Genomic DNA, 57,671 nt, shown 5'->3' with positions numbered 1-57,671 from the left:
CACGCCAGCGTCGGCACCTGCGCCAATCCAGCGAATGTCGGAAAAACCAGGCGCTCCAGACGTCGACTGAAGCCCAGTGCGGCGCCAAGCACCGCGCCGGTCGAAACGCCTGCCAACAAGCCCCAGAACAACCGTTGCAGGCTGATCCACAAATGACTCCACAACTCGCCTTGGGCCAGTTCCACAGCGCTGCTCCACACCAGCGATGGCGCCGGCAGGATCTGCTCGCTCATCCACTGATTGCGCGCGGCCAGCCACCACAGGACGAACAGGCTGACGGGTAGCAGCCAGGGCAAAAGGCGTTGATTCAGGCTCGGCCAGGTGCGACGGCTTTTCAGCGGCGGCGCGGCCAGCGGCAGGCTGAGCAGAGATTGACGGGCCATGGGTGACCTCCGTTGTCGGGTTGCATGGCGAACCGCTTTTCATGTGGGAGCGAGCCTGCTCGCGAATGGCTGTTTCAGGCAGCACTGATGTCGGCTGGTATGGCCTATTCGCGAGCAGGCTCGCTCCCACACTGGGTTTCGTCATATATGAAACTGATCTAACAAAGTTGCGTTCGATGCTATCGGGAGATAAGCGAATCCATTTAAGGCTTGCCTGCTTACGCGCATCCAATGCATTCGAAGAATATTTTCGATGCTGTTAATGCATATCGCCCTGCACGGCGCACAACCACTTGCTTAGCTCACAAAGATATAAAAATGTGAATTTTTAGTATTTAAGCGAATGTAGCCAGTCAGCCTACTTTCGGCTCCTCAGCGATCAAGGAGCCGCACCCATGAACCTTCCCTTCAAACGAATCCTCAGCCTGTTTGCCGTCCCCGCGCTTGCAGGCTTTCTCGCGCTTGGCGCCCAAGCCGAGGAGCTCAAGGAAATCCGCATCGCCGTGCCCGACCTCAGCGCCGGTACGCAGCACAGCGGCGGCGGCATCGTCGATGTGCTGCGCGATCAGCAGATCTTCGAAAAGGCCTTCGCCGAGCAGGGCATCAAGATCCAGTGGAGTTTCTTCAAGGGCGCCGGGCCGGTGATCAATGAGGCGTTTGCCAATGGGCAGGTCGATCTGGCCTATCTCGGTGATCTGGCCGCGATCATCGGCAAGTCCAACGGTCTGGACACGCGCCTGCTCAGCGCCACGGCGCGTGGGGTCAAGCAATACCTCGGCGTGGTGCCGGGCTCGGGAATCAAGACCCTGCAGGATCTCAAGGGCAAACGCGTGGCGATCTTTCGCGGGACGGCGACGCAACTGTCATTCGATGCGGCGCTGGCCAGTCAGGGCCTGAGCGAGAAGGATCTGAAGGTGATCAATCTGGATTTCAACGCGGCGGTCTCGGCGCTCGCGGCCAAGCAGATCGATGCCTCGTGGGGCAGCTCCGCGCTGAGTGCCTTGCAAGCCAAAGGCCTGGCGGAATTGCCGCTCAACACCAAGGACCTTGGCGGCGCTGGCAGCGTGCAGGCGGTGTTGCTGGGTAATGGCAAGTTTGTCGACGCCCATCCTGAGGTCATTGCGAAACTGCTCAAGGCGCAGCAGCAAGCGGTCGAGTGGCTGACGCAGGACAGCAACAAGGACGCCTATGTGCAGCTGGTATCAGGGCTGGCCAGTTATCCGCCGGTGATTCTGGCTCAGGATCTGAAGGACCAGAATCTCAGTGAGATTTTCCCGTCGACACTGGATCCGGTGTTCTTGAGCGGCCTGCAGGACAAGGTCGACCTGGCGGCGCAGCAGAAGCTGATCCGCAAGCCGTTCAAGGTCAGTGATTGGGTGGCGCCTGAACTCTCAGCCGCCAAGCTTTAGATCTCCAGCGTCTTCGCTGCCCTCTTCGCGAGCAGGCTCGCTCCCACATTGGATGTGTACACAGGTCCTGTGTGGGAGCGAGCCTGCTCGCGAAAGGGTTTCAGACAGCGACGCTGACGTCCTGCCGATCCAACGCGATCAACGTCTCGATCATTGCCCTCGCTGCTGGTGATAGTCGAAACCCGGTGCGGCTGACGATGCCGCAGCGCGCGTTCATCGTTTCGAGGTTCTGCGGCAGGTTGCGCCAGTGCAGCAGCACCAGCGAGCCCTTGGCGACATCCTCGGCAAACGCCTCCTCGGTACCGACACCTATCGCATTGGATTGCAGCACCACTTTGACCAGTGCCGGAAAGTGCTCGGTCTCGATGGTCGGCGAGAAATCGATGCGCCCGCTCAGGTTCGCCAGCAGCTTGCGAATGCCCGGCGGGATCAGTGTGGCGGCCAGCGGGTAGTCGAACATGTCGTTGGTCGACAGGCTTTCCTTGGCCAGCAACGGATGCCCCGGCCGGCAGAAAAACACGCCGCGCTTGGGCGTCAGCGGTTGCGTCTGGAAATTCGGGTCGGATTCGAAATGGCGGATGTCGGCGATGAAGAATTCGATCTCTTCGCGGCTCAGCGCACGGCTGAGTTTTTCCCAGTTATCCACTTGAAAACAGGTGCGCACTTTCGGGTGCGCATTGATGAACTGCGCCACCGCATCCGGCACCAGTTTCACTGCCGGCGCCGGGCCGCAGCCGAAGTGCACTTCGCCAGCGTCGAGCTTGGTCATCTGCGTCACTTCGGCGCTGAGCAAAGCTGCGCCCTGCACCAGGCTCAGGGCGTGTTGCAGCACCACCTGGCCTTCGGGCGTCGGGCGCAGATCCTTGTTGCCGCGATCGACCAGCACGCAACCGAATTCCTGCTCCAGCCCCTGAATGCTGCGGCTGAACGCCGGTTGAGTGATGCCCATGGCGTCTGCCGCACGGACAAAACTGCGGTGTTCGTTAAGGGCGATGAAGTAGCGCAACTGGCGAAGATCCATATGCTTTTCCGGCATCCTAAAAATAGCTCGAAGGCATTTGCGACGAGGGTTGCTTGAGGTTTTAAATGCAAGCTCTTATTCCGTCAACGAAGCATGTGATTATCTATTAGATGTAAATGGAATATAGATAGAGCGTTGTTTCGCTGCCGTCAAAACCGCAAGCCGTCGATGAGGGTCTTCCCATGAGCAATGCCGCACTCGCTGTAAAACCCGTTTCTCACGCGCTGGAAATTCACCCGGTGGCCGGTCGTATCGGTGCCGAAATCCGCGGCGTTCACCTGTCCGGTGAGCTGGACGCCGCCACTGTCGAAGCCATCCAGCAAGCCTTGGTCGAATACAAAGTGCTGTTCTTCCGCGAGCAGACGCAACTCGACGATCAGCGTCAGGAAGCCTTTGCCCATCTGCTTGGCGAACCGGTGGCGCACCCGACCGTGCCGGTGCGTGAAGGCACTCGCTACCTTCTGGAGCTGGACGGCGCCGAGGGCCAGCGCGCCAATTCCTGGCACACCGACGTGACCTTCGTTGATGCCTATCCGAAAGCATCGATCCTGCGCTCGGTGGTTGCGCCGGCATTCGGCGGCGATACGCTGTGGGCCAACACCGCGACCGCTTACAGCGGTTTGCCGAGCGAGCTGCGTGAGCTGGCCGACAAACTGACCGCTGTGCACAGCAACGAGTACGACTACGCCGGGGCGAAGCCGGACGTCTCGGCAGAGAAGCTGGAGCGCTATCGCAAAGTCTTCACCTCGACCGTCTACGAAACCGAGCACCCGGTGGTGCGCGTGCACCCGATCAGCGGCGAGAAGAGCTTGCTGCTGGGGCATTTCGTCAAACGCATCAAAGGTTATTCACAGGCCGATTCGGCACACCTGTTCGGCTTGCTGCAGAGCCATGTGATCCGCCAGGAAAACACCGTGCGCTGGCGCTGGCAGGCTGGAGATGTGGCGATCTGGGACAACCGCTCGACGCAGCATTACGCGATTGATGATTACGGCACCCAGGATCGCGTGGTGCGCCGGGTGACGCTCAAGGGCGAGGTGCCGGTGGGGGTGAATGGGCAGCGCAGCCAGACCATCAAAGGTCGTGATTGAAGATCAAGAGCCCCTCACCCCAGCCCTCTCCCAGAGGGAGAGGGAGCCGACCGAGTTATCTCGCGTTATGCATCGACCTGAAAGACCTTATCGATTATGGATTCGGTGAAGCTGGATCAGGTCGGTGCACCTCTGAAATATCCCCCATTCAGTCCCCTCTCCCTCTGGGAGAGGGTTAGGGTGAGGGGCTCTTCCCGCTACCAAACACCAATCTGAACAACCTTCTCGGTTTCCGGTTCGCCATAACGAAACCGCTGCCCGCGCAAATCGATCTCCGGATGGCTGATCGTCGTCCGCCGCTTCAACCCCCTCATCCACTCAAACAGATATCCGGCATGCTCCTCGCGCACCGCCGCGTATGCCGGGTCCTCACCCAGATCATTCAGCTCCTGCGGATCATTCAACAGATCAAACAGCTGCGGTCTAAACCCGTCGTACGCCAGGTATTTCCAGCGCTCGCTGCGCACCATGGTCATGCGGCAACGGTCGATCGGCTGGCCGAGACGTTCCCGCGCCGGGGCCTGGAAGGCGTAGTCGTATTCGCTGATTGCATAGCGGCGCCAATCGGGATTTTCCCCGTGCAGCAACGGGATCAATGAACGCCCTTCAAGCCGATGCTCTGCTGCCGGCAATCCCAGTGCTTGAAGAAATGTCGGCAGCGCATCGATGGTTTCTGCCAAGCGCTCATCGACAGTGCCGCGAGTGACATCCGCCGCCCCCCGAGGATCGCGCACGATCAACGGCACACCCACCGCCTGCTCCAGCAAAAACTCCTTCTCGCCGAGCCAATGATCGCCGAGGAAATCGCCGTGATCGCTGGTGAACACGATCAACGTGTCATCCCAGCGCCCGTTGCTCTGTAGAAAATCGAACAGTCTCCCCAACTGATCATCCACTTGCTTGATCAGGCCCATGTAGGTGGGGATTACATTCAATCGTACTGAATCGCGGGAGAAGTTGCGGCTTTCCTCATGTTGGCGAAAGGCAGTGTATACGGGGTGTTTGCTGGCTTCGGAGAGCGTCGCGCGGATCGCTTGCAGAATCGATTTCGTACTGTACAAGGCGTGGTATGGCGACGGTACGATATATGGCCAATGTGGTTTGATGTACGAGAGGTGTAAACACCAGGATTTCTCGCCTTGCTCAGCGATGAAGTCGATGGCCCGAGTTGTAGTGTAGACAGTCTCTGAGTGTTGCTCGGGAATTCGTGCTGGCAAATTCGCATGACGCATTTTCCAGCCGCTGAGGATTTCACCGTTCTCGCCTTCGGCGGCATTCGCCCAGTCGTGCCAGGGATTCTTGCCATCGAAGCCCTGCGCGCGCAGGTATTGGGTATAGGGCGCGGATTCGCGCTTGTCGTCGAATGACGGATCGTCGGGGTAGATGCCGTCGTGGCGCAGGTACGGTTCGAAGCCGACCTCATTGAGCAACTCGGCTTGCGCGCTTTGCGGGTTGATCGCCAGCCGCTGCAAGGCGTCGACATTGGCCGTCGCATGGGTCTTGCCGACCAGCGCGGTGCGGATGCCGTGAGGTCGCAGGTAATCGCCGATCGTCAATTCATCCAGCGGCAACGGCACCGAGTTCCAGGCCACTTGATGACTGCTGACATAGCGCCCGGTGTAGGCCGACATCCGCGACGGGCCGCAGATCGTACCTTGGGTGTAGGCACGGCTGAAACGAACGCCTTCGGCAGCGAGGCGATCGATGTTCGGTGTGTGCAGATACGGGTGTCCGTAGCAGGACAGGTAATCGCGGCGCAGTTGATCGCACATGATGTACAGCACGTTGCGCACGGGGTTGGATGGGGTGGGCATGGAGTTCACCGGTCAGTGGGACAGGTGAGGGTTTTCGCTGTCGGTGAGGGTGTTCGGCAAGTGCATTTGGGGAATGGTTTTTATGCAGCGATTGCATCAGCCTCTTCGCGAGCAGGCTCGCTCCCACATTTGAAATGCGTATTCCTGTGGGAGCGAGCCTGCTCGCGAAGGGGCCAGCTCAGACCGCGAAATTCTCCAGCGAACACACCTCCTCATCCTCCGCATCAATCGCCTTGATCTGTTCGATCATCGCCTCGGCCAGTGGCGACAACCGATACCCCGCGCGGCTGACAATCCCATAGCGGGTGTACAGCTCCTCCAGATCATCCGCCAGGCCTTCGATCTTCAGACAGACCAGCTCACCCTTGGCCAGATGCAGCGCATCGGAATACGCGCCGACAATCCCGATTGCTTCTGATCGCAACACCACACTCAACAGACTCGAGCCGTTTTCGCACTCCACATTCGGGGCGAAGTCCGGGCGACCGCTGAGGTCGACGATGACCTTGCGCAGGTTCGGCGGGCGGATGCTGACCGCCAGTGGATAACTCAGCAACTGTTCGGCGGTGATTCGTTCAAACGCCGTCAATGGATGCCCGGCGCGGCAGCAGAAATGCCATTTGCGCGCCCGCAAGCGATGGGTCTGGTAGTCCGGATCCGCCTCGAATTGCCGGGTGTCGGCGACGAAGAATTCGAACTCTTCGCTGAGCAGGCGTTTGCTCAGGCTCTGCCAGTCATCGACTTGAAATTGCACTCGCGCTTTCGGGTAGCGGCCGATGAACGCGCCGATCGCGCGGGGGATCAATCCAGCGGCTGGCGCCGGCCCGCAACCAAAGCGCAATTCCCCGGCCTCGAGGCCATTGAACTGGCTGATCTCATTGGCCATCTGCTGCGCACCGCTGACCAGTCGCCGCGCATGTTCGAGCAGCACATGGCCCTGTTTGGTCGGCGGCAATTCCTTGCGCCCACGGTCGACCAACTGGCAGCCGACGCTGTGTTCCAGTGCTTGGATGCTGCGGCTGAATGCCGACTGCGACAGGTTCACCGCCTGCGCGCCAGCGACAAAGCTGCGTTGCTCAACCAGAGCGATGAAGTGACGCAATTGGCGCAAGTCGATATGCATTTTTCACATAAAAAATATCCGGGAAATGCATTGGATATGCATTAGGTCGACTCCTTATAAAGGCAATCTCTTATGCAGTAAATATTTGTAAATCCATAAATAAATAACTTAAAAGAATATGCAGCACTGAAGATGTCTGTGTGTTTTTTGACCAGGAGCCGCGCCATGAGTCCGTTGAATCTCGCGTTACCCCCATCTCCCCGACGGCTCAAACGCCTGCCTTTGGCGCTGTTGCTGGCAGGCAGCGCCAGCTGGACTCACGGCTATGCCGCCGAAGCCGAAACCCCTCCGCCCGTCCCCGCAGACACAGCGGCGGCCAACGGTTCGCAGCTGGAAACCGTGACCGTCACCACGCGCCGCCGCGAAGAAAGTTCGCAAGACGTGCCGACGCCAATGAGCGTGGTCAGCGGGCAGAATCTGGAGACGCAGCGGGTTTACCGGATTCAGGATTTGCAGCAACTGGTGCCCAGCGTCAACGTCGCTTACATGCATGCGCGGCAGTCCAGCGTGTCGATCCGTGGCCTCGGTAACAACCCGGCCAGTGATGGCCTGGAAGGCAGCGTTGGCCTGTACATCGACAACGTTTATCTGGGCCGTCCGGGTATGGCAGTGTTCGACTTGATGGATATCGAGCAGCTTGAGGTCTTGCGCGGGCCGCAGGGCACGCTGTTCGGCAAGAACACCACCGCCGGGGTCATCAATATCAGCACCCGCGCGCCCAGTTTCACGCCTGAGCGCAGCATCGAAACATCGGTCGGCGAGGACGGTTATTTCCAGACCAAGGGCACGATTTCCGGGCCGCTCAATGATGAGTTGGCCGGACGTTTTTCCGCCTATCGCACGCGCAGTGACGGCGACATCAAGAACGAATATGACGGCCACGACCTCAACGGCGGCTCCCGCGAGGGCTTCCGCGCGCAGCTGTTGTTCAAGCCCAATGAAAATTTCAATCTGCGCTGGATCGGCGATTACAACGAAGAAGATTCCAGTGCCGGCACCCGCGTGCTGTACAACACCGGGCCGACCATCAACGGCGTCAATCTGTATGAATCGCGGGCCAGCGCGGCCGGGGCGACGCTGGTCAACGGCCGGCATCGCAAGGTCAATCTCGACAATGACCAGCACGTCACCGTGCATCAGGGCGGCACTTCAGTGGAAGCCAACTGGACGTTGCCGAGCGACTTCACCCTGACGTCGGTCAGCTCTTATCGTTTCTGGAATTTCACCCCGCGCAACGACGATGGCCTCAACGTGCCGGCCAGTTACAACGCCGGCGTGTCGGTGGAAGACAAACAGTATTCGCAGGAATTTCGCCTGGCCTCGCCCAAGGGTGAGTTCTTCGATTATGTGGTCGGCGCCTACTATTTCGGCTCGGATCTGGACAACAAATCCTTCTCCTATTACGGCCCGCAGGCCGACATCTGGAATGGCACACCGGCGGGCAGCCTGGCCAACGTCACCAGCATCGGCAACGGCCATATCAAGACCGACAGTTTCGCCCTGTTTGCCCAAGGCACCTGGCACCTGAGCGAGCGGCTGGATTTCACCGCCGGGGTGCGTGGCACCTACGAGGAGAAAAACGCCTCGGTCGGCCGCAACGCGCCGGTCGGCGGTGTAGCTGTGGCCGGCGCGGCAGCCAATGCGCGTCGCGGCCGTGCCGGCGTCTACGATTCCGGAGACTTGAATCAGTACAGCTCCAGCCCCTCGGGACTGCTCAACCTGAGCTATCGCATCACCGACGATGTGCTCGGTTACGCCACGCTGTCCCACGGCGAGAAATCCGGCGGGGTCAACCTTGCGGTCGGCTCCGCACCTACCGCTGGCGCCGACTCGTTATTGATCGGCACCGAGCGCGCCAACAACGCCGAACTCGGCTTCAAAAGCACCCTGTGGGATCGCCGCCTGCAACTCAACGCCAACGTGTTCTGGACCCAGGTCAACGCTTACCAGACCAACGCCTACGACGCCGCCAACCGCGTGCAATACCTGACCAACGCAGGCTCGGTGCGCTCGCGCGGCATCGAGTTCGAAAGCACCGTGGTGCCGCTGCGTGGCCTGACCCTGAATTTCAACGGTTCGTACAACGACGTCAGCTACCTCTCGTACAAGGATGCACCGTGCCCGCCGGAAGTCAGCCAGGCCCCAGGCGCACCGGCCTCCTGCGACCTCAGCGGTCATCAAGTGGTCGGCGCATCGAAATGGATCGGCAACGCCAACGGCGAATACAAATGGAATCTGGATAACGGCTTCGAACCCTACGTCACCGGCAGCTACGCGTTCCGCTCCAAAGCGGTGGGCACGGTCGAGGATTCCGACTACGGGCAGATCCCCAGTTACGCGGTGGTCAACTTCTCTACCGGCCTGCGCGGCGATTTCAATCAGGGCCAGTGGGACGTCTCGCTGTGGCTGAAAAACGCCTTCGACAAAACCTACTACACGACTCTGTGGACCGGCGGCAACGGCGGCTATGAAGGCCTGCTCGGCACCCCGCGAACCCTCGGCGTTACCGGTCGCTACGACTTTTAATTGAGCTTTCAAGGCGCTGACCTGGACATGGCCGTTCAACCAATCCTCAGCGGCGCCGGCAAGCAGACGCAGCTGATCGACAGCGACGGCGGCAATCGCGCCTAACATCGACATTCAGCGAACCAAAACCAGCCTTTTAAGGCGTTAACGGATGCCGTAGCCGAATACTTTTCATGCCGTAAAAGCATGGCGTTTATGGCAGATCGGTGCAGCCCTTGTAGTGCGCGGCTTCGGTAAAAACGGGCGATTTGTATATTCCTTGAAGGCCTATGGATAACGTTAAAGATTACTTTCGGTGATAAGCGTCCACAGCCAATGATTGCCCCATCGACTACGCCGTGGGGGCTTCAAGAATGGCGGGTCGATCGCTTTGGCTCGTAGAACGGAAAGAGACCGCAGGGAGTTGAACAATGGGCAATGTCCAGACCGCCGCCAGCGCAGGGGAATTGCTGTGGCGGCACACGCCGAGTGGCGAGCTGGTCGATCTTGGCCGGCCGCATAGGGTGCCGTTGGGGCAGTTGCGTTTGCAACGTGCTCCCAAGGGCATTTTGAGTCGACGCGAAACCCTTTTGCTCGGTGTGCTCGCGTTGGTCGTGCATGGCGCGGTGATTTACTGGGTCAGCCAGAAGCCGACGCCAGTGCTGCCGGTGGTACCGCCGGAAATTCCGCCGATGACCATCGAGTTTTCGCGTCCGGCTCCGCCCGCGCCGCCGGTTGTGGTGCCGCCACCACCGGCGCCCGTGGTCGAGCCGCCACCGCCAGTGGAGGACGAGTTGGCGGTAAAACCGCCGCCGCCCAAGCCGATCGCCAAACCCAAACCGGTGGTGAAACCGCCGCCCAAACCGGCGCCGAAGGCAGTAGAGCAACCGCCAGCGCCAGCGAAACCCGCAGCCCCGGTCGCCGCTCCAGCGCCTCCTGCGCCACCGGCACCGGCGCCTGTTACTCCGGCTTCAGCCAACGCTGCGTATCTGAAAAATCCGGCGCCGGAATACCCGTCGCTGGCCCAGCGGCGCGGTTGGGAAGGCACGGTGTTGTTACGGGTGCATGTGTTGGCCAGCGGCAAACCGGGCGAGATCCAGATTGCCAAAAGCAGTGGTCGGCAACAGCTCGACGATGCGGCGCTGAATGCCGTCAAGCGCTGGAGTTTCGTCCCGGCCAAGCAGGGTGATGTCGCCCAGGACGGCTGGGTCAGCGTGCCCATCGATTTCAAGATTCATTAAACCGCAACCAAATTCGCGCGAAATGTTTACACGAGGGAACACATCATGACGTTACTGGCATCTCCACTGGAATCCATCGAAAGCGCGGTGATCTGGCTGCTGGTGGTTTTTTCCGTTGCCACTTGGGGCCTGGCGTTGCTCAAGGCTGTGCAGTTCGGTCGTCTGAAAGCGCAGGATCGGCGCTTTCACAAACGTTTCTGGGCGGCGTCGAGTCTGGATGCCGCGGCAGAGTTGAGCGAAACCCAGCCCGGCGCCGCAGCGCGAGTGGCGCAGGCTGGCTATGCAGCGATCCAGGTGGGCGAGGCGCCGCAGGCGAATGATCTGAGCCAGGCGATCAACCATCAGGATCGCCTCGAGCGTGCCTTGCGCCAGCAGATCGTCCGCGAACGGCGTTCGCTGGAAACCGGTCTGGCGGTTGTCGCGAGTATCGGCAGCACCTCGCCGTTCATTGGTCTGTTTGGCACGGTGTGGGGAATCATGGAGGCCTTGAAAGGCATCAGCGCCGCCGGTTCGGCGAGCCTGGAAACGGTGGCCGGCCCGATCGGTGCGGCACTCGTCGCGACCGGCGTGGGGATCGCCGTTGCGGTGCCGGCGGTGCTGGTTTACAACTATTTTTTGCGAAGGCTGAAACTGACCGCCGCGGATCTGGATGACTTCGCCCACGACTTCTACAGCCTGGCGCAGAAGAGCGCGTTCCGCGTGCTGATCCACCCGACCGCACACAAAGTGGCAACGTCGGGCAACGCGGCAAAAGTGAAGGAGGCCTCCTGATATGGCCTTCTCCACGCAAGACACGGATGAGGTGCTCAGTGAAATCAACGTGACGCCGCTGGTAGACGTGATGCTGGTGCTGCTGGTGGTGTTTATCGTCACCGCGCCGCTGCTGACCAACGCGATCCCGATCAACCTGCCGAAGACCGAAGCGGTGGCGCCGGTCGAGCAGAAGGATCCGCTGGTGGTGAGCATCGACGGCGTCGGCAAACTGTTTATCAACAAGGACGAGATTCAGCCCGACTTGCTCGAATTCAACCTCAAGTCGGCCAAAGCCAAGGACCCGGAGGTGCGCGTGCAATTGCAGGCCGATGACGGGGTGAATTACGGCGAAGTGGCGCGAGCCATGGCTTCGATCGAACGGGCGGGGATTACCAAGTTGTCGGTGATTACTGCGCGGTGACAGATTTCGTTTTTCCGGGGCCGTCTCCTTGGCAGGGTGCGGCCCTTTTTTTGCGTTCAGTTTTTGAAAAGCCCCTCACCCTAGCCCTCTCCCGGAGGGAGAGGGGACTGACCGGGTTGTCTGGCGGCTATACACCGATATGAGAAATCCAGTCGAACTCAAGATTTGAAGAGCCTGAAGATCAGCTCCCTTTCCCCCTCGCTCCTTGGGGGAGAGGGCTGGGGTGAGGGGGAAGAAGCTTATGCCCTACACAGATCACATATTCGATACAGGTATTAATAAATAGCTTCTTATTCCTTAACGAATATAACTCCTCTCCCTATACTCGACCCGGAACAGACACGACGCAGGAGAGCTTCCCCATGCGCAACGAATCAATCCGCTACCTGATTGTGCCGGGCTGGCAAGGATCGCCAGAAGATCATTGGCAAAGCCATTGGCAGAACAGCCTGCCGAACAGCGCACGGGTGGAACAGGCCGATTGGCTGACGCCGCGTCGTGAGGACTGGGTCGCCGCGCTGGCCGAAGCGATTGCCGCCGACAGCACGCCGGTCATTCTCATCGCTCACAGCCTCGGTTGCATCACCGTTGCCCACTGGGCGGCGACAGCGCCGTTGCAATACCTGCGTCAGGTGCGCGGGGCGTTGCTGGTTGCGCCGGCCGATGTCGAGCGTCCTGCATGTGCGCCGGCACTGCGCAACTTCGCACCGATTCCGACCGATCTGTTGCCATTCCCCAGTCAGGTCGTCAGCTCCGACAACGACGCCGCCGTCAGTGCCCCGCGCGCGCTCGAACTGGCACGTAACTGGGGGGCGGAGGCGGGGATTCTTGCCGGTGCCGGGCACATCAACGTCAAGTCCGGGCATCAGCGTTGGGAGCAGGGTTTCGCCTATCTCTATCGCCTGCAAAACCGCCTGGAAGACCACGCCCGCCGTCGCGCCTGATCTAATTTTTCAACGCCCCCGTCGGCTGGCGGTTTTGGGCGGGAGCCTACCATGAGTTTTGAAACCTTCGGTCAGCCCTTGCTGACCTTTCCCGATGCGGAAAAGAGCCCCCTGAGCATTCGCGCCAAGGCGCTGGTGTTCGTCGACCCACGCTCGCGGCAATTGCGCGAGGAGTTGGAGCAGTTGGCTCCCCGTTCGATTTCAGTGTTGATTCGCGGTGAGACTGGCACCGGTAAAGAGCTGCTCGCCCGGCATATCCATCGCGCCAGTGACCGCAGCGGTCTGTTCGTTTCGGTGAACTGCGGCGCGATCAGCCCGACCTACGCCGACGCCGAACTGTTCGGCTACGCCGCCGGCAGCTACAGCGGTTCGGCCAGCAGCCGCGCCGGCTGGTTCGGTTCGGCCAACGGCGGCACCTTGTACCTGGATGAGATCGGCGATTTGCCGCTGCCGATTCAGGTCAAGCTGCTCGCGGCGCTGGAAAATCACGAAGTCACCCGCGTCGGTGCGCATCAGCCGAGCCCCGTGGATGTGCGTCTGGTGGCGGCGACCAGCATCGATCTGGCCCAGGCCGTGGACGCCGGGAAATTTCACGAGCGGCTCTATCACTATCTCAGCGAGGGTCATCTGGAGCTGCCGGCGTTGCGCGCGCGGACCGGCGACATCCTCTCGCTGGCCGAGTATTTCCTTGGCATCTACAGCCAGCGTCTGGACCTGCCCGTGCCGCTGATCAGCGAAGCCGCGCAACATGTGCTCGAACAACACGGCTGGCCGGGCAACACCCGCGAACTGGAAAACGTCATCCACTTCGCTCTGCTGGTCAGCACCGGCGACGAGATCCTGCCGGAACATCTGAACCTGCCTGACGCGTCTGCGCCGCAGGTTCAGATCGAACGTCTGGTGAGGCAGACCCACATCGGCGGTAGCAGTGCAGAGCGTAAGGCCTTGAAAGATTGGCTGATTCGCTTGAGCGAGGCGGTATAAGCATTTTCTTCAGCATGAACAAAATGGAATATGAAGCTGAATAAACGTTATTGTCCGGGAATAAAAAATCCGGGTATTGTCCGCCTCACGCCAGCGATATCACTTCACTGGCACACGTATTAAATGCCGTCGTCGATGACGACCGTGATTTTCGATAAGGACACTGCATGAAAAAGGTTCTGTTGTTTACCGCATTGGCGGCTGCTCTGACGGCTTCTTTCGCCAACGCCGGCGAGAAACTGGTGGTTGCCGCAACACCGGTGCCCCACGCTGAAATCCTTGAGCTGATCAAACCGACCCTGGCCAAAGAAGGCGTCGATCTGGAAATCAAGGTCTTCACCGACTACGTGCAACCGAACGTACAGGTTGGCGAGAAGCGTCTGGACGCCAACTATTTCCAGACCCTGCCGTACCTGAACAGCTTCAACCAAGGCAAATACAAGGACGACAAGTCCAAGTACCTGGTGACCGTGCAGGGCGTACACGTTGAACCGTTCGGTGGCTACTCGAGCAAGTACAAAACCTTGGCTGAACTGCCGGATGGCGCCACCATCGCCATCCCGAACGAAGGCAGCAACAGCGGCCGTGCGCTGATCCTGCTGCAGAAGGCCGGTCTGATCGAACTGAAAGATCCGAAAAACGCTCTGGCAACGCCGAAAGACATCGCCAAGAACCCGCACAAATTCAAGTTCAAGGAACTGGAATCGGCCCTGCTGCCGCGCGTGCTGAAAGAAGTTGATCTGGACATGATCAATACCAACTACGCGCTGGAAGCCAAGCTCAACCCGCAGAAAGATGCGCTGGTGATCGAAGGCGCTGACTCGCCGTACGTGAACTTCCTGGTGGCCCGTGAGGACAACAAGAACAGTGACGCGATCCAGAAACTGGCCAAGGCCCTGACCAGCCCGGAAGTCAAAGCGTTCATCGAGAAGAAGTACAGCGGCGCGGTATTGCCGGCGTTCTGATCTGACGCTTGAGTGAATCCGCTTCAGACGTGAAAACGCCGATGGCCAGTGATGGTCATCGGCGTTTTTGTGTGTCTTGAAAAGCCCCTCACCCTAGCCCTCTCCCAGAGGGAGAGGGGACCGATTGGGGGATGCTGTAGAGGCCCGCCGACCTGTTCGTGCGTCGCTGAATCCATAATCGACTCGGTTCGTCAGGTCGATGTACGACGAAAGACACCACGGTCGGCCCCCTCTCCCTTCGGGAGAGGGTTGGGGTGAGGGGCTTTCGACTTACGCTGTAGTCTTCAACGCCCGGCGCAACGCCCTGAGCAATTTCACAATGTCCTGCGGATCCAGCCGCTGCGGCACTTTTACGTCCATGTTGTTCTTCCTTGTGGTGGATGGGCCGGAGAGTCTGGCCAAAAGCTGTGGGTCCTTGGAGGTCTTTCCTGAAAAAAAGATCCGTCCTACAGCGCAAGGAAAAATAGCCGTCTTATTCCTTCCCGGCAAACCCGCAGAATAATGTTTAAGCGAGATGAATGTGGGCAGCCCAGATGGGCTAAGCAAAATTCGGTCACCCAATATGTGCGCAAAGAGCTGAGTGATGACACCCGGCCTGAGAGTGTGATTGGTGAAGGGGGCAAGTGGTTGGGGTGATTGCCCGTTGGATCAGCGGTGAGGCTCGCCCCTCACCCCAGCCCTCTCCCAAGGGAGAGGGAGCCGATGTCTGGGCTTTTCAAAATCAGGTTCGACTTCAGGCTTTCAGGTCGGCGTAACTCTCGCAAACAACTCGGTGAAGTCCCCTCTCCCTCTGGGAGAGGGTTAGGGTGAGGGGCTTTTCGCTGGCACCCTCAATCCGGCCAATGCCACGCCGGCTCATCCAGCACCCGCTGCCCGACGATCCCGGTTTGCCCCAGCGTCTTTTCCAGCACGATGCAATTGCATTCCGGGTCTTCCTGCAACGCCGAGATCAATCGTCGCGCATGTGACACCACCCACACCTGACACTGCTCCGAAGCGCGAATGATCAGCCGCGCCAGCGCCGGCAGCAGGTCCGGGTGCAGGCTGGTTTCCGGTTCGTTGAGCACCATCAGCGATGGCGGTCGTGGGGTCAGCAGGGCGGCGATCAGCAGCAGATAACGCAAAGTGCCGTCCGACAGTTCTGCCGCTGACAGCGGTCGCAACAAGCCTTCCTGATAAAACTCGATAGCGAAACGGCCACCGGCCAACAGTGCGATATTCAGCCGCGCGCCGGGAAACGCATCGCTGATCGCCGCGCTCAGTGCTTGCGGATCGCCAATCTCGATAATTGTCTGCAAGGCCGCCGCCAGATCACGGCCATCGTGGTGCAGGACGGGCGTGCGCGTGCCCAGTTGCGGCTGACGCACCGGCGCGTCGGCATCGCTGCGAAAGTGATCATAAAAGCGCCAGCGCCGGATGAATTCGCGCATCTGAAACACTTCCGGCGAGCTGCGCAGATTGCCGACCTGATCGAACAAGCTATCGAAGTTCGGTGTGTGTTGCGCCAGCACATCCCAGGCGCGACCTTCGCGGGCGCGGATCATCGGGCCGTTGCGGTCGACCAGCAGGCTCGCCGGGCGAAACACCGGGCCGGCCCAGATGCACTCACGCTTGATTTCCGGGTCGAGGGAAAAGCATGAAGTGCTCGGCTCCGGCAGGCCCAGGCCGATGGCGTAACTGAAGTCCTCGCCGGCGAATCCCAAGCGCAACCTTTTCACGCCTTGGCGCACCGTCGGCTCGATCGCCACTTCACCGTTGCGCATGCGTCGGCTGATGGTTTCCGGCCCGGCCCAGAACGTCGATTCCAGCCCGCCCTCACGCGCCAGTGCATTGACCACACCGCCCTGGGCGGTTTCCGCCAGCAGGCGCAAGGCGCGGTAGAGGTTGGACTTGCCGCTGCCGTTTGGCCCGGTAATCAGGTTCAGGCGCCCGAGCGGAATCACCAGTTTGTTGATCGAGCGGTAATTGGCCACGGCCAGGGTGTTGAGCATGAAATCCTTCTCCGGGTCACTGCGATACGCGGGGAGCATACCTTTAATGAGATAAATCTGGTGTTGGCGTCCGCAACCGTGGAACCCTGTTCTAAGCTCTGAAGTCGTATCGTCTCGACAGCAGCATTTAAGGCCAAGGAGTGTGCATGGCGGGTCCCGGATTGAAAGTGCTGATGGCCGTGAGCGCCATGGCGTTGCTCACCGCTTGCGGCGACAAGAAGCCTGCTGAGGAATACTTGCCACGGGTCTTTGTGCAAGAGGTCGAACCGGCCAACTACGCCGCAGCGGTGACCCTCACCGGTGATGTGCAGGCGCGGGTGCAGACCCAGCTGTCATTTCGCGTCGGCGGCAAGATCATCCAGCGCATGGTCGATGTCGGCGACCGCGTCACGGCCAAACAGGTGCTGGCCAAACTCGATCCGAAGGATCTGCAGACCAACGTCGATTCCGCTCAGGCCCAGGTCGTCGCCGAACAGGCCCGCGTGAAGCAAGCGGCAGCCGCTTTCGTGCGTCAGCAAAAACTCCTGCCCAAGGGCTACACCAGCCAGAGCGAATACGATTCGGCACAAGCCGCGCTGCGCAGCAGTCAGAGCGCATTGAGCGCGGCGCAGGCGCAGCTGGCCAACGCCAAGGACCAGCTCGGCTACACCGCGCTGATCGCCGATGCACCCGGGGTGATCACCGAGCGCCAGGCCGAAGTCGGCCAGGTGGTGCAGGCCACCGCGCCGATTTTCAGTCTAGCCCGCGATGGCGACCGCGACGCGGTATTCAATGTCTACGAATCGCTGCTGGCCGAGCGTCCGTCCGATCGTTCGATCGTGGTCAGCCTGCTCGACAATCCCGAGATCAAGACCACCGGCACCGTGCGTGAGATCACGCCATCGGTGTCTGCGCAATCGGGCACCGTGCAGGTCAAGGTCAGCCTCGACAAGCTGCCGCCGGGCATGCAACTCGGTTCTGTGGTCAGCGCCACCGCCAAAGGCACCGGCAAATCAGCTGTGGAACTGCCTTGGTCGGCGCTGACAAAAAACATCAGCGACCCGGCGGTGTGGCTGGTCGATGACAAAGGCGAAGCGCAGTTGCACACGGTCACGGTCGGTCGCTACCTGACCGGCAAAGTGATCATCAGCGAAGGTCTCAAGGGCGGCGAGAAAGTCATTGTCGCCGGCGGCCAGTTGCTGCACCCCGGCATGAAAGTCGAGATTGCCGAAAACACCTACAAGGATCTGCAACCGGGAGCGCATCCATGAAGCGCCTCGGACTGTTGTGCATGGCGCTGCTGGTGGGCGCCTGCTCGGAAAAGGAAACCCCGCCGGAACCGGTACGTCCGGTGCTGTCGGTCACGGTCAAAGCGCTCAACGAAGAAAGCCTCGGACGCTTTGCCGGCAGCATTCAGGCGCGTTACGAGAGCAACACCGGTTTCCGCGTCGGTGGACGCATCGCCAGCCGCAACGTCGATGTCGGCGCCGAGGTGCAGAAGGGCACCTTGCTCGCCACCCTTGATCCGTCCGATCAGCAGAACCAGTTGCGCTCGGCCCAGGGCGATCTGGCGCGGATCCAGGCGCAGCTGATCAACGCGCAGGCCAATGCACGTCGTCAGCAAGCGCTGTTCGATCGCGGCGTCGGTGCGCAGGCGCAACTGGACGTCGCCAACACCGATCTGAAAACCACTCAGGCCTCGCTCGATCAGGCACGCGCGGCGGTCAGCCAGAGCAAGGATCAACTGAGCTACACCGAGCTGCGCTCCGATCACAAAGCCGTGGTCACCGCGTGGAACGCCGAAGCCGGGCAAGTGGTAACTGCCGGCCAACAGGTGGTGACGCTGGCGCAGCCGGACATCAAGGAAGCGGTGATCGATCTGCCCGATACGCTGGTCGATCAGTTGCCCAGCGACGTGGTGTTCTCGGTGGCCGCGCAACTCGACCCGAGCATCAACACCACGGCGATCATCCGCGAGATCGAACCCCAGGCGCAAAGCGCCACGCGCACCCGCCGCGCGCGCCTGACCCTGTCGGATACGCCGGACGGTTTCCGCCTCGGCACCGCGATCAGCGTGACCCTCAGCTCGGCGATCAAGCCGCGCATCGAACTGCCGGTGACGGCGTTGCAGGAAGCCGACGGTAAAACCCGGATCTGGGTCATCGACACGCAGAACAAAACCGTCAACCCGCGCGACGTCAGCGTGGTCAGCCGTGGCGACAACAGCGTGGTGCTGGCCGGTGGCGTGCAAAACGGCGAGCGCGTGGTCAGCGCCGGCGTCAACAGTCTCAAACCCGGACAATCGGTAAAACTTGACGAGGACAGTCAATGAAAGGCTCTTTCAACCTCTCCGAATGGGCCTTGAAGCACCAGTCATTCGTCTGGTACCTGATGTTCGTCGGGCTGCTGATGGGGGTGTTCTCCTACTTCAATCTCGGCCGCGAAGAAGACCCGTCATTCACCATCAAGACCATGGTGATCCAGACCAAATGGCCGGGCGCGACCCAGGAAGAAACCCTCAAGCAGGTCACCGACCGCATCGAAAAAAAACTCGAAGAGCTCGATTCCCTCGATTACGTGAAAAGCTACACCCGCCCCGGCGAGTCGACGGTGTACGTGTACCTGCGCGACACCACCAGCGCTGAGGACATTCCGCAAATCTGGTACCAGGTGCGCAAGAAGATCGACGATATTCGCGGCCAGTTTCCCCAGGGCATTCAGGGGCCGGGGTTCAACGATGAGTTCGGTGACGTGTACGGCTCGGTCTACGCCTTCACCGCCGACGGCCTGACCATGCGCCAGTTGCGCGATTACGTGGAACAGGCGCGGGCCGAGATCCGCAACGTGCCGGGGCTGGGCAAGATCGAAATGGTCGGCCAGCAGGACGAAACGATTTACCTGAATTTCTCCACGCGCAAACTTGCCGCGTTAGGTATCGACCAGCGCCAGGTGGTGCAGAGCCTGCAATCGCAGAACGCGGTGACTCCGGCCGGGGTGATCGAGGCGGGGCCGGAGCGGATTTCCGTGCGCACCTCGGGCCAGTTCGAGTCGGAGAAAGATCTGGCCGAGGTCAATCTCAAGCTCAACGATCGCTTCTATCGTCTGGCCGACATCGCCGAGATCAGCCGTGGCTACGTCGACCCGGCGACACCGGAATTCCGCTTCGACGGCAAACCGGCGATCGGCCTGGCGATTGCCATGCAGAAGGGCGGCAACGTTCAGGAATTCGGTAAGGCGCTGCACGAGCGAATCGACCAGCTCACCGCTGACTTGCCTGTCGGCGTCGGCGTGCACACCGTTTCCGATCAGGCGGTGGTGGTGGAAGAGGCCGTCGGCGGTTTCACCAGCGCGCTGTTCGAAGCGGTCATCATCGTGCTGGTGGTGAGTTTCATCAGCCTCGGCGTGCGCGCCGGTCTGGTGGTGGCCTGCTCGATTCCGCTGGTGCTGGCCATGGTATTCGTGTTCATGGAATACAGCGGCATCACCATGCAGCGGATTTCCCTCGGCGCGCTGATCATCGCCCTCGGTCTGCTGGTGGACGACGCGATGATCACCGTGGAGATGATGGTTACGCGCCTGGAAATGGGCGAGAGCAAGGAGCAGGCGGCGACGTTCGCCTACACCTCGACGGCATTCCCGATGCTCACCGGTACGCTGGTGACCGTCGCCGGTTTCGTGCCCATTGGTCTCAACGCCAGTTCGGCGGGTGAATATACGTTCACGCTGTTTGCGGTGATTGCCGTGGCGATGATCGTCTCGTGGGTGGTGGCGGTGTTCTTCGCACCAGTGATTGGCGTGCACATCCTCAGCGACAAGGTGAAGGCCCACGATGCCGAGCCGGGTCGCGTCGGTCGCGCCTTCAACGGTGGTCTTTTGTGGGCCATGCGCAATCGTTGGTGGGCGATCGGCGTCACCGTGCTGTTGTTCGTGCTGGCGGTGTTCTGCATGCGTTTCGTGCAGAACCAGTTCTTCCCCGCTTCCGACCGCCCGGAAATTCTGGTCGACCTGAACCTGCCGCAAAACGCCTCGATCGACGAAACCCGCAAGGCGGTGGACAAGCTCGAAGCGACGCTCAAGGGCGACCCGGACATCGTGCGCTGGAGCACTTACATCGGTCAGGGGGCGATCCGTTTCTACCTGCCGCTGGACCAACAGTTGCAGAACCCGTACTACGCGCAGCTGGTGATCGTCAGCAAGGATTTCGAAGCCCGCGAGGCGTTGAGTCAGCGCTTGCGCGAGCGGCTGCACAAGGACTTCGTCGGCATCGGCAGCTACGTGCAGGCCTTGGAAATGGGCCCGCCGGTGGGGCGTCCGATTCAGTATCGAGTCAGCGGCAAAGACGTCGATCAGGTGCGCAAACACGCCATCGATCTGGCCACCGAACTGGACAAGAACCCGCACATCGGCGAGATCATTTACGACTGGAACGAGCCCGGCAAAGTCCTGCGCATCGACATCGCCCAAGACAAGGCGCGGCAACTGGGACTGTCGTCAGAAGATGTGGCCAACCTGATGAACAGCATTGTCAGCGGCTCACCGTTGACCCAGGTCGATGACGATATCTACCTGATCAACGTGGTCGGTCGCGCCGTGGATTCCGAGCGCGGTACCCCGGAAACCCTGCAGAACCTGCAGATCGTCACGCCGAGCGGCACCTCGATTCCGCTGCTGGCGTTCGCCACCGTGCGCTATGAACTGGAACAACCGCTGGTCTGGCGTCGCGACCGCTTGCCGACCATTACCATCAAGGCCTCGGTGCGCGACGAGATTCAGCCGACCGATCTGGTGAAACTGCTCAAGCCGTCGATCGATGCTTTTGCCTCGAAACTGCCGGTCGGCTACAAGGTCGCCACCGGCGGCACGGTCGAGGAAAGCGGCAAGGCCCAAGGGCCGATTGCCAAGGTGTTGCCGCTGATGCTGTTCCTCATGGCGACGTTCCTGATGATTCAGTTGCACAGCGTGCAGAAGATGTTCCTGGTCGCCAGTGTGGCGCCGCTGGGGTTGATAGGCGTGGTCCTGGCGCTGGTGCCGACCGGCACGCCGATGGGCTTCGTGGCGATCCTGGGGATTCTCGCGCTGATCGGCATCATCATCCGCAACTCGGTGATTCTGGTGACGCAGATCGATGAGTTCGAGCAGAAAGGCTATGCGCCGTGGGACGCGGTGGTCGAAGCCACCGAACACCGGCGCCGACCGATCCTGCTGACCGCAGCGGCAGCGAGCATGGGCATGATCCCGATCGCCCGCGAAGTTTTCTGGGGACCGATGGCCTACGCAATGATCGGCGGGATTGTCGTGGCGACGCTGCTGACGCTGCTGTTCCTGCCGGCGCTGTATGTGGCCTGGTACAAGATTCGCGAGCCTGAAAAAGAATCTTCCTGAAGCAAAAGCAAAAGATCGCAGCCTTCGGCAGCGCCTACAGGGAAATGCATTCCAACGTAGGAGCTGCCGAAGGCTGCGATCTTTTGATCTTCAATCAACTCGACGCCACACGCTCGCCAGCCACGGCTGCTGTTCGCGCGGCAAGCCCGCAGGCCGGTAATAATGCTCCAGCTCGACAAACCCCGCCGCCGTCAGCAACCCGCGCCAGGCCTCGAGATCGTGATACGAGCCGTAGCGCGGCCCGTTCCAGCCCTCTTGGTTGTCGCCACGCGGATTGGAACTGAACAGCACTCCACCCGGTTTCAAGGTGCCGTGCAGTTGCCGTAGCACTTGCGGCAACACCTGCAGCGGCACATGAAACAGCACGGCGTTGGCGAAAATGCCGTCGAAGCGCTCGGCCGGCAGATCAAGCTTGAGAAAGTCCTGCTGCCAGACTTCGCAACCGCTGTCTTCGCGGGCCATGCGCGCGAACTCCTGCGAGCCATCGAGGCCGATCGCGACGTGGCCCATGCGCGTGAAGGTTTGCAAATCCCGCCCCGGCCCGCAGCCGAAATCGAGAATCGTGAAAGGTGCTTCACCGTGAATGTGACGCAGCAAGGCCTCGATATTCTGGCTGACATCGTGGTCGCGAGTGCCTTCACGGAAATCCTCGGCCACCGAGTTGTAGTGACCAAGGGTGGTGGCGGTGATCTGTTCGAGGTCGCTGGGCGTTTGCTTCATGATCGATGCTGTATTGGCGGCGTGAGGGCGGACTATAAGCCTTTTCACCGGCAAAAAAACGCCGCCTGCGCTGGGGCCAGTGCAGGCGGCAATGGGTGCCAGGCTTCAGTGCTGCTTCGCTCCCAGACAATCGATCGAGCGGTCCATCATCGCCTTGGCCATTTCCAGCAGATGCCAGACCGAGAACACCATGGCCCGATCCGCGCCCCCGAGCTGGTCACCGCATTGATGGACGGTCACCGAAGCGCAGCGCAGCAGATCGGCAACATACAGTTGGGCGTCCTCCAGCGTCACATCTTCGCTGATGCTGTAAACGCGTTTCTGTCCCGCCAACGTGACCTGATTGCCGGCCAGATGCGAGTCGACGGCGCGGCACAGTGCAGAGCGATCCTTGAGCAAATCCTCGGTGAACCGCTTGCTTGAGGTAAGGCTGAGTGGCGGATCGGCAAGATTTTTTTCCATGGGTAAACTCCTGACTTCAAGTGGGAGCCAACCATTTCGCGACTAAACGAGCAGGACGGCGGCTGCACGCGGATCAGTCGCCGGCCGGACAACTGAATCCAGTCACCGCAAAACAGTGACGACCGGAGATTAGCTACAGGATATTTCGGGTACAAGCGGGCAAAATATTCTAGGAATCGTCCTGCAAACCCCCGTGGTTCGGGCTGGCGAAACGACAAAAGTGGTGTAGGAAGCATCTGATTTTTGCGAAGGGCGTTGCCTAAGATATCGCGATCACAAGGGCCTGATTGATGGCCACCTGCCGCCATCGACCTTAGCGCTTATTCAGTCCTCGCGCCAGCCTGTCTGAATGACCGCATGGGTGCGCAAACCTGAATGCAACTGGTAGTTCTTACAGTATCGGGATGGAGAAAACTGGTTCAGTCTCAGCGTATAGACATCAGGGACTCGCGTAGCCGTGAATACCCGCCATGACACCACCACTCCGACCTTGTCGGTCATTGACCCGCGCGCACTGGTGGTTCGCAGCGTTGCCTATTGCCGACACCCGGATAAAGCCGACATCGAATCGCGCATCACCCGGCAGATTTTTGATGAGGCGGGGCGTCAGGTAGCGTCGTGGGATCCGCGTTTGTACGGCGTTGCGCCCAAGCCGAATCTGGCCACACTCTACGCATTGAGCGGTCAAGACTTACTCGCAGACAGCGTCGACGCCGGTTGGCAGGTGCGGCTGTTGAATGAAGCGGGCTCGATGTGTTCTGGCTGGGATGCCCGGGGCAGTCAGAGTCACCGCCAATACGATGATCTGCTGCGACCGCTAGCCCTCACCGAGCAGGCGCACGACGGGCAGCCTCGCGTGGTCGAGCGCTGGACCTATGCAAAAGCCACCGATGATCACGCACAGCACAACCAGTGCGGTCGACCGATCCGCCACGACGACCCGGCCGGCAATCGGCATTTCGATGGCTACGGCCTCGCTGGCGCAGTGGTGGTGGAGTCGCGACGTTTTTTGATCGAGCTCGAGACGCCTGACTGGCCGCTCGAACCCGACCGGCGGGATGACTATCTCGAGGAAACAACCTACGTCACCCGGCAGACTTTCACTCCAACCGGCGAGTTGCAGCATCACACCGACGCGGTAGGCAACCTCAGAACGCAGCATTACAACATCGCCGGGCAAGCTTGCGCGACCTGGCTGTTGCAGGCCGGCGATGGCAGGCAGCCGAAGTGCCTGGTCAGCGCGATTCGCTACAACGCGCAGGGTCAGATCGAAAGCGAAACGGCCGGCAACGGCGTCATCGCCCGCGCCGAATACAGCCGCGATGACGGCCGGTTGCTGAGACTGCTCGCCAGTGTCGGCACGCATCCTCCGTTGCAGGATCTGAATTACGTCTACGATCCGGTGGGCAACATCATCAGCCTGGAAGACAAGACTCAAGCCGTGTCCTGGCTCAACAATCAGCGCATCGATCCGGTCAGTCGGTATCGCTACGACAGCCTTTATCAACTGGTCGAGGCCAGCGGCTGGGAAGTCAGCCAGCCCAGTCATGGCCCGGCCTTGCCGGAGCTGCTGCCAACGCCGCTGGATCCTAATCAACGGCGCAACTACACGCAGAAATTCGACTACGATGCAGCGGGCAACCTGATCACTCGCCACCACAGCGGTGCGCCGGGTTTTGCGATGTACACCTCCCATCGCAGCAACCGAAGCTTGATGCAGCGCGACGATGGTTCCTTGCCCGGGGAAGCGGAGATAGCGCAGGGATTTGATGCGGCGGGTAATCAGCTTGAGCTGCAGCGCGGACAGGCCATGACGTGGAACGTGCGCAATGAGCTGAGTCGCGTAGTGCTGGTTCAACGCGAGGCAGAGGTCGACGATTACGAATGCTTTAGTTATGACATTTCCGGACATCGTTCGCGCAAAGTGTTTATCCGACAGACTGCGGTTCGAATTCTGGATAGCGAGGTTCGCTATCTTCCCGGTCTCCAATTGCACCGACGTGCCGGAGGTGAAGAGTATCAAGTGATCGAAACCGGAGTCGGTCGAGCTTCGATAAAACTATTGCACTGGCCTTGCGCCAGAAACCCGGATCAACTGCGTTTCGGCTATGACGATCTCATTGGCTCCTCTACTGTGGAGCTGGATGATGAAGGCTGTGTTCTGACACTGGAGCAGTATTATCCCTTTGGAGGAACAGCCTGCTGGGCTGGCAGAAATGCGCAGGCGGCGACATACAAAACCGTCCGATATTCTGGCAAGGAGCGAGACGCTACGGGACTTTATTACTACGGCTACCGATATTACGCGCCTTGGCTACAGCGATGGATAAGTGCGGATCCGCAAGGGGACGGGTTGAATCTGTACGCAATGGTCGCAAACAATCCGACAAGCGCTGTCGATTCCGACGGTCTGAAGGGCAGCGATGCGCAGGATCGTTGGCGCAGAGCTTATGCGGGAATAGTGGCGTCAAGAGACGGTGTCTGGGTACGCACAGTGGCCCGGGGAATTGTGGCAGTCGATATTGTCGGCGGTAATGAATTGTTCAATCGGATGGGAATGAATTTGACTCGTCTGATCGTAGGCAATAGAAGCCTTGCCTACTTGTCGATTGATTCGACATTGCGAAGCAAAGTAGCGGGCGCCGAGACTGGTTTTCGTCTGAACACGGCGTCGGGAGAAGATATCAAGGCGCAAGCAGCTATCCCGAACGCGGGTGCCGTTGCCTATATCAACGGCGGTTTCTTCAATATGCGGAATCAGGCTAGCAGTAACGTTTCGCCGTTTGCGCCGATTGGCCCAAGCAAGATCGGCGGTAAAAGTCAGATTTACGCCCCGGTGCCTTCAGACTATCGAAAGCATTTCGTGACAGTTCGAATGAGAGATGGATCGAGGATTGAATCCGGGCCTGTGCTTTCGCAAGGTGGGGAAGCGGTCTTCCCGGAAAGCCATTTGGATCTCACCAAATTTCTCTTTGACCCGAAGAACAATCAGCCGGGCAAACTGGGTCATGCAGGTTCACCTAACATCCGCTCCGGCATCAGTTTGCCCGGCGGAACAGATAACGGGCAGCGTACGCGTTTGGCATGGGGCGGCAGTACCGGGCGCAGCGACACAGCGACTGGCTATACGATGCCCGAATGGTCCAGGGTAATGGCCAGGCTCGAGAGGATGAACGGTGCTGGTGGATGGTCGGTGAATCTTGATGGTGGTCATTCGGCGGGAATCGGCGTGGTTGGAGCACACGACGAATTGCTTTACAGAAGGCCTGAAGAAGGATCATCCGTCCGATCCATCGCCAACTTCATCGCTTATTACGAAAAGCCCCACAAACAGGGATTTTTCAAAAAATGGTTTTCCTGAATCCTGGCGGTTGAGTCATTAAAAGAGGTTGACCTGTTAGTTTTTACAGTAGCGGCTCGACCAGAATAAGCACAGTCTTGGTATCAAAGATGCCAAGGACTCACTCCAAATGGGCACTCGTCATGACACCACCACTCCGACCTTGTCGGTCATTGACCCGCGCGCACTGGTGGTTCGCAGCGTTGCCTATTGCCGACACCCGGATAAAGCCGACATCGAATCGCGCATCACCCGGCAGATTTTTGATGAGGCGGGGCGTCAGGTAGCGTCGTGGGATCCGCGTTTGTACGGCGTTGCGCCCAAGCCGAATCTGGCCACGATCTACGCGTTGAGCGGTCAAGACTTACTCACAGACAGCGTCGACGCCGGTTGGCAGGTGCGGCTGTTGAATGAAGCGGGCTCGATGTGTTCTGGCTGGGATGCGCGGGGCAGTCAGAGTCACCGCCAATACGATGATCTGCAGCGACCGCTAGCCCTCACCGAGCAGGCGCACGACGGGCAGCCTCGCGTGGTCGAGCGCTGGACCTATGCAAAAGCCACCGATGATCACGCACAGCACAACCAGTGCGGTCGACCAATCCGCCACGACGACCCGGCCGGCAATCGGCATTTCGATGGCTACGGCCTCGGCGGTGCAGTGGTGGTGGAGTCGCGACGCTTTTTGATCGAGCTCGAGACGCCTGACTGGCCGCTCGAACCCGACCGGCGGGATGACTATCTCGAGGAAACAACCTACGTCACCCGGCAGACTTTCACTCCAACCGGCGAGTTGCAGCATCACACCGACGCGGTTGGAAACCTCAGAACGCAGCATTACAACATCGCCGGGCAAGCTTGCGCGACCTGGCTGTTGCAGGCCGGCGAGGGCAGGCAGCCGAAGTGCCTGGTCAGCGCGATTCGCTACAACGCGCAGGGTCAGATCGAAAGCGAAACGGCCGGCAACGGCGTCATCGCCCGCGCCGAATACAGCCGCGATGACGGCCGGTTGCTGAGACTGCTCGCCAGTGTCGGCACGCATCCTCCGTTGCAGGATCTGAATTACGTCTACGATCCGGTGGGCAACATCATCAGCCTGGAAGACAAGACTCAAGCCGTGTCCTGGCTCAACAATCAGCGCATCGATCCGGTCAGTCGGTATCGCTACGACAGCCTTTATCAACTGGTCGAGGCCAGCGGCTGGGAAGTCAGCCAGCCCAGTCATGGCCCGGCCTTGCCGGAGCTGCTGCCAACGCCGCTCGATCCCAATCAACGGCGCAACTACACGCAGAAATTCGACTACGACGCAGCGGGCAACCTGATCACTCGCCACCACAGCGGTGCGCCGGGTTTTTCGATGTACACCTCCCATCGCAGCAACCGAAGCCTGGCGCAGCGCGACGATGGTTCCTTGCCCGGGGAAGCGGAGATAGCGCTGGGATTTGATGCGGCGGGTAATCAGTTGGAGTTGCAACGCGGTCAGGCTGTGTGCTGGAACGTACGCAATGAGTTAAGCCGGGTTGTGTTGCTGAAACGTCCGAATGAAAGCGATGACTGCGAGTGTTACGGCTACGACGAGCCGGGCCATCGGTTGCGTAAAACGACTGTCAGCCAAGCGTCCGGTCAGAAGCTGACGGTAGAACTTCGTTATCTGCCGGGGCTTGAGATTCATCGCGAAGTCGATGGTGTCGAGCGACATGTCTTCAGTGTCGACACCGGGCGCAATCAGGTACGACTGCTGCACTGGCCAAGCGGGGTGGAAAGCGACCAACTGCGTTACAGCCTCAATGATCATCTTGGTTCCAGCACGCTGGAATTGGATGATGGTGCGGGGATTTTGACTCAGGAGCACTATTACCCGTTTGGTGGCACGGCGTGCTGGGCGGGTAAGAATTCATTGGCGGTGAAAAACAAAACGATTCGTTACTCAGGCAAAGAGCGGGATGCGACCGGTCTTTACTATTATGGCTATCGTTATTACGCGCCGTGGTTACAGCGCTGGACAAGTCCCGATCCTGGCCGAGATATCGATGGAATCAATCTTTACGCAATGCTAGGAAATAGTCCGCTGATTTTCGTTGATGAACAGGGGACGGTCAGAGGTTTGAGTAGCGTTTTGAGCGGCGAAAGTGACGCGGAGCATGCGCGCAGGGCCCATTTCAAATTGCATTTGCTCCCCAGCATCATGGCTAGAAAGGACACGGATAAGAGTTCTGCCATTGGCAAAATTAAAAAGCTGGCGCGCATCCAGAGCGATGTGGCTGCGGATGAATTGCTGGAAGCCGCTGTTGATGTCATATCCAGGGCGAAACTGACTTTCAATATCAATCCGGAAAGCATCCCTGATCTAGAAGGTGATGGCCTCATGAATATGTGGCATCAGGGGGTTAAACCGGGTTTTGCAACGGAGATCCGGGATGGTTTCGAAATGGGCATGTTTGACTATGCTCATTCCCCTTCCAGAATAATAAAAGAGTATGGCTCGCTAGATCATCCGAAATTCAATGGGGATTTCAGGCCTGTTTATGGGGCTTTGAAACTCTCTTCCGGTCTGGCCAGCGCGGGTGGCGCTTCAGCCTATGGGGCTGCTGCCTTCCATCTGAAGGATGAGTCACGTAAATATATGACGTTGACCGGAGTCGACAGCTTTGATCTGAAGCCTTCAATCAATAATCTGGCTTCATTTGGAAATCTGTATCCAGTGTTTCACAAAATGCAATCCAAAACGTGGCAAGTATTGACAAGGATTATGTCGGGTGTCGAAACGGATCTGGCTTCGCCTGATGAGTATGTGGAGTGGCAATCTCATAACAGCGTGAAGTGGAAAGACATGACGAGTCTGATTTTTCAGACAAGAGAAAACATGGAAAACACGCTTGATCAGGGAAATACCCGGGCTTTTCTGAAAAAAAATTCGATTACTCCAGGTTATGTCGGGTGAACACTCACAGTAGCGCCACCAGTTCGCATCCGATGGTGGGCGCTGGCGTCCCAGCCATCGGAAGCAAAGAGTCTGCTTCACCGCTTGTTCAACCCCCGAGCCAACCGATCCCCACCCAACTGAATCACCGCCACCAGCGCCACCAGCAAGACGATCACCGTCAACATGATCTGGCTGTCGAAGCGCTGATAGCCGTAGCGGTAAGCTATATCCCCCAGCCCACCAGCACCAATTGCCCCAGCCATGGCCGACGAATTGATCATCGTCACCAGGGTGATGGTGAAACCGCCGACAATCCCCGGCAGCGCCTCGGGCAGCAGCACATGCCAGACGATATGCCAGCGCCGGCAACCCATGGCCTGCGCGGCTTCGATCAGACCATGATCGACCTCGCGCAGACTCACTTCGGCGATCCGTGCGAAGAAGGGCGTTGCGGCGATTGTCAGCGGTACCACAGCGGCCCACACGCCATAGGTGGTGCCGACGATCAGGCGGGTGAACGGAATCAGCGCAACCATCAGAATCAGGAACGGGATCGAGCGGAACAGGTTGACGAAGGCGCCCAGCGCACGGTTCAACAGCGGCGCCTCATAGATCCCGCCCTTGTCACTGGTGACCAGAATCACCGCCATGGGAATCCCCGCCAGCAGCGCGATCAGCGACGACACGCCGACCATCAGGAAAGTGTCGATAAAACCCTGCAGCAAGCGATCAAACCACATAGCCCAATACCTCCACTCGTTGCGCCCATTGCCCGGCGCGTTCGCGCAATTGCCCGGCGCTGAACGCCGAGCCGCTGACGGCCAGCAACAGCTGCCCCAGTGCGTGACCCTGAATCCTTTCCACGCCGCCCTGAAGCAGCTTCACTTGGCCACCCAACGCCGCAAACAACGCGGCCAGATCCGGCTCATCAGCGGCACTGCCGGTGAACTGCAAACGCAACACCACCGCTGCATTTGAAGCCGTTGACTGCGTCAGCAAACGGCTCTGCAATTCTTCCGGCAAGGCGTGTTGCAGCGGCGCGAGCAAGGTCTGGCTGACCTCGTGTTGCGGATTGCCGAACACTTGCCACACCGGCCCTTGCTCGACCGCATGGCCATGCTCAAGCACGACGACGCGATCGCAGATGTCGCGGATCACTGCCATTTCGTGAGTGATCAGCACAATGGTCAGGCCGAGGCGTTTGTTGATCTCGCGCAACAGGCCGAGGATCGACTGCGTGGTCTCCGGATCGAGTGCCGATGTCGCTTCATCGCAGAGCAGAATGTCCGGGTCATGCACCAGCGCGCGGGCGATGCCGACACGCTGCTTCTGCCCGCCGGAGAGTTGTGCCGGGTAGGCCTTGTGCTTGCTTTGCAGGCCGACCAGTTCGAGCAGTTCGCGCACCTTGTTGTCGCGCTGTTCCTTCGGCACGCCGGCGACTTTCAGTGGCAACTCGACGTTCTGCCAGACGGTCTTGGCCGACATCAGATTGAAGTGCTGGAAGATCATGCCGATACGCCGGCGCAGAGCGACGAGGCGGTCTTCATCGAACTCGCCGATATCGACCTGATCGATCAGCACCCGCCCCGACGTTGGCTGTTCCAGGCGATTGATCGTGCGGATCAGCGACGACTTGCCGGCGCCGCTGCGGCCGATGATGCCGAACACTTCACCACGCTGAATCGCCAGGTCGATGCCCTGCAAAGCCGCGACCGGACCTTGCCGGCCGTCGTAGGTTTTGCCCACGCCAATAAAGCGTACGTGGGCGCGATTCAACTCGGGGTGCAGCTCGGTTTTTTCAGCATTGTGTGGCTCTGGAAGCTCCAGTCGCCGTTGGATCGCTGCGGTCATGTTCAGCTTTCCCAGCCGGCCTGATAGAGCTTGCCGTGGGCCTTGTCCAGTGCCGCGCGAACGGCCGGCGAATGCTGATAGATGTCGACGAACTTGATCAGGCGCGGGTCGGTTTTGCTCTTCGGCTGGATGACGAACTGGATCACGTATTCCTTGTGATCGAGACCGTCGAACAGCAGCGCCGAGCCGGCATCGAAGGTCTTCGCCAGACGGATGTAGGCTGGATAACCCTGGACCAGATCAGCGTCGTCATACGCGCGCACCAGTTGCACGGCTTCGACCTGCAGGATCCTGATGTTCTTCGGATTGGCGACGATGTCGTCCTCGGTGGCTTTGTAGCCGACGCCCGGTTTCAGGGTGATCAACCCGGCCTTGGCGAGCAATTGCAAACCGCGTCCGCTGTTGATCGGGTCGTTGGCGATGGCGACGCTGGCGCCTTCGGGCAGTTCATCGAAACTTTTGTATTTCTTCGAATACAGACCGACGTTGTTAATGATCCCAGGAGCGAATGGCACCAGATCGAAACCGGACGCGGCTTTGGCGTTTTCCAGGAACGGAATGTGCTGGAAGTAATTCACATCGATGTCGCCAGCGGCGAGGCTGACGTTGGGCGCGATCCAGTCGGTGAATTCCACCAGTTCGACTTTCAGGCCTTGTTTGGAGGCTTCCTCGACGGCGGCTTCCAGCGGGATGGCAAAAGCGGCGGTGGTGCCGATTTTCAGCGGCGCATCCGCAGCGAATACCGCCGAGCTGAACAGGCCGAAGGCCAGAGCCAGTGCTTTGACTGGGTGGGACAGGGTTTTTTTGGTCATGATGAGTTTTCCAGTCAGTGCATAAGATTTGTGGTGCCTGTTGTGGCCTCATCGCTGGCAAGCCAGCTCCCACAGGTTTTGTGTGCGCCGCAGACCCTTGTGGGAGCTGGCTTGCCAGCGATGCTTTTAGCGTCGGTACGAAGAGCCGGCATGTTGCTCAGGCAACTGCGCCTCACCGTGAAACAACTTCTCGCGTAAGGTCCCGCCCTCATACGCAGTCTTGTACGAGCCGCGCCGCTGCAACTCGGGAATCACCAGTTCGATGAAATCGACATAGCTTTCCGGGGTGACGATGCGGGTCAGGTTGAAGCCGTCCAGACCGGTCTCGGCGATCCACGATTCGAGTTCATCCGCTACCTGCTCGGGCGAGCCGACCACGGTGATGTAACGACCACCGAGGGCGTGCTGGTCGAGCAATTTGCGCCGGGTCCAGTCGTTGTTCTGCAGGTTTTTTGTCGCCGACTGAATCGCGTTGCTCTTCACGTACTGGATCGGTTCGTCGATTTCGTACTGGGCAAAGTCGATGCCGGTGGAGGCGGAAAAATGCGCCACGCCGGCCTCGGCGCTGGCGTAGCTCAGGTACTCGGCATGCTTGGCCCACGCCGCTTCTTCGGTGGCGCCGACGATCACATTGAGGCCCATGAATACCTTGATGTCTTGAGGATTGCGCCCGGCTTCGACCGCGCTGGCACGGACGTTGTCGACCTGCACTTTGGTCGATGGTTTGTTCTGGCCGCTGATGAACACGCATTCGGCGTGACGCCCGGCGAAGAGCAAGCCGCGATCGGAGCTGCCGGCTTGGAACAATACCGGCGTGCGCTGCGGTGACGGCTCGCAGAGGTGATAACCCTCGACCTGATAGAACTCGCCCTTGTGCTCGACCTTGTGCACTTTTTCCGGATTGGCGTAGATGCGCTGCTCGCGGTCGTTGAGCACCGCGCCGTTTTCCCAGCTGCCTTCCCAGAGCTTGTACAAGACCTGCAGATATTCTTCGGCCTGGTCGTAGCGGCGGTCATGTTCGACCTGTTCGCGCAGGCCCATGGCTTTGGCGGCGCTGTCCAGGTAACCGGTGACGATGTTCCAGCCGACCCGGCCGCGACTCAGATGATCGAGCGTCGACATGCGTCGGGCGAACAGATACGGCGGCTCGTAAGTGAGATTGGCAGTCAGGCCAAAGCCGAGGTTTCTGGTGACGGCGGCCATCGCTGAAACCAGCAGCAGCGGATCGTTGACCGGCAACTGGATCGACTCTTTCAGCGTGACGTCCACCGAGTTCTGGTAGACGTCGTAGACGCCGACGATGTCAGCGATGAACAAGCCATCGAACAATCCACGCTCAAGCAACTGCGCCAGTTCGGTCCAGTATTCGATCGTGTTGTAGCGGGTCGAAGTGTCGCGCGGATGCGTCCACAGGCCGTGATTGATATGGCCGATGCAGTTCATGTTGAACGCGTTGAGCAGAATTTTCTTTTTCGCAGCGCTCATCAGATCGTCCCTCGCAGCGGAGGGTTTTCGTCGTTGAGGTAATAATTGCCAACTGCGTGATATTTCCAGCGCACTGGGTCATGCAGGGTATGCACTCGGGCGTTGCGCCAGTGCCGGTCGAGGCCGTGTTCACTCAGCGTCGCCTGGCTGCCGGCCAGTTCGAACAGGGTGCTGCCGGCGGCGAGGGAAATTTCCGTGCTGATCGCCCGCGCTTCGGCAACCGCGATCGATGCGGCGGCGACGGTTTCGGCGTTGGTTTCGGCTTGCGCGGCATCGAGGATTTCGCCGGCACGTTCGAGCAAGGCTTCGGTGGCGTGCAACCGAATGCTCAAGTGGCCGAAGCTCTTCAATGTGAGTGGATCTTCGGTGGCCTTGTCGTTGCCGGAATCGATCCACGGACGGGTCTTGCTGCGCACGAAATGCAAGGCATCTTCGAAAGCGGCGCGGGCGATGCCGGTGTCGATGGCGGCGTGGAGAATCTGCGCCAGCGGGCCGACCGTGGTCGGGCGCTCGAAAGCGCTCTGGAACGGCAGCACATCTTCGGCCGCTACATAGACATCTTCGAACACCACCGAGCCGCTGCCAGTGGTGCGCTGGCCGAAGCCGCTCCAGTCGTCGATCACCGTCAGGCCCTTGCTCTCGCGCGGGACGAAGGCCAGTTGCTGTACGCCGTTTTCATCGACCACCGACGTCGGAATGCGCTGCGCGTAAATCGCCCCGGTCGAGTAGAACTTGCGACCGTTGATGCGATAACCAGCGCCGTCGCGTTCGAGGCTGGTGACGCGGTCGTGAGCGGTTTTGGTGCCCAGTTCTGCCAGCGCATTGCCGAAGCGTTGACCGGCGAGGACCTCGGCGTACAGACGTTGTTTCTGTTCATCGCTGCCATTCACGCGCAGCACTTCCAGTGCGTAGAAATGGTTCTGCGGAATTTGCCCGAGTGAACCGTCGGCCTGCGCAATCAGGGCGATGACTTTGGCCAGGGTGACGTTGGATACGCCCGCGCCGCCGTAGTCTTTTGGCACGCTGATGCCCCACAGGCCGGAGCGGGAAAACACTTCGAGCTCGGCCAATGGCAGGCGGCGTTCGCGGTCGCGGATCGCGCTGTCGCGTTTGAAATCTTCGGCCAGGTCGCTGGCGACGATCAGGGCTTGCTCATCGCTGGTGATGAGCGCGACGTGATGGGAAAGCGTCATAGGGGGTTCTCCAGATGACTGGTCGTCTCAGATCCAGGAATGGCGAGCCGGCAAAGTGCCGTTCAGGCGATAGGCGCCGACTGCGTGATATTTCCAGCGCACCGGGTCGTGCAGGGTGTGCACGCGGGCGTTGCGCCAGTGGCGGTCGAGATTGAATTCGGCGAGGGTCGCGCGGCTGCCGGCCAGTTCGAAGAGCTTTTCGCTGGCCAGCAGCGAAATCTCGGTGGTCAGCACTTTTGCTTCGGCCACGGCGATCGAAGCGCGTGCGGCGGATTCGGCAGTCAGCGGCGCGGCGTGGACTTCATCGAGCACTTGCCCGGCCTTGCGCAGCAGCGCTTCGGCGGCGTGCAGTTCGATTTTCAGTTTGCCGATATCGGCGATCACGTAGAGGTCATCGCTGGCGCGCTCGACCTTGGCGTCGATCCATGGTCGCGCGCGGCTTTTGACGAAGTCGATGGCGTCGTCGATGGCGCCACGGGCGATGCCAGCGTCGATGGCCGCTTGAATCAGCTGCGACACTGCGCCTTGGGTGTTCGGCTTGTCGTTGATCTTCCAGTTGTCGATGACGAGGCTCGACTCGACGCGTACGTTGTTCAGCAGGATCGTGCCGCTGGCGGTGGTGCGCTGGCCGAAACCCGACCAGTCATCGACGATGCGCAAACCTGGCGTGCCGCGACGGACGAAGGCCAGCACTTGCTTGCCGTCATCGTTGAGCGCTTTCACCGCGACCCAGTGGGCGAACAGGGCGCCGGTGGAATAGAACTTCTGGCCGTTGATCACGTAGTCGTCGCCATCTGCACTGATTCGCGCCTTCAGTTCCAAGGTGTTTTTCGTGCCGCGTTCCGGGCCGGCATTGCCGATGCGCCAACCTTCCAGAACACTCTGGAACAGCTGCTTTTTCTGCGCTTGGGTAGCGGTGCCGAGCACCAGATGGATGATGCCGAACTGGTTTTGCGGAATCTGTCCGAGCGCCGGGTCGGCGGCAGAAATGATCGCGAATACTTCAGCCAATGTGACGAAGGAAACCTGCGGGCCACCGTATTCGCGCGGGATGGCAATGCTGCCCAGACCGCTGCGGGTGAACTGTTCGATTTCCGACCATGGCAGCTTGCGCTGACGGTCGCGTTTGGCCGCCTGCACGCGGGCGGCCTGCGCCAGCTCGTGGGCGGCCTTGATGGCTTGAGCGTCGTTGCGCAGTACTTGCGCGGGCAACAACAGTGGGGCGATGTCCAGATCGGACTGCAGATTCGCATCTGCCAGACTGGACATCAGTGCCGCTCCCTGGCTGCACGCAATGCCCTGGCGATCTGCACTGGGGTGATTGTGTTCCGGACCATACCTACCTCACATCTCATGAAAAACGCCGCGGAGTGCGACGATTGAAAGAATGTCCGGTGGTCCGGTGCATATACCCTAAGCGTGTATAAAAATTAAATGAACTAACTTTTAGGAATATGCATAGAAGGGTGGATGTTCGGCTTGGTTAACGAGGTTCAGGTGAGAGATAACTGACCTCCCACCTTGAGCAGGTCTCACTTGGTACGTGATTCAGCGGCCTTGAATTCGGGCTTCAACGGGACTTTCACGTACGGATTCACGCAACCGATTTTGAGTGTGCGCGGCGGTGCCCAGCGCGAGTTGTTACCGACCCGGTCGAGGATGCAGTAGGTCACGTCCAGCCGCAGGTCTTCGCCCGCTTCGACAATGACCGCCGGTGGCACCCAGACCTGAATCGGCAGCCCGACGTCGGCCGCAGTGAGCGCCGCCAGATCCATGCGCACATCACCCCAGCGCAATGTGATGGCGTCGTCTTCGGCCATGTTCAGATAAGGCTCGATAGTCAGCGGCACGCCGCGTTTGATCTGGCTGGGGTTGACGCCCTGGCGGCGAATCGCTTCGGGGATGATCACCGGTGCCAGTTGCTGGTTTTCATCTTCGCAGTGCGCAGCGGGCTGGCCACCCGGGCAATCGAGTTTGACCTGTATCCGCGTCGTTGCCGAAAGCGCGGGGCCCTGGCCGACCTGCATCACGCGGTAGTGAATGCGCGCGGTGCCATTGGCAATGAAACTCTCCGGCACCCGCAGGCTGACCGACTCGCCCACATCGGCCGCGCTGAGGACTTTTGACGCGACATAGCATTTGTCCCAGAACAGTTCGATCAGATCGCCAACGTCCATGTCGCAGTAGGGCGGCACGTCGATGAGCAGGTGAGCTGCCGTTGCCAGGTTGATGCCGGTTTTTTGTGCGCATGCCAGCGTTGGCGCTGCAAGTTCGGGTGTGTGCGAAGTGCGGGTCATCGGTTTCTCTCCTTGAAGTCTTGCAGCGAAATCCGTTTCTGGAAAACAAAAAAGGCGCGAATCAACTGGCAATAAAAGCGACAAGTATTTGCTCGGTATTAGTGCGGGTTGTTTGAACTAATGGGCGCCGGTTGCCGACTAGATAAAAGTCTGCGGAGAGGGGTGTCAATAGAGGGGATTAGTTAATGCGTAAATTACAAGTTAATCAGAAAGCTCCTACGTCATCGAGGCACTAAGCCTAGGCGTAAGCGCGAAATCAGCTACAGATAAACAGCGGTTTCGCGGCGTTTTGTGCGGGTTCGTTCACCGGCAAACGTGTGGAAATATGACGAGTCGAGAACGTGCGTCATCGTTGCGCAATGTATATCTGCGCGCACAAGTAATAAATATTTAGAAGAATGAAATGCCGGGGGAGGGATAACTTCCGTCCGTGGAAGTTGAGGGCTGTGGCAGAGAAAGTTCTCAGGCGTGATTCAGAAACTTGCTGAGAAACTGTTTGGTGCGTTCTTCTTTCGGGTTGGCAAACAGTGCCTTGGCTTCACCTTGTTCAACAATTACGCCCTTGTCGAAAAACACCACGCGATTGGCCACGTCACGGGCAAAACCCATTTCATGGGTGACAATCACCATGGTGCGATTTTCTTCGGCAAGACCGCGGATGGTCGCCAGCACTTCGCCGACCAGTTCCGGGTCGAGGGCGGAGGTCGGTTCGTCGAACAGAATGACTTCCGGCTCCATCGCCAGCGCCCGGGCAATTGCCACGCGCTGTTGCTGGCCACCGGAAAGCCGGCGCGGATACGCGTCCTCCTTGCCGGCAAGCCCCACTTTGGTCAGCAGCTTTTTACCCAGAGCAACTGCCTGGTCGCGCGGCATCTTCTTGACCACGATCGGGCCTTCGATGACGTTTTCCAAAGCGGTGCGATGGGGGAACAGGTTGAAGTTCTGGAACACGAAGCCGACGTGCTGGCGCAGGTTGCGCACCAGACTTTGCTGCTGGTTCAGCGGACGGCTGGTATCGATTTCGATATCGCCGACCTTGATCCGGCCGCTGGTGGGTTCTTCGAGGAAATTCAGGCAGCGCAGGAACGTCGTTTTCCCCGAACCACTGGGACCGATGATCGCGACGACTTCGCCTTCCTTTACCTCAAGGTCGATGCCGTTGAGCACGACCTGTCCCTTGAATTGCTTGGTCAGTTTTTCCACGACAATCATCGCGTCAGGACTCCTGGTCGTGCCGATTGACCCGCTCTTCCAACTTGTTCTGCAAGTGCGAAAGCACCGTGGCCAGAATCCAGTAGATCAGCGCGGCGGCAAGATACATGGTGAAGACTTCAAAAGTCCGGGCGGTAATCAGCTGCGCCTGACGGAACAGCTCCGGCACCTGAATGGTCGCGGCCAGCGCCGTGTCCTTGACCAGCGAAATGAAGCTGTTGCCCAGCGGCGGTAATGCCGTGCGCATCGCTTGCGGCAGGATGGCCCGGCGCAGGGTCTGCGCGCGGGTCATGCCGATACTCGCAGCAGCCTCCCACTGACCGCGTTCGATCGAACCGATCGCGGCACGAAGGATTTCACAGGCGTAGGCGGCCATGTTCAGCGAGAAACCGATCAGCGCTGCTGGCAGCGGATCAAGCTCCATGCCCAGTTGCGGCAAGCCGTAATAGATCACGAACAGCTGCACCAGCAACGGCGTGCCGCGAAAGAACGACACGTAGATGCGGGCCAGCCAACTGACCGATTTGAAGCGCGACAGGCGCATCAGCGCGAGGCCGAAGCCCAGCAGCAGACCGAAGAACATCCCGCCGAGGCTGAGGACTACCGTGTAGTACGCGCCCTTCAACAAAAAGGGCGCGGAATCCAGCGCGAGTTGGAAAGCCTCTTCCATTATTTAGTGACGTCTGCGTTGAAGTATTTCTTCGACAGTTTCTCAAGAGTGCCGTCAGCACGCAGTTCGTCGAGCGCCTTGTTCACCGCAGCCAGCAGTTCAGGCTCGCCTTTGCGCAGGGCGATACCGGATTCCTGACGCGAGAAGGCCTCACCGGCAGCTACGGTTTTCGGGGCTTTCTTGGCGTATTCGAGGGCAGCCAGACGGTCGATCAGGATGGCATCGGTACGACCGTTGTTGAGGTCGGCGAATTTGGTCGGATCATCATCGTAGGTGCGCACGTCAGCACCCGGCACGTTGGCGCGGACCCACTGCTCGTAGTTGGTACCCAGGCCGACACCGACTTTCTTGCCGGACAGGTCAGCGGCAGTCTTGATGTTCAGCGCCGACTCTTTGCTTTTCAGCACGAGGGCCTGGATGCCGGAGACGGTGTACGGTTCGGAGAAGTCATACTTCTTCTTGCGCTCGTCGGAGATGGTCACTTGGTTGACCACCAGATCCAGACGCTTGGATTCCAGTGCGGCGAGGATGCCGTCCCATTTGGTCGGCCGGATCTTGGCTTTGACGCCAAGTTTCTGCGCCAGGGCTTCGGACAGCTCCACTTCGAAACCGGACAGCTTGCCGTTCTCGTCGACATAGCTGAACGGAGGGTAAGTGCCTTCCAGGCCGACGTTGAGAACGCCCTTGTCCTTGATCTGTTGCAACTGCTCACCGGCCACTGCCTGACCGATCAGGCCGGCGCTCAGTGCCAGACCCAGCGAACCGACCAGCAGAGTGCGACGTAGTGCGGAAAAATTCATGACAAGCCCCTGTGTTTTCTTATGGAAGACGCTTAAGGAATGTAGGCAAATTGGTGATTTGAACGACAGCGCTATCCTGCCTTAAAGCAGCTTAAGCGTCTCGCCCGAAATTCGCCTGCGGCGAGACTATAAGATGTGATCGTTAGACTTGAAAATACTTAATATCAATTTTTATATTCACTTTCTGCATAAGATCATTCCCACGCTCTGCGTGGGGAACAATCACCATCTCTTGATCTGCTCTTACAGAAAATCCTTGTAGGCAAACAACGCCGGCGCGCCCCCGGTGTGCAGGAAGATGATCGGGCCGTCATCGAATCGCTGCCGGCCAATCCCGTCTAACAGGCCGGCCATGGCCTTGCCGGCGTACACCGGGTCAAGCAACAGACCTTCCTGAGCCGCCAACAGTTTCACCGCCGCCAAAGTACCGGCATTCGGCTCGCCGTAACGCGGGCCGAAATATTCGTCCCACAGCTTGACCTTGAAACTGGCCGGCAACTCGATGCCCAGCAGCTCAGCGGTGCATTCGGCCAAACCCTGAACCTTCGGGCGCTGATCTTCTTCACTGCGCGAAACGGTCACGCCGATCACCGGCAGTTGCGGCAGCACCTCACTCAGCGCCAGTCCGAGACCACTGTGAGTACCGGCACTGCCTGAAGCCAGCACCACAGCGGCGAAATCGAGGCCGCTGTCCTTGATCTGCTCAGCCAGTTCCAGCCCGGCGCGCACATAACCCAGAGCACCAAGGGCGTTGGAGCCGCCGATCGGCACCAGATACGGCTTCTTGCCGTTGCTGCGCAGGCGCACGGCCAGGGCGGCCAGTTGTTCGTCGGCATTATCGAGGTTGTCGACCAGCTCGACTTTGGTGTCGAACAGATCCAGCAGCAAGCGGTTGCCGTTGCCGGTGTAATTTCCATCATCAGTGCCGAGCGGGTTTTCCAGCAGCGCCACACAACCGAGGCCGAGTTTCGCGGCCAGCGCGGCGGTCTGGCGCACGTGGTTCGATTGCAACGCACCGGCCGTGATCAGCGTGTCAGCACCTTGCGCGAGCGCGTCGGCGGCCAGGTATTCGAGTTTGCGCAGCTTGTTGCCGCCCATCGCCAGCGGCGTCAGGTCATCGCGTTTGATGTACACCTCGCGACCGAGCCAGGTGGACAGGCGCTCGAGTTTTTCCAGCGGCGTGGGGTGGCTCAGCAGTTCGAGACGGGGGAAGCGTTGCAGCTGTTGTTTGATCATGGGTCCGTACTGGCGCAGAAGAATGAAAGGACTATAGGCACGCGTTTTTGCACGGGCAACCGCCAATCGCTTATAGCCAAATGGACTGAGGCCAGCACTATCGGTTCTTAATTCGTCGGCAAAGGCATGCCGTAAAGTAGGCGCCGTTGACGCGGCCAGACAGTCCGGCCGCCCGTGAGGAGTCTTTACCGTGAGCGAGCGTTCCAGCCATTGGCAATTGCAGACCATCGTCAGCCAGCTGCGCAGCGCGCGGGATCAGTGGCGCGCACAGAATGGCCGGGCTTCAGGGGAGCAGGGCGGCCGCGAATTGCCATCGCGAGCGGCGATGGCGGAAATCCTCGAGGCGCTGTGTGGCGCGCTGTTCCCGATGCGTCTGGGGCCGGTCGATCTGCGTGAAGAAAGTGAAGACTTCTACGTCGGCCACACGCTTGATGTAGCGCTCAATGCATTGCTGGCGCAGACGCGCCTGGAGCTGCGTTACGTTGCCCGCCACAGCGCGCAGGACGACAGTGAAGTCGAGACCCGCGCCATTCAGATCGTGCAGGATTTTGCCCTCGCATTGCCGGGTTTGCGCACGCTGCTCGACACCGACGTGCTGGCGGCCTACCACGGCGACCCGGCGGCGCGCAGCGTTGATGAAGTGCTGCTGTGCTATCCGGGCATTCTTGCGGTGATTCACCATCGCCTGGCGCACCATTTATACCGTGCCGGACTGCCACTGCTGGCGCGGATCAGCGCGGAAATCGCGCACTCGGCGACGGGCATCGATATCCACCCGGGCGCGCAGATCGGCCGCAGTTTCTTTATCGATCACGGCACAGGCGTAGTGATTGGCGAAACCGCGATCATTGGTGAGCGGGTGCGCATTTATCAGGCGGTGACGCTGGGGGCCAAGCGATTCCCGGCGGATGAGGACGGCCAGTTGCAGAAGGGCCATCCGCGTCATCCCATCGTTGAGGATGACGTAGTGATCTATGCCGGGGCGACGATTCTCGGACGGATCACCATCGGCAAGGGCTCGACCATTGGCGGCAACGTCTGGCTGACGCGCAGCGTGCCGGCGGGGGCGAATCTGACGCAGGCGAATCTGCAGCATGATGACGGGACGCAGAAGTAGGCCGTGGAATCCTTTTCCCCTCACCCCAGCCCTCTCCCGGAGGGAGAGGGGGCCGACCGAGGTGTTTTGCGTCATACATCGACCTGAAATACCGGGTCGATTATGGATTCGGCACGGTTTCCACAGGTTGGCGCACATTCTGAACATCCCCCAATCAGTCCCCTCTCCCTCTGGGAGAGGGTTAGGGTGAGGGGCTTTTGATTCTTGCTTGGCGCAGTGAACGAATCTCACAAAACCCGCGTCATAAACCTCCTCGGGCGCTGTAGGAAACCTACCGCCCAGCCCTGCGATTAGTCCTTACCGCCCCATTCATGTTTAACTTGAACGTTCATTCAAGTTAAACCGGTGGTTCGCTGCCCGCTCACAACAGGAGGCTTGCCTTTGCTGAGTCCGATCATTTCAGCCACGTTTCAACCCTTCGAGGTGCACCTTTCATGAGTGCATCGTCTACCCCCGCCAGCGGTCTGGTGCGCATGAATCCGCCGGTGTTCTACTTCGCCGCGACGGTCATTCTGCTGTTTGGTCTTGTCGTCATCGCCATCCCCGAGCAGGCCGGCGCCTGGTTGCTGGAAGCGCAAAACTGGGCGGCCAACACGGTCGGCTGGTACTACATGCTCGCGATGACCCTGTATCTGGTCTTCGTGGTGGTCACCGCCTTATCCGGCTACGGCAAGATAAAACTCGGTGCCGACCACGACGAACCCGAATTCAGTTACCTGTCCTGGGCCGGCATGCTGTTCGCCGCCGGGATCAGCATCACGCTGTTTTTCTTCTGCGTCTCCGAACCGCTGACCCACATGCTCCAGCCACCGCAAGGCGACGCGGGCACGGCGGATGCGGCACGCCAGGCGATGCAGATCCTGTTCCTGCATTGGGGCCTTCATGGCTGGGGCGTGTTTGCCTTCGTCGGCATGGCACTGGCCTATTTCGCCTATCGGCACAACCTGCCGCTGGCCCTGCGTTCGGCGCTGTATCCGCTGATCGGCAAACGCATCAACGGCCCGATCGGCTATGCGGTGGACGGCTTCGGCATCATCGCCACGGTGTTCGGCCTTGGTGCCGACATGGGCTTCGGCGTGTTGCATCTGAATTCCGGTCTGGATTATCTGTTCGGCATCGCCCACACCCAGTGGATTCAGGTCGGCCTGATCACGCTGATGATGGGTGCGGCGATCATTGTGGCCGTCTCCGGCGTCGACAAAGGCGTACGGGTGATGTCGGACATCAACATGCTGCTGGCCTGCGGGCTGCTGCTGTTCGTGTTGTTCGCCGGGCCGACACAGCACCTGCTCAACACCCTGATCCAGAACGTCGGCGATTACCTCGGCGCGCTGCCGATGAAGAGTTTCGACCTCTACGCCTACGACAAACCGAGCGACTGGCTGGGCGGCTGGACCGTGTTCTACTGGGCCTGGTGGATCGCATGGTCGCCGTTCGTGGGCCTGTTCATCGCGCGGATTTCCCGTGGCCGCACCATCCGTGAATTCGTCTTCGGCGTGCTGTTGATTCCGCTCGGTTTCACCTTGGCGTGGATGTCGATCTTCGGCAACAGCGCCCTGGATCAAGTGCTCAATCACGGCATGAGTGCGCTGGGCATGTCGGCCATCGACAATCCGTCGATGAGCATTTATCTGCTGCTGGAAACCTATCCGTGGAGCAAGACTGTCATCGCCGTGACGGTGTTCATCAGCTTCGTGTTCTTCGTGACGTCTGCGGATTCCGGCACCGTGGTGCTCTCCACCCTGTCGGCGAAAGGCGGCAACCCGGATGAAGACGGGCCGAAATGGCTGCGGGTCTTCTGGGGTGCGATGACCGCGCTGATCACCAGCGCACTGCTGTTTTCCGGCAGCATCGACGCGTTGAAGTCGGCGGTGGTGCTGACCTCATTGCCGTTCTCGTTGATTCTGCTGCTGATGATGTGGGGCCTGCACAAGGCGTTCTATCTGGAGTCGCAGAAGCAGATCGCGCAGTTGCATTCGCTGGCGCCGGTCTCCGGTTCGCGGCGTGGCACCGGTGGCTGGCGTCAGCGCCTGAGTCAGGCCGTGCACTTCCCGTCCCGCGACGAGGTGTACCGCTTCATGGAAAGCACCGTCCGCCCGGCGATCGAAGAAGTGACCGCCGTGTTCGTCGAAAAAGGTCTGCACGTGGTTACCCAGCCGGATCCGGCGCATGACAACGTCAGCCTGGAAATCGGTCATGGCGAGCAGCATCCGTTCATCTATCAGGTGCAGATGCGCGGCTACTTCACGCCATCGTTCGCGCGCGGCGGCATGGGTTCCAAGCAACTCAACAATCGCCGCTACTACCGCGCCGAAGTGCACTTGAGCGAGGGCAGTCAGGACTACGATCTGGTCGGCTACACCAAAGAGCAGATCATCAACGACATCCTCGACCAGTACGAACGGCACATGCAGTTCCTGCATCTGGTGCGTTGACCGACGGCTGCGCGCCGGGTCTGCTCAGGACTCGGCGCTCAGCAGCATGAACAACACCATTGCTGCTGCCGGCACGCCGAATACCGCGCTGCCAAGCGCTATTTCCGTACCCAGCGGCCGCCCGCATGAACTACGCCGACTGCGCCATTGATCAGGGATCGCAAGCCATAGCGCTGCGAAGCGGTAGGCCATGGTCTGGCGGCTGAAGCCAATGGGGTCGCCGATGTAAAGCATCAGTGCGAGCAGGACCAGGCCGGAGAAAGTGATGATGGTGATGTGCATGGCAGTTTTCGCCTGGTGAATGGGTGTTGCCTGATTGGCCGCCTTCGCGAGCAGGCTCGCACCCACAATGGATCTCGGCTGGACATGAATTTCATGTTCACAGGAGAACTCTGTGGGAGCGAGCCTGCTCGCGAAGGGGCCAACTCGGTGTCACTTTGAGCATGGCCAATCCAGCGAGGCTGAAGCGCAGGAAAAAATGTGAAACGTTTCAGCAATTGGTCGAACCGGAGGTCGGCGTCGCGCCGCTTGGGCGTATGCTGGGCGGGTTGTTCAGAACTGAATATGAAGGCCGCACGCTGCGGCAGAACCTGGGGCTGGTTCGACCTGCAAATCGCTTTGCATGATTGATGGGGCTTTTGTGGCGAGGGGATTCATCCCCGTTCGGCTGCGAAGCAGTCGTAAAACCAGCGCATTCGGTACACCAGATTCGCCGAGGTTTCAGATTTTGGGGCGGCTTCGCCATCCATCGGGGATAAATCCCCTCGCCACAAAGGTGTCCGGTTGCAGATGACTAAAAGACAGACAAGAGAGGATTCGATGACTTACACCGCTGCCGAAAATCGCTACGACTCCATTCCTTACCGCCGCGTCGGCCGCAGCGGTCTGGTGCTGCCGGCCTTGTCGCTGGGCCTGTGGCACAACTTTGGCGACAGCACGCCGATCGAGACCCAGCGTGCCTTGCTGCGCACCGCGTTCGATCTGGGCATCAACCATTTCGATCTGGCCAACAACTACGGCCCGCCATACGGCAGCGCCGAGATCAATTTCGGTCGCCTGCTGCGCGAAGACTTCAAGCAGTATCGCGACGAGCTGATCATCTCCAGCAAGGCCGGTTGGGACATGTGGCCTGGCCCGTATGGTCAGGGCGGCGGTTCGCGCAAATACGTGCTGGCCAGCCTCGACCAGAGCCTGCAACGCCTCGGTCTGGACTATGTGGACATCTTCTATTCGCACCGCTTCGACCCGGACACCCCGCTGGAAGAAACCGCCAGCGCCCTTGCCACCGCCGTGCAGCAGGGCAAGGCGCTTTACATCGGCATCTCGTCCTACTCAGGGGTGAAGACCCGAGAAATGGCCGCGCTGCTGAAAGAGTGGAAAGTGCCGCTGCTGATTCATCAGCCGGCGTACAACCTGCTCAATCGCTGGGTGGAAAAGGATCTGCTCGATACCACCGATGAACTCGGCACGGGCGTCATCGCGTTCACGCCGCTGGCGCAGGGCTTGCTCACCGACAAATACCTCAACGGCGTGCCGGCCGATGCGCGAGTCAATCGCCCGGGCGGCGGCTCGCTGCAGGCTTCGCACTTGTCCGAGGCCAACATCGCTCACGTGCGAGCGTTGAACGAGATCGCCCAGCGTCGCGGCCAGAGCCTGGCGCAACTGGCACTGGCGTGGACGCTGCGTGATCCACGAGTGACCTCGGCGCTGATTGGTGCGAGCCGGCCGGAGCAGATCATCGAGAACGTCGGCGCGCTGAAGAATCTGCATTTCAGTGCTGAAGAGCTGGCGGAGATTGACCGGTTTGCCCAGGAGGGCGGGATCAATCTTTGGGAGAAGCCTTCGACGGCGGAGTGAGCCACCCTCACCCCAGCCCTCTCCCAGAGGGAGAGGGAGCCGACCGAGGTGTCTTGCGTCTTACATCGACCTGAAATACCGAGTCGATTATGGATTCAGCAAAGTACGTTCAGGTCGGCGTACTTCTACAGCATCCCCAATCATTCCCCTCTCCCTCCGGGAGAGGGTTAGGGTGAGGGGCTTTTGCCTTTAAAAGGGCTCAGCGAAAAAACGGCACATCCCCCAACACCGTCGCCCGCTGCATCACCCGCCGCGCCGGGCGGTAATCATCCACCGCGTAATGCTGCGTCACGCGGTTGTCCCAGAAGGCGATGTCGTCCTTCTGCCAGCGCCAGCGAATGGTGAATTCCGGCCGTGTCGCGTGGGCGAACAGAAATTTCAGGATCGCCTCGCTCTCGGTTTCCGACAATTCGTTGATCTTTGAGGTAAATCCTTCATTGACGAATAGCGAGCGCCGCCCGCTCACTGGGTGGGTGCGAATCACCGGGTGCGACAGCGGCGGATTCTTGCGCCGCGCTTCTTCCCACTGCGCCAGCGCCTCAGGCGTGTTGCCGTAGCGCTCGAGCGGAAACGAACGAGTGAAATCGTGGGTGGCCGTCAGACCTTCGAGCAGGGTTTTCATCGGCGCCGACAACGCTTCATATGCCGCGATGCCGCTGGCCCACAATGTGTCGCCACCGAACTCCGGCAGCAACTTGGCGCTGAGCACTGCGCCCATCGCGGGTGTTGGCAGGAAGGTCACGTCGGTGTGCCAGATCGCGTTATCGCGCACGTCGGTGACGGCGGTGTCGAGGATCAGCACTTCCGGTTGTTCCGGCACGTTCGGGTAGATCGGATGAATGTGCAGGTCGCCGAAATAATGCGCGAAACGTGCCTGCTGTGCCGGCTCGATCGGCTGGTTGCGGAAGAACAGCACCTGATATGTGAGCAGCGCCTGTTCGATGACGTCGCGGTGTTCCAGGCTCAGCGGCTGGCTGATGTCGACGCCGTTGATCTGCGCACCGAGGGCCGAGCTTAACGGGGTGATGTTGAGGGTGCTCATGGTCTTTCTCTTCAATTCGGTGAAACCACCCTTCGGCAGCTCCTACATGTGTGATTCAAAAATGCTTCAGTGCGCCTGGCCGTGCCATGGCACCAGTCTGCGCTGCAATGCGCGCAGGCCCATTTCCATGGCGAAGGCGATCAGGGCGATGACCAGAATTCCCAGCACCACGACATCGGTGACCAGGAATTGCGCAGCCGACTGCACCATGAAGCCCAGGCCAATGGTGGCCGCGATCAGTTCAGCGGCGACCAGGGTCGACCAGCCAACCCCCAGGCCAATGCGCACGCCGGTGAGAATGTCCGGCAGGGCGCTGGGCAGAATCACATGGCGAATCAACTGCACGCGCGTCGCGCCCAATGACTGAGCGGCGCGCAGTTTTGCTGGATCAACCGTGCGCACGCCCGTCGCGGTGGCAATGGCAATCGGCGCAAAAATCGCCAGGTAGATCAGCAGCACTTTCGACAACTCGCCAATGCCGCACCAGATCACGATCAGCGGCAGATAGGCCAACGGCGGAATAGGACGGTAGAACTCGATCAGTGGATCGAGCACGCCACGGGCGATGCGGTTGGCGCCAATGGCAATGCCCACCGGCACGGCGGTGAGAATCGCAAAAGCGAGACCCAGGCCGATGCGGCTCAGGCTCGCGCCCAGGTGCTGCCACAGCGTCGAATCCATATATCCCGAGGTCGCCAGCAGCCAGCCTTTTTGCAGCACGGCAGAGGGCGGTGGCAAGAACAGCGGTTCGATCAACTCGGTAGCGGTCACCGCCCACCAGACCGCCAACAGGCCGAACAGGGTCAGCAGGCTGATCCAGCGAGTGCTGAGGCTGCGGCGCACCGGGATGCCCGCCGAAGGTGTTTTCACCGCCGCAGCGGAAACCTCGTAACTGCTCATGCGCGCTCCTGCCGGGTTACGGCGCTGCGTTGCGAGAAGACTTTGCTCAGTACATGCTCGCGGGTTTCGATAAAACGCGGATCGGATTTGATCGCGCGGGCCGACTCGCCAGCGGCGTAACGCTGACCGAAATCCAATTGCAGGCGCTCAACGATCTGCCCCGGATTCGGTGCCAGCAGAATCAGGTCCGTGGCGAGGAACACCGCTTCTTCAATGTCGTGGGTAATCAGGAAAACCGGCTTGGCCGTGCGTTGCCAGACTTGCAGCAACAGTTCCTGCATCTGTTCGCGAGTGAACGCGTCGAGGGCGCCGAAAGGCTCGTCCATCAGCAACACGCGCGGGTCGGCGGCGAGGGCGCGGGCGAGGCCGACGCGTTGTTTCTGGCCACCGGACAATTGCCAGATGCGTCGGTCTTCGAAGCCGGCAAGATCGACCAGCGCGAGCATTTCACGGGCGCGCTGTTCGCGTTTGTCCTTGCCGACACCGGCCAGTTCGAGGCCGAAGGCGACGTTGGCCAATACGTCCTGCCAAGGCAGCAAGGCGTCGTCCTGAAACACCACGCCACGTTCGGCGCTCGGGCCTTTGACCGGCACGCCGTCAAGGGTGATGCGCCCGGCACTCGGCTCGACGAAGCCGGCAATCAGGTTCAACAGCGAAGTCTTGCCACTGCCGGACGGGCCGAGGGCGACCAGCAATTGCTGCGGCCCCAGGGTCAGAGAAATATCCGCCAGCACCGGCTCCGGGCTGCCCGGGTACTGTGCGCTGATGCGCTCCAGCTGTAGCAAGGCCATCGCTGTATCTCCCGATCAGTTGGTGATGTATTTGGCGCTGACGTAAGGCGCGTAGTCCGGCAGGACGGCTTCGACCTTGCCTTGCTCCTTGAGGAACGCGGCGGTGTCAGTGATGGCTTTGGTGGTCGGCGCGCCGAGGTCACTGACCTGATCCGCCGCCAATGGGTAGACGTTGCCCTGCAGCAGCAATGGGATGTCGCTGGCCTTGGCGCCGGAGAGTTTGACCAGTTTGTCGACGTTGCTCTGATTGGCCAGCCAGGCCTGCGGATCCTTGCGGTAAGCGGCGTAGGCGTCGAGGGTGACCTTGGCGAACGCGGTGACGATTTCCGGGTGCTTCTCGGCGAAGTCCTTGCGCACGATCCAAGCGTCGAAGGTCGGCGCGCCGAACTTGGCCAGTTCGCCGGAGGTGATCAGCACTTTGCCGTTTTCCTTGGCGACGCCCAGTGCCGGATCCCAAACGTAAGTGGCGTCGATATCGCCGCGTTTCCACGCCGCGATGATGGCTGGCGGCGCGAGGTTGAGCACGGTGACTTTCGACGGGTCGATGTTCCAGTGCTTGAGCGCGGCGAGCAGGCTGTAGTGCCCGGTGGACACAAACGGCACGGCGATTTTCTTGCCGATCAGATCCTGCGGAGTCTTGATGCCGGAACCATCACGCGCGACCAGTGCTTCAGCGGCGCCGATCTGCGTGGCAATCAGGAAGGTTTCCACCGGCACTTTGCGGGTGATCGCGGCGGTCAACGGGCTCGAACCGAGATAGCCGATCTGCACATCGCCGGACGCGATGGCGGCAATGATGTCGGCACCGTTATCGAATTTGCGCCAGCTGATATCGGCCTTGGTGGCTTTCTCGTAGGCGCCGTCGGCCTGAGCGACCTTGGCCGGGTCGACGGTAGTCTGGTAGGCGACGGTGAGATCGGCCGCCTGGGCCAGGAAGCTTGCAGCGGCCAGCGAGGCGGCGGCGAGCAGGCGAAGCGGGAAATTCAGTTTCAATTGAGAGCTCCAGATCAGGCGACCGAATGTCGGCGTGAATGGAGACTAAATGATCTAAGAATCGCGAAATAAATAACTTTTTCGAATGAGCTTATGAGCGGAAAAATCTAAGGATAGGAGAGGGTGTGGGGATTTCGGATGATTCGTTCGACGTCAGAACTTTGCCCCTTCACCCCAGCCCTCTCCCCCAAGGGGGCGAGGGGGAAAGGGAGCTGATCTTCATGCTTTTCAAGGCCTGAGTTCGGCCCGGTATTTCAGGTCGGTGTAGCTCGCAAGAACAACGCGGTCAGTCCCCTCTCCCTTTGGGAGAGGGTTAGGGTGAGGGGCTTTTAATTGCTGATGGCGAGGATGCTCGCCTGATACGCGCCAACAAACACATCGAAATCGCCAACCTCGTTCTGTTCAAGCTCGGTCTGCTGCGCCAGCGATGCGCGCGCCAGTTCTTCAAACTTCGCTTGCTCGTCAGCCGCCAACGGCTCGCTGCGGAAGAACTCGGCGTGGGTCTGGCTCTGGCGCAGGGAGAACTGCGCAAAGCTTTCCTTGTGCTCGGCCATGGCCGCCAGCACCTGCGCCGATGGGGTCAGGGACGGGTCGTTGACCTTGGCCAGTTGCGCATCCAGGGCCTTGCTGTGGGCATCGCCGCCGACGCTCTGGTCGAGCATCGCCGACAGCGGAGCAATCTGTTCCAGCAGTTCGGCCGCCCATTGCTTCATCTCGACCCGTTGACCGTCACGCTGCAATTGCAGGCCCGGACGGCGACCTTCCTTGACCACGCTGAGGAAGTTCGAGGTGGCGTTGCCGCACGAAGTGTTGGTCAGCAGCGGGCTGTCGTTCAGCGCGCAGTACAGCAGGAAGGCGTCGATGAAGCGCGATTCGGTGAGGTCGATGCCCATCGGCAGGAACGGGTTGATGTCCAGGCAGCGCACTTCGACGTACTGGATGCCGCGCGCCATCAGCGCCTGGATCGGCCGCTCACCGGTGTAGGTCACGCGTTTCGGGCGGATGTTGGAGTAGTACTCGTTTTCGATCTGCAGGATGTTGGTGTTGAGCTGCACCCATTCGCCATCCTTGTGCGTACCGACTTCTACATACGGCGCATACGGCGTGGCCACGGCTTCGCGTAGGCTGTCGGTGTAGCTCGCCAGGTCGTTGTAGCACGGTGTCAGGCCGGCCTGGGCATTGCTCTGATAACCGAGATCGCTCATGCGCAGGCTGGTGGCGTACGGCAGATACAGCGTGTCCGGGTCGAGCTGCTCGAGCTGATGCGAACGCCCGCGCAGGAAGCCGGCGTCCAGCGCCGGCGAGGCACCGAACAGGTACATCAGCAGCCAGCTGTAGCGACGGAAGTTGCGAATCAACGCGATGTAGGAAACCGATTGGAAATCGCGGTCGGTGCCGACGAAACCTTCGGCCTCGCGCAGCAATGGCCAGAGCTGTTCCGGCAGGGAAAAGTTGTAGTGAATCCCGGCAATGCATTGCATGGTCTTGCCGTAGCGCAGGGCCAGGCCCTTGCGATAAACGTACTTGAGCTGACCGATGTTGGAGGTGCCGTAATAGGCGATCGGAATATCTTCCTCGGCCGGCAACGGGCACGGCATCGATGGACTCCACAGGTACTCGTTGCCGAGTTTGCTGTAGGCAAAACGATGAATCTTGTCCAGGCTCGCCAGCGTGTCGGCAGGATCCGGCAGGGCTGGCGTAATGAATTCCAGCAGCGACTCGGAGTAGTCGGTGGTGATCTGTTCGTTGGTCAGCGCGGAACCCAGGGCTTCGGGGTGCGGCGTTTGCGCCAGGCGACCTTCACTGGTCACACGCAGGCATTCACGTTCGATACCGTGCAGGCACTGCTTGAGCAGAGAGAGGTTGGCGCGCTCGCCGAGCAGAGCCAGGCGGCGGTTGAGAAGTTCGCTCAATTTGGATTCCTTCACGCGTCAGTCGCCCCAATATGGGGGTGGGCAGGACGGTCTACAAGGGTGAAGTTGAAACTGGCGTTATCGCCTGGTTTGTAGCGGCAGGCCATTTGCCGGTCAGTCAAGAACTGCACAATCCCTGTGGGAGCGAGCCTGCTCGCGAAGAGGGTTTTGCAGTCAATATCATCGTCGACTGACACACCGTCTTCGCGAGCAGGCTCGCTTCCACAGGATTCATTGCGCCGAAATTAACTCAAAATGATGAGCAACATCTACAGGACAGCGAAGGTGCCTTGCGCTTTTGCGACCAGTTTGTCGCCCTGCATCACCTCGGCTTCGACCACCAGCGTGCGCCGGCCCGGGTGGATCACCCGCGCCGTGCACAGCACCTCGCCGTCGGAAACGGCGCGGATGTAGTTGATCTTGCATTCGATGGTCGCACTCTGCTGATCGAAGCCATGGCTGCTGGAACAAGCCAGGCCCATGGCGATGTCGACCAGACTGAACAGCGCGCCGCCGTGCAGTTTGCCGCCGCGGTTGCGCAGATCGGGCTCAAGCGCCAGGGCGACTTGCGCCACCCCGGTTTCGAGACTGTGCAGGCGACAGCCCAACAGCTTGAAAAACGCGCTCTCGACGAGCCCGGCCGGCATTTCCATCAGCGTTTCTTCAACTGCTTGGCGTTGGCGAACAGCGAGGCCATCGCATTGTTCACCGGCGCGGCTGTGGCGGTTTCCTTGCGCGGCGCGTTGCCCGAAGACTGGCGCGGTGCCGAGCCCGGACGCGAGCCACGGGCGCCATCGATTTTCTCGCCGGGAGTGTCGCTCATGCGCATCGACAGACCGACGCGTTTGCGCGGGATATCGACTTCCATGACCTTCACTTTCACCACGTCACCGGCCTTGACCGCTTCGCGCGGGTCCTTGATGAACTTCTCCGACAGCGCCGAGATGTGCACCAGACCATCCTGATGCACGCCGATATCGACGAATGCACCAAACGCCGTCACGTTGGTCACCACGCCTTCAAGGATCATCCCCAGTTGCAGATCCTTGAGGTCTTCGACGCCTTCCTGGAACTCGGCAGTCTTGAACTCCGGACGTGGATCGCGACCGGGTTTTTCCAGTTCTTGCAGGATGTCGGTGACGGTCGGCAGACCGAAGGTTTCGTCGGTGAATTTCTTCGGGTCCAGGCGCTTGAGGAACGCGGCATCGCCGATCAGCGAGCGGATGTCGCGGTCGGTTTCAGCGGCAATGCGCTGCACCAGTGGATAGGCTTCCGGGTGAACCGCCGACGAATCCAGCGGGTTGTCGCCGTTCATCACGCGCAAAAAACCGGCGGCCTGTTCGAAGGTTTTCTCGCCCAGTCGCGCGACTTTCTTCAGCGCTGCACGGGTCTTGAACGCGCCGTGTTCGTCACGGTGAGCAACGATGTTCTGCGCCAGCGTCGCATTGAGGCCGGAAATCCGTGCCAGCAAGGCCACGGAGGCGGTGTTCACATCCACGCCCACGGCGTTCACGCAATCCTCGACCACGGCATCCAGACCGCGCGCCAGTTTCAGCTGCGAGACGTCGTGCTGGTATTGGCCGACACCAATGGATTTCGGATCGATTTTCACCAGCTCGGCCAACGGATCCTGCAGGCGACGGGCGATCGACACGGCGCCACGGATCGACACATCGAGGTCCGGGAATTCCTTGGCCGCCAGTTCCGACGCCGAGTACACCGAGGCGCCGGCTTCGGAAACCATGACCTTGGTCATTTTCATCGCTGGATATTTTTTGATCAGCTCGATCGCCAGCTTGTCGGTCTCGCGGCTGGCAGTGCCGTTGCCGATGGCGATCAGGTCCACCGAATGCTTGGCGCATAGCGCGGCGAGGATGGCGATGGTCTGATCCCATTTGTTGTGCGGCACGTGCGGGTAAACCGTGGCGTGGTCGAGCAGCTTGCCGGTCGAATCGACCACGGCCACCTTGCAGCCGGTACGCAGGCCCGGGTCGAGGCCCAGCGTCGCGCGCGGGCCTGCCGGAGCGGCCAACAGCAGGTCGTGCAGGTTGTGCGCGAAAACGTTGATCGCTTCGGTTTCGGCGCCATCGCGCAACTCGCCGAGCAGGTCGGTTTCCAGGTGGGTGTAGAGCTTGACCTTCCAAGTCCAGCGCACCACTTCACCGAGCCATTTGTCCGCCGGGCGGTTCTGGTTCTGGATGCCGAACTGCTGAGCGATCATGCCTTCGCACGGGTGCATCGTGCCGGGCAGCTCATCGCCGACTTTCAGCGCGGAGCTGAGAATGCCTTCGTTGCGGCCACGGAAAATCGCCAGGGCACGGTGCGATGGCATGCTTTTCAGCGGCTCGTCGTGTTCGAAGTAATCACGGAACTTGGCGCCTTCCTCTTCCTTGCCGGCGATGACGCGGGCACTGAGGATCGCTTCCTGTTTGAGGAAATTACGCAGCTTTTCCAACAGGCTGGCGTCTTCTGCGAAGCGCTCCATGAGGATGTACTTGGCGCCTTCCAGCGCAGCCTTGACGTCGGCCACACCTTTTTCGGCATCGACGAAGCGTGCGGCTTCGGTTTCCGGCGACAGGTTCGGGTCGTTGAACAAGCCGTCGGCCAGTTCGCCGAGGCCGGCTTCGAGGGCGATCTGGCCCTTGGTGCGGCGCTTCTGCTTGTACGGCAGGTACAAGTCTTCGAGACGGGTTTTGGTGTCGGCGAGCTTGATGTCGCGTTCCAGAGCAGGGGTGAGCTTGCCTTGCTCTTCGATGCTGGCGAGGATGCTGATGCGCCGTTCGTCGAGTTCTCGCAGGTAGCGCAGGCGCTCTTCCAGATGACGCAACTGAGTGTCATCGAGGCTGCCGGTGACTTCTTTCCGGTAACGGGCGATGAAGGGGACGGTAGAACCTTCATCGAGTAGCGCGACGGCCGCTTCGACCTGTTGTGGGCGTACGCCGAGTTCCTCGGCGATGCGGCTGTTGATGCTGTCCATAAAACCACCTGACATAGTATGAAAGCAGGCTCGCAGGCACGCAGATAATGGCCTGGAGGCTGATTGAGCGGCTGGAAAATTGCCGCTGCCTGGATCAAGAAGCTGCCCATTGACCCGTGAAATCGAACAGTTACTGCACAGGGCCGGAAAAAATACCGGCCACTTACGGTAACGATTCAGACGTTGCCTGGCGCAAAACGCCGCGCATTATAACCAGCGTTCTGTCATTCGGGGGCGTTGCAGGCTGTAGGCATAAACCCCGGTTTTCTGGCAGTGAAGGAAAAATCTGCTAACAATGCACACGGTGCGTATAACGGCAGCTACGCCATAATGCGCGCCGAGCTAAAAGGAGCATCCAATGAGCAGCACAGCACAAACTGCTGAAGGCGAAAAAATTCTTATCGTTGATGACGATCCGGGGCTGAGCAGCCTGCTGGAGCGTTTCTTCGTCAGCAAGGGCTACCGTGCCCGTACCGTTCCGAACACCGAGCAGATGGACCGTCTGCTGGCGCGTGAAGTGTTCAATCTGGTCGTTCTCGACCTGATGCTGCCGGGCGAAGACGGCCTGACCGCGTGCCGCCGTCTGCGCAGCGCGAATAACCAGATTCCGATCATCATGCTCACCGCCAAGGGCGATGAGCTGAGCCGTATCAAGGGCCTTGAACTGGGCGCCGACGATTACCTGGCCAAGCCGTTCAACCCGGACGAGCTGATGGCGCGGGTCAAAGCGGTATTGCGCCGTCAGGCCGCACCGGTGCCGGGCGCGCCGGGCAGTGAAGACGAAAACGTCACCTTCGGTGATTACGTGTTGTCGCTGGCGACCCGCGAGCTCAAGCGTGGCGATGAAGTGCACATGCTCACCACCGGTGAGTTCGCGGTACTCAAGGCGCTGGTGATGAACGCCCGTCAGCCGCTGACCCGCGACAAGCTGATGAACCTCGCCCGTGGCCGTGAATGGGATGCGCTGGAGCGTTCCATCGACGTGCAGATCTCGCGTCTGCGCCGCATGATCGAACCCGATCCGTCGAAACCGCGCTACATCCAGACTGTCTGGGGCGTGGGTTACGTGTTCGTACCGGATGGCACCGCCACCAAGTGATCGGTGATTTGTAGGAGCGGGTCTGCAAGGCTCTGGTCGCACGGCCATTGCCACAGACTCGCAATCCGCAATATGCGAGCATTGCTCGCTCCTGCAAGTGTGTAGCGGTTAAAGATGAAAACCCCCGTCTGGTTCCCCCAAAGTTTTTTCTCCCGCACCCTCTGGCTGGTGCTGATCGTCGTGCTGTTTTCCAAGGCGCTGACCCTGGTTTATCTGTTGATGAACGAGGACGTGCTGGTGGATCGCCAATACAGCCATGGCGTCGCTCTGACGCTGCGCGCCTATTGGGCCGCCGACGAAGAGAACCGCGCAAAAATTGCCGATGCCGCGACCCTGATTCGGGTGGTCGGCGCCGGTGTGCCGGAAGGCGAACAGCACTGGCCGTACAGCGAAATCTACCAACGTCAGATGCAGGCGGAACTGGGTGCCGACACCGAGGTGCGTTTGCGCATGCACTCGCCGCCGGCATTGTGGGTGAGGGCACCGAGCCTGGGCAATGGCTGGCTGAAAGTGCCGTTGTATCCGCACCCGCTGCGCGGCCAGAAGATCTGGAACGTGCTCGGCTGGTTCCTCGCCATCGGCCTGCTTTCTACGGCGTCGGCATGGATTTTCGTCAGCCAGCTCAACCAGCCGTTGAAGCGCCTGGTGTATGCCGCGCGGCAACTCGGCCAGGGCCGCAGCGTACGTCTGCCGATCAGTGATACGCCGAGCGAAATGACCGAGGTTTATCGCGCCTTCAACCAGATGGCCGAGGACGTCGAACAGGCCGGACGTGAGCGGGAGCTGATGCTGGCGGGGGTTTCCCACGACTTGCGCACACCGCTGACGCGCTTGCGCCTGTCGCTGGAACTGATGGGCGATCACACCGACCTCACCGACGACATGGTCCGCGACATCGAGGACATGGACGCGATTCTCGACCAGTTCCTCGCGTTCATTCGCGACGGTCGTGACGAGTCGGTGGAAGAGGTCGACCTCAGCGATCTGGTGCGCGAAGTCGCCGCGCCATACAACCAGAACGAAGAGAAAGTGCGCCTGCGCCTGGAACCGATCCAGCCGTTTCCGCTGCGTCGGGTGTCGATGAAACGCCTGCTCAACAACCTGATCGGCAATGCCTTGAACCATGCCGGTACCGGCGTTGAAGTAGCGGCGTATGTATCGGGAGATACCAGCGCGCCGTATGTGGTGCTGAGTGTGATGGACCGTGGCGCGGGAATTGATCCGTCCGAGCTTGAAGCGATCTTCAACCCGTTTACCCGAGGTGATCGGGCTCGCGGTGGCAAAGGCACCGGGCTGGGGCTGGCGATCGTGAAAAGGATTGCGGCGATGCATGGCGGCAATGTCGAATTGCGCAACCGGTCCGGGGGGGGACTGGAGGCGCGGGTGAGATTGCCGTTGGGGTTGATGTTGCCGCGTGATGCTGTTTAAGCGCTGAGATCTTCAAGAGGGCGGATGGCCCCTTCGCGAGCAGGCTCGCTCCCACATTTTGGAATGCGATCAACTGTGGGAGCGAGCCTGCTCGCGAAGGCGGCTTTCCAGCCGC

The 57,671-nt window shown here is 60.1% G+C and carries 45 protein-coding genes and 1 pseudogene (1 of these 46 running past the window's edge); 20 read left to right on the top strand and 26 right to left on the bottom strand.

The window, feature by feature from the left end; genetic code table 11:
• Nucleotides 1-383: the 5' portion of an ABC transporter permease gene (locus CKW30_RS14185; protein ID WP_095181124.1), read on the bottom strand. 1,216 nt of this gene lie to the left of the window's left edge; only the first 383 of its 1,599 coding nucleotides appear in the window; it begins with the start codon at nt 381-383; its stop codon lies beyond the left edge, outside the window.
• A 395-nt stretch (nt 384-778) separates the two neighbouring features.
• Here CKW30_RS14185 and CKW30_RS14180 point away from each other — a divergent pair, with 395 nt between their 5' ends.
• Nucleotides 779-1,792: an ABC transporter substrate-binding protein gene (locus tag CKW30_RS14180; RefSeq protein ID WP_056787018.1), complete on the top strand. Its 1,014-nt coding sequence runs from the start codon at nt 779-781 to the stop codon at nt 1,790-1,792.
• A gap of 100 nt (nt 1,793-1,892) precedes the next feature.
• On the opposite strand, the gene CKW30_RS14175 is transcribed toward CKW30_RS14180, so the two are convergent.
• On the bottom strand, nt 1,893-2,813 hold the full coding sequence (locus CKW30_RS14175; protein WP_095181123.1) for a LysR family transcriptional regulator: 921 nt from the start codon (nt 2,811-2,813) through the stop codon (nt 1,893-1,895).
• A gap of 182 nt (nt 2,814-2,995) precedes the next feature.
• Here CKW30_RS14175 and CKW30_RS14170 point away from each other — a divergent pair, with 182 nt between their 5' ends.
• Nucleotides 2,996-3,904, top strand: coding sequence for a TauD/TfdA family dioxygenase (locus tag CKW30_RS14170; RefSeq protein ID WP_056787022.1), 909 nt, complete (start codon nt 2,996-2,998; stop codon nt 3,902-3,904).
• A 197-nt stretch (nt 3,905-4,101) separates the two neighbouring features.
• On the opposite strand, the gene CKW30_RS14165 is transcribed toward CKW30_RS14170, so the two are convergent.
• Both CKW30_RS14165 and CKW30_RS14160 read right to left on the bottom strand, forming a co-directional pair.
• Nucleotides 4,102-5,718 carry an alkaline phosphatase family protein gene (locus tag CKW30_RS14165; protein WP_095181122.1) on the bottom strand — a complete coding sequence of 539 codons (1,617 nt, stop codon included), beginning with the start codon at nt 5,716-5,718 and terminating at the stop codon, nt 4,102-4,104.
• Between the two features lie 178 nt (nt 5,719-5,896).
• Nucleotides 5,897-6,841, bottom strand: a complete 945-nt coding sequence (locus CKW30_RS14160) for a LysR family transcriptional regulator (protein WP_095181121.1) — start codon at nt 6,839-6,841, stop codon at nt 5,897-5,899.
• A gap of 165 nt (nt 6,842-7,006) precedes the next feature.
• Between CKW30_RS14160 and CKW30_RS14155 the strand changes: the two genes are divergently transcribed.
• The 7 genes from CKW30_RS14155 (at nt 7,007) to CKW30_RS14125 (ending at nt 14,654) form a co-directional block, all read left to right on the top strand.
• Nucleotides 7,007-9,367: a TonB-dependent receptor gene (locus CKW30_RS14155; RefSeq protein ID WP_095181120.1), complete on the top strand. Its 2,361-nt coding sequence runs from the start codon at nt 7,007-7,009 to the stop codon at nt 9,365-9,367.
• Nucleotides 9,368-9,777: 410 nt separating this feature from the next.
• Entirely contained in the window at nt 9,778-10,587 is an 810-nt protein-coding gene (locus tag CKW30_RS14150; RefSeq protein ID WP_095181119.1) for an energy transducer TonB, read from the top strand.
• 45 nt (nt 10,588-10,632) lie between these two features.
• Nucleotides 10,633-11,358, top strand: a complete 726-nt coding sequence (locus CKW30_RS14145; protein WP_041477454.1) for a MotA/TolQ/ExbB proton channel family protein — start codon at nt 10,633-10,635, stop codon at nt 11,356-11,358.
• A 1-nt stretch (nt 11,359) separates the two neighbouring features.
• Nucleotides 11,360-11,761, top strand: coding sequence for a biopolymer transporter ExbD (locus CKW30_RS14140; protein ID WP_056787038.1), 402 nt, complete (start codon nt 11,360-11,362; stop codon nt 11,759-11,761).
• Between the two features lie 362 nt (nt 11,762-12,123).
• On the top strand, nt 12,124-12,705 hold the full coding sequence (locus CKW30_RS14135) for an alpha/beta hydrolase (protein WP_041477456.1): 582 nt from the start codon (nt 12,124-12,126) through the stop codon (nt 12,703-12,705).
• Between the two features lie 51 nt (nt 12,706-12,756).
• Nucleotides 12,757-13,689 carry a sigma 54-interacting transcriptional regulator gene (locus CKW30_RS14130; protein WP_095181118.1) on the top strand — a complete coding sequence of 311 codons (933 nt, stop codon included), beginning with the start codon at nt 12,757-12,759 and terminating at the stop codon, nt 13,687-13,689.
• A gap of 167 nt (nt 13,690-13,856) precedes the next feature.
• Nucleotides 13,857-14,654, top strand: coding sequence for a MetQ/NlpA family ABC transporter substrate-binding protein (locus CKW30_RS14125; RefSeq protein ID WP_056787041.1), 798 nt, complete (start codon nt 13,857-13,859; stop codon nt 14,652-14,654).
• A gap of 830 nt (nt 14,655-15,484) precedes the next feature.
• Here the strand turns inward: CKW30_RS14125 and CKW30_RS14120 are convergent.
• Entirely contained in the window at nt 15,485-16,645 is a 1,161-nt protein-coding gene (locus tag CKW30_RS14120; protein ID WP_041477653.1) for an AAA family ATPase, read from the bottom strand.
• Nucleotides 16,646-16,791: 146 nt separating this feature from the next.
• On the opposite strand from CKW30_RS14120, the gene CKW30_RS14115 reads away from it, so the two are divergent.
• The 3 genes from CKW30_RS14115 to CKW30_RS14105 are packed head-to-tail and all read left to right on the top strand — an operon-like array spanning nt 16,792 to nt 22,006.
• Nucleotides 16,792-17,895: an efflux RND transporter periplasmic adaptor subunit gene (locus tag CKW30_RS14115; RefSeq protein ID WP_095181117.1), complete on the top strand. Its 1,104-nt coding sequence runs from the start codon at nt 16,792-16,794 to the stop codon at nt 17,893-17,895.
• Nucleotides 17,892-18,956 carry an efflux RND transporter periplasmic adaptor subunit gene (locus tag CKW30_RS14110; RefSeq protein ID WP_095181116.1) on the top strand — a complete coding sequence of 355 codons (1,065 nt, stop codon included), beginning with the start codon at nt 17,892-17,894 and terminating at the stop codon, nt 18,954-18,956. Before CKW30_RS14115 ends, CKW30_RS14110 begins: the two co-directional genes overlap by 4 nt.
• Nucleotides 18,953-22,006: an efflux RND transporter permease subunit gene (locus tag CKW30_RS14105; protein WP_056787048.1), complete on the top strand. Its 3,054-nt coding sequence runs from the start codon at nt 18,953-18,955 to the stop codon at nt 22,004-22,006. Before CKW30_RS14110 ends, CKW30_RS14105 begins: the two co-directional genes overlap by 4 nt.
• A gap of 90 nt (nt 22,007-22,096) precedes the next feature.
• On the opposite strand, the gene CKW30_RS14100 is transcribed toward CKW30_RS14105, so the two are convergent.
• Both CKW30_RS14100 and CKW30_RS14095 read right to left on the bottom strand, forming a co-directional pair.
• Nucleotides 22,097-22,726 carry a bifunctional 2-polyprenyl-6-hydroxyphenol methylase/3-demethylubiquinol 3-O-methyltransferase UbiG gene (locus CKW30_RS14100; RefSeq protein ID WP_056787053.1) on the bottom strand — a complete coding sequence of 210 codons (630 nt, stop codon included), beginning with the start codon at nt 22,724-22,726 and terminating at the stop codon, nt 22,097-22,099.
• A gap of 105 nt (nt 22,727-22,831) precedes the next feature.
• A complete protein-coding gene (locus tag CKW30_RS14095; RefSeq protein ID WP_041477463.1) occupies nt 22,832-23,188 on the bottom strand; it encodes a DUF6124 family protein in 357 nt (118 codons plus the stop codon).
• 457 nt (nt 23,189-23,645) lie between these two features.
• Between CKW30_RS14095 and CKW30_RS14090 the strand changes: the two genes are divergently transcribed.
• Nucleotides 23,646-26,549, top strand: coding sequence for an RHS repeat domain-containing protein (locus CKW30_RS14090; RefSeq protein ID WP_095181115.1), 2,904 nt, complete (start codon nt 23,646-23,648; stop codon nt 26,547-26,549).
• A gap of 109 nt (nt 26,550-26,658) precedes the next feature.
• A complete protein-coding gene (locus CKW30_RS14085; RefSeq protein WP_095181114.1) occupies nt 26,659-29,466 on the top strand; it encodes an RHS repeat domain-containing protein in 2,808 nt (935 codons plus the stop codon).
• A 77-nt stretch (nt 29,467-29,543) separates the two neighbouring features.
• Here CKW30_RS14085 and CKW30_RS14080 read toward each other — a convergent pair whose 3' ends face one another.
• The 11 genes from CKW30_RS14080 to CKW30_RS14030 all read right to left on the bottom strand — a co-directional run bounded on the left by CKW30_RS14080 (nt 29,544) and on the right by CKW30_RS14030 (nt 41,004).
• The gene (locus CKW30_RS14080) at nt 29,544-30,188 is read right to left on the bottom strand and encodes a methionine ABC transporter permease (RefSeq protein ID WP_016772208.1); all 645 of its coding nucleotides are present in this window, start codon (nt 30,186-30,188) and stop codon (nt 29,544-29,546) included.
• The gene (locus CKW30_RS14075; RefSeq protein WP_095181113.1) at nt 30,178-31,299 is read right to left on the bottom strand and encodes a methionine ABC transporter ATP-binding protein; all 1,122 of its coding nucleotides are present in this window, start codon (nt 31,297-31,299) and stop codon (nt 30,178-30,180) included. The genes CKW30_RS14080 and CKW30_RS14075 overlap by 11 nt, the downstream gene beginning before the upstream one ends.
• A 2-nt stretch (nt 31,300-31,301) precedes the next feature.
• Nucleotides 31,302-32,111, bottom strand: a complete 810-nt coding sequence (locus tag CKW30_RS14070) for a MetQ/NlpA family ABC transporter substrate-binding protein (protein WP_095181112.1) — start codon at nt 32,109-32,111, stop codon at nt 31,302-31,304.
• 126 nt (nt 32,112-32,237) lie between these two features.
• Nucleotides 32,238-33,596 (bottom strand): LLM class flavin-dependent oxidoreductase, encoded by a 1,359-nt coding sequence (locus CKW30_RS14065; protein WP_095181111.1) that lies wholly within the window; start codon nt 33,594-33,596, stop codon nt 32,238-32,240.
• Nucleotides 33,596-34,789 (bottom strand): SfnB family sulfur acquisition oxidoreductase, encoded by a 1,194-nt coding sequence (locus tag CKW30_RS14060; RefSeq protein ID WP_095181110.1) that lies wholly within the window; start codon nt 34,787-34,789, stop codon nt 33,596-33,598. Before CKW30_RS14060 ends, CKW30_RS14065 begins: the two co-directional genes overlap by 1 nt.
• 27 nt (nt 34,790-34,816) lie before the next feature.
• On the bottom strand, nt 34,817-36,058 hold the full coding sequence (locus tag CKW30_RS14055; protein ID WP_095181109.1) for an SfnB family sulfur acquisition oxidoreductase: 1,242 nt from the start codon (nt 36,056-36,058) through the stop codon (nt 34,817-34,819).
• 263 nt (nt 36,059-36,321) lie between these two features.
• Nucleotides 36,322-37,086 carry a hypothetical protein gene (locus CKW30_RS14050; RefSeq protein WP_095181108.1) on the bottom strand — a complete coding sequence of 255 codons (765 nt, stop codon included), beginning with the start codon at nt 37,084-37,086 and terminating at the stop codon, nt 36,322-36,324.
• Between the two features lie 462 nt (nt 37,087-37,548).
• Nucleotides 37,549-38,298, bottom strand: a complete 750-nt coding sequence (gene tcyN, locus CKW30_RS14045; protein WP_076565047.1) for an L-cystine ABC transporter ATP-binding protein TcyN — start codon at nt 38,296-38,298, stop codon at nt 37,549-37,551.
• 4 nt (nt 38,299-38,302) lie between these two features.
• On the bottom strand, nt 38,303-38,968 hold the full coding sequence (gene tcyL / locus CKW30_RS14040) for a cystine ABC transporter permease (protein WP_016772200.1): 666 nt from the start codon (nt 38,966-38,968) through the stop codon (nt 38,303-38,305).
• Nucleotides 38,968-39,768, bottom strand: coding sequence for a cystine ABC transporter substrate-binding protein (tcyJ, locus tag CKW30_RS14035; protein ID WP_095181107.1), 801 nt, complete (start codon nt 39,766-39,768; stop codon nt 38,968-38,970). The genes tcyL and tcyJ overlap by 1 nt, the downstream gene beginning before the upstream one ends.
• A gap of 243 nt (nt 39,769-40,011) precedes the next feature.
• Nucleotides 40,012-41,004: a D-cysteine desulfhydrase gene (locus CKW30_RS14030; RefSeq protein ID WP_095181106.1), complete on the bottom strand. Its 993-nt coding sequence runs from the start codon at nt 41,002-41,004 to the stop codon at nt 40,012-40,014.
• Nucleotides 41,005-41,194: 190 nt separating this feature from the next.
• Here CKW30_RS14030 and epsC point away from each other — a divergent pair, with 190 nt between their 5' ends.
• Both epsC and betT read left to right on the top strand, forming a co-directional pair.
• Nucleotides 41,195-42,121 carry a serine O-acetyltransferase EpsC gene (gene epsC / locus CKW30_RS14025; protein WP_024011175.1) on the top strand — a complete coding sequence of 309 codons (927 nt, stop codon included), beginning with the start codon at nt 41,195-41,197 and terminating at the stop codon, nt 42,119-42,121.
• A gap of 473 nt (nt 42,122-42,594) precedes the next feature.
• Nucleotides 42,595-44,556, top strand: coding sequence for a choline transporter BetT (gene betT / locus CKW30_RS14020; RefSeq protein WP_167333564.1), 1,962 nt, complete (start codon nt 42,595-42,597; stop codon nt 44,554-44,556).
• A gap of 24 nt (nt 44,557-44,580) precedes the next feature.
• On the opposite strand, the pseudogene CKW30_RS14015 reads toward betT, so the two are convergent.
• A pseudogene (locus CKW30_RS14015) lies at nt 44,581-44,838 on the bottom strand (hypothetical protein).
• A 161-nt stretch (nt 44,839-44,999) separates the two neighbouring features.
• On the opposite strand from CKW30_RS14015, the gene CKW30_RS14010 reads away from it, so the two are divergent.
• Nucleotides 45,000-45,182 (top strand): hypothetical protein, encoded by a 183-nt coding sequence (locus CKW30_RS14010; protein WP_095181105.1) that lies wholly within the window; start codon nt 45,000-45,002, stop codon nt 45,180-45,182.
• Nucleotides 45,183-45,375: 193 nt separating this feature from the next.
• Nucleotides 45,376-46,413, top strand: coding sequence for an L-glyceraldehyde 3-phosphate reductase (gene mgrA, locus CKW30_RS14005; protein ID WP_076565051.1), 1,038 nt, complete (start codon nt 45,376-45,378; stop codon nt 46,411-46,413).
• Between the two features lie 199 nt (nt 46,414-46,612).
• On the opposite strand, the gene tauD is transcribed toward mgrA, so the two are convergent.
• The 7 genes from tauD to CKW30_RS13970 all read right to left on the bottom strand — a co-directional run bounded on the left by tauD (nt 46,613) and on the right by CKW30_RS13970 (nt 55,029).
• The gene (gene tauD / locus CKW30_RS14000) at nt 46,613-47,455 is read right to left on the bottom strand and encodes a taurine dioxygenase (RefSeq protein ID WP_095181104.1); all 843 of its coding nucleotides are present in this window, start codon (nt 47,453-47,455) and stop codon (nt 46,613-46,615) included.
• 66 nt (nt 47,456-47,521) lie between these two features.
• A complete protein-coding gene (gene tauC / locus CKW30_RS13995) occupies nt 47,522-48,355 on the bottom strand; it encodes a taurine ABC transporter permease TauC (protein WP_095181103.1) in 834 nt (277 codons plus the stop codon).
• Nucleotides 48,352-49,146 (bottom strand): taurine ABC transporter ATP-binding subunit, encoded by a 795-nt coding sequence (gene tauB / locus CKW30_RS13990; protein ID WP_095181102.1) that lies wholly within the window; start codon nt 49,144-49,146, stop codon nt 48,352-48,354. Before tauB ends, tauC begins: the two co-directional genes overlap by 4 nt.
• A 15-nt stretch (nt 49,147-49,161) precedes the next feature.
• A complete protein-coding gene (gene tauA / locus CKW30_RS13985) occupies nt 49,162-50,139 on the bottom strand; it encodes a taurine ABC transporter substrate-binding protein (protein ID WP_024011179.1) in 978 nt (325 codons plus the stop codon).
• Nucleotides 50,140-50,468: 329 nt separating this feature from the next.
• Complete coding sequence (gene gshA / locus CKW30_RS13980; protein ID WP_095181101.1) at nt 50,469-52,052, bottom strand: glutamate--cysteine ligase; 1,584 nt, start codon at nt 52,050-52,052, stop codon at nt 50,469-50,471.
• 269 nt (nt 52,053-52,321) lie between these two features.
• Entirely contained in the window at nt 52,322-52,705 is a 384-nt protein-coding gene (locus tag CKW30_RS13975) for a PaaI family thioesterase (RefSeq protein WP_095181100.1), read from the bottom strand.
• Nucleotides 52,705-55,029: a Tex family protein gene (locus CKW30_RS13970; RefSeq protein ID WP_056787091.1), complete on the bottom strand. Its 2,325-nt coding sequence runs from the start codon at nt 55,027-55,029 to the stop codon at nt 52,705-52,707. Before CKW30_RS13970 ends, CKW30_RS13975 begins: the two co-directional genes overlap by 1 nt.
• 358 nt (nt 55,030-55,387) lie before the next feature.
• Here CKW30_RS13970 and ompR point away from each other — a divergent pair, with 358 nt between their 5' ends.
• Both ompR and CKW30_RS13960 read left to right on the top strand, forming a co-directional pair.
• Nucleotides 55,388-56,128, top strand: coding sequence for a two-component system response regulator OmpR (gene ompR / locus CKW30_RS13965; protein ID WP_016772186.1), 741 nt, complete (start codon nt 55,388-55,390; stop codon nt 56,126-56,128).
• 114 nt (nt 56,129-56,242) lie between these two features.
• Nucleotides 56,243-57,556, top strand: coding sequence for an ATP-binding protein (locus CKW30_RS13960; RefSeq protein WP_095181099.1), 1,314 nt, complete (start codon nt 56,243-56,245; stop codon nt 57,554-57,556).
• The last annotated feature ends 115 nt before the right edge of the window (nt 57,557-57,671 follow it).

This window comes from Pseudomonas sp. Irchel 3F6 (assembly GCF_900187595.1).
GTDB classification, from domain to species: Bacteria; Pseudomonadota; Gammaproteobacteria; order Pseudomonadales; family Pseudomonadaceae; genus Aquipseudomonas; species Aquipseudomonas siliginis.
This window is presented reverse-complemented; position numbering and strand designations above follow the sequence as displayed.

Coding starts and splice junctions, on each gene's coding strand:
- CKW30_RS14180 (WP_056787018.1), top strand. CDS start 779: ATGAACCTTCCCTTCAAACGAATCCTCAGCCTGTTTGCCGTCCCCGCG.
- CKW30_RS14175 (WP_095181123.1), bottom strand. CDS start 2,813: ATGGATCTTCGCCAGTTGCGCTACTTCATCGCCCTTAACGAACACCGC.
- CKW30_RS14170 (WP_056787022.1), top strand. CDS start 2,996: ATGAGCAATGCCGCACTCGCTGTAAAACCCGTTTCTCACGCGCTGGAA.
- CKW30_RS14165 (WP_095181122.1), bottom strand. CDS start 5,718: ATGCCCACCCCATCCAACCCCGTGCGCAACGTGCTGTACATCATGTGC.
- CKW30_RS14160 (WP_095181121.1), bottom strand. CDS start 6,841: ATGCATATCGACTTGCGCCAATTGCGTCACTTCATCGCTCTGGTTGAG.
- CKW30_RS14155 (WP_095181120.1), top strand. CDS start 7,007: ATGAGTCCGTTGAATCTCGCGTTACCCCCATCTCCCCGACGGCTCAAA.
- CKW30_RS14150 (WP_095181119.1), top strand. CDS start 9,778: ATGGGCAATGTCCAGACCGCCGCCAGCGCAGGGGAATTGCTGTGGCGG.
- CKW30_RS14145 (WP_041477454.1), top strand. CDS start 10,633: ATGACGTTACTGGCATCTCCACTGGAATCCATCGAAAGCGCGGTGATC.
- CKW30_RS14140 (WP_056787038.1), top strand. CDS start 11,360: ATGGCCTTCTCCACGCAAGACACGGATGAGGTGCTCAGTGAAATCAAC.
- CKW30_RS14135 (WP_041477456.1), top strand. CDS start 12,124: ATGCGCAACGAATCAATCCGCTACCTGATTGTGCCGGGCTGGCAAGGA.
- CKW30_RS14130 (WP_095181118.1), top strand. CDS start 12,757: ATGAGTTTTGAAACCTTCGGTCAGCCCTTGCTGACCTTTCCCGATGCG.
- CKW30_RS14125 (WP_056787041.1), top strand. CDS start 13,857: ATGAAAAAGGTTCTGTTGTTTACCGCATTGGCGGCTGCTCTGACGGCT.
- CKW30_RS14120 (WP_041477653.1), bottom strand. CDS start 16,645: ATGCTCAACACCCTGGCCGTGGCCAATTACCGCTCGATCAACAAACTG.
- CKW30_RS14115 (WP_095181117.1), top strand. CDS start 16,792: ATGGCGGGTCCCGGATTGAAAGTGCTGATGGCCGTGAGCGCCATGGCG.
- CKW30_RS14110 (WP_095181116.1), top strand. CDS start 17,892: ATGAAGCGCCTCGGACTGTTGTGCATGGCGCTGCTGGTGGGCGCCTGC.
- CKW30_RS14105 (WP_056787048.1), top strand. CDS start 18,953: ATGAAAGGCTCTTTCAACCTCTCCGAATGGGCCTTGAAGCACCAGTCA.
- CKW30_RS14100 (WP_056787053.1), bottom strand. CDS start 22,726: ATGAAGCAAACGCCCAGCGACCTCGAACAGATCACCGCCACCACCCTT.
- CKW30_RS14095 (WP_041477463.1), bottom strand. CDS start 23,188: ATGGAAAAAAATCTTGCCGATCCGCCACTCAGCCTTACCTCAAGCAAG.
- CKW30_RS14085 (WP_095181114.1), top strand. CDS start 26,659: ATGGGCACTCGTCATGACACCACCACTCCGACCTTGTCGGTCATTGAC.
- CKW30_RS14080 (WP_016772208.1), bottom strand. CDS start 30,188: ATGTGGTTTGATCGCTTGCTGCAGGGTTTTATCGACACTTTCCTGATG.
- CKW30_RS14075 (WP_095181113.1), bottom strand. CDS start 31,299: ATGACCGCAGCGATCCAACGGCGACTGGAGCTTCCAGAGCCACACAAT.
- CKW30_RS14070 (WP_095181112.1), bottom strand. CDS start 32,111: ATGACCAAAAAAACCCTGTCCCACCCAGTCAAAGCACTGGCTCTGGCC.
- CKW30_RS14065 (WP_095181111.1), bottom strand. CDS start 33,596: ATGAGCGCTGCGAAAAAGAAAATTCTGCTCAACGCGTTCAACATGAAC.
- CKW30_RS14060 (WP_095181110.1), bottom strand. CDS start 34,789: ATGACGCTTTCCCATCACGTCGCGCTCATCACCAGCGATGAGCAAGCC.
- CKW30_RS14055 (WP_095181109.1), bottom strand. CDS start 36,058: ATGTCCAGTCTGGCAGATGCGAATCTGCAGTCCGATCTGGACATCGCC.
- CKW30_RS14050 (WP_095181108.1), bottom strand. CDS start 37,086: ATGACCCGCACTTCGCACACACCCGAACTTGCAGCGCCAACGCTGGCA.
- tcyN (WP_076565047.1), bottom strand. CDS start 38,298: ATGATTGTCGTGGAAAAACTGACCAAGCAATTCAAGGGACAGGTCGTG.
- tcyL (WP_016772200.1), bottom strand. CDS start 38,968: ATGGAAGAGGCTTTCCAACTCGCGCTGGATTCCGCGCCCTTTTTGTTG.
- tcyJ (WP_095181107.1), bottom strand. CDS start 39,768: ATGAATTTTTCCGCACTACGTCGCACTCTGCTGGTCGGTTCGCTGGGT.
- CKW30_RS14030 (WP_095181106.1), bottom strand. CDS start 41,004: ATGATCAAACAACAGCTGCAACGCTTCCCCCGTCTCGAACTGCTGAGC.
- betT (WP_167333564.1), top strand. CDS start 42,595: ATGAATCCGCCGGTGTTCTACTTCGCCGCGACGGTCATTCTGCTGTTT.
- CKW30_RS14010 (WP_095181105.1), top strand. CDS start 45,000: ATGGCCAATCCAGCGAGGCTGAAGCGCAGGAAAAAATGTGAAACGTTT.
- mgrA (WP_076565051.1), top strand. CDS start 45,376: ATGACTTACACCGCTGCCGAAAATCGCTACGACTCCATTCCTTACCGC.
- tauD (WP_095181104.1), bottom strand. CDS start 47,455: ATGAGCACCCTCAACATCACCCCGTTAAGCTCGGCCCTCGGTGCGCAG.
- tauC (WP_095181103.1), bottom strand. CDS start 48,355: ATGAGCAGTTACGAGGTTTCCGCTGCGGCGGTGAAAACACCTTCGGCG.
- tauB (WP_095181102.1), bottom strand. CDS start 49,146: ATGGCCTTGCTACAGCTGGAGCGCATCAGCGCACAGTACCCGGGCAGC.
- CKW30_RS13975 (WP_095181100.1), bottom strand. CDS start 52,705: ATGGAAATGCCGGCCGGGCTCGTCGAGAGCGCGTTTTTCAAGCTGTTG.
- CKW30_RS13970 (WP_056787091.1), bottom strand. CDS start 55,029: ATGGACAGCATCAACAGCCGCATCGCCGAGGAACTCGGCGTACGCCCA.
- ompR (WP_016772186.1), top strand. CDS start 55,388: ATGAGCAGCACAGCACAAACTGCTGAAGGCGAAAAAATTCTTATCGTT.
- CKW30_RS13960 (WP_095181099.1), top strand. CDS start 56,243: ATGAAAACCCCCGTCTGGTTCCCCCAAAGTTTTTTCTCCCGCACCCTC.